The organism is Duganella sp. GW822-FHT06D06 (assembly GCF_058799615.1).
Genome location: NZ_JBXALQ010000001.1, coordinates 283175 through 339637, shown reverse-complemented (window position 1 = coordinate 339637; position 56463 = coordinate 283175). Strand labels below are relative to the sequence as shown.

The following is a 56463-nucleotide window of genomic DNA, read 5'->3' as shown; positions in this document are numbered from 1 at the left end:
TCACTTCGGCCGCCACGTCCATGTCGCGCACCGCCATCCACGAGCGGCCCACGTTGGAGCGGATCATGTTCTTGGCCAGCAGCGCCATCACGGCCACCACGCCCAGCACCAGCAGGTATTTGCGGCCCGGCGTGTCGAACTGGTAGCCGAGGATGGCGATCTTCTGCGCGGTGATCACGCCGGAGCTGCTGTAGTTGGTCAGGTAGGGGATCTTGGTCAGGCACCACACCACGAAGAACTGCGTGGCCAGCGTGGAGGCGGCCAGGTAGAAGCCGCGTATCCGCAACGACGGCAGGCCGAAGGCGATGCCGACCATCGCCGCGCTCAAGCCGCCCAGCACAAACGCCAGCAGCACCGGCAAGCCTGGCAGCCGCGCCAGGAAGTTATACGAGGCGAAGGCGCCGACCGCCATGAAGGCCGCGGTACCCAGCGACAGCTGGCCCGCGTAACCGGTCAGGATGTTCAGTCCCAACGCGGCCAGCGAGAAAATCAGGAAGGGGATCAGGATCGCCGACAAGGCGTACGGCGACGCGAACAGCGGCACCACCACGATCGCCACCAACAACAGCGCGAACAACGCGATGCGGTCCTGGAGTATCGGGAAGATCTGGCTGTCGGCCTGATAACTGGTTTTAAATTGTCCTGCTTCGCGGTAGAGCATAGGTTTTCCCTTTGGCCTCTCAGATTCTGCGGATGATTTTTTCGCCGAACAGGCCTTCCGGCCGCACCAGCAGGAACAACAACGCCAGCACATACGGGAACCAGCCTTCGATGCCGCCGCCGACCAGCGGGCCGATATACACCTCGGCCATTTTTTCGGAGGCGCCGATAATCAGGCCGCCGACGATCGCTCCCGGCATCGACGTGAAGCCGCCGAGGATCAGCACCGGCAGCGCCTTCAGCGCCACGAAGGTCAGCGCGAATTGCACGCCGTTGCGGGCACCCCACAGCAGGCCTGCCACCAGCGCGACCAGCCCGGCCACCGCCCACAGCACCGCCCAGATGCGTTGCAGCGGAATGCCGACGGCCAGCGCGGCCTGGTGATCGTCCGCCACCGCGCGCAGTGCGCGGCCCACCTTGGTCCTGGAGAACAGCAGTGCCAGCGCCGTCACCAGCAGGCCGCAGACGGCGGCCGCCATGATGTCGAACTGCGAGACCAGGATGTTAAATTTGTTCATCAGGTACTCGGACGGCACGTCCTCGATCGGCAGCTCCAGCTTGTGCACCTGCGAACCCCACATCAACTGCGCCAGGCCCTCGATGAAGAAGGCCAGGCCGATGGTGGCCATGAACAGCGTGATCTCCGGCTGGTTCACCAGCGGCCGCAGCACCACGCGCTCGATGGCGATGCCGAGCAGGATCATGACGACGATGGTGAGCGGGATCGCCACCCACAGCGACGCGCCGAATTTGTCGACGATGCCGACGCAGGTCAGCGCGGCGAAGAACACCATCGCGCCCTGGGCGAAGTTGAACACGCCGGAGGCCTTGTAGATCAGCACGAAGCCGATCGCCACCAGCGCGTACATCACGCCGGACAGCAGGCCGCCGATCAGCACCTCAAAGAAGAAGTTCACGTTCATTCATGGGCCTTTCCGAGATAGGCGTTGATCACGTCCTGGTTGCAGCGGATGTCGTCGGGCGTGCCGTCGCCGATTTTCTTGCCGTAGTCGAGCACCACCACGCGGTCCGAGATATCCATCACCACGCCCATGTCATGCTCGATCAGCACGATGGTGGTGCCGAATTGGTCGTTGACGTCGAGGATGAAGCGGCACATGTCCTGTTTCTCTTCGACGTTCATGCCGGCCATCGGTTCATCGAGCAGCAGGATCTCCGGCTCGGCGGCCAGCGCCCGGCCCAGCTCCACGCGCTTTTGCAGGCCGTATGGCAGGCGGCCCACCGGCGTCTTGCGGATCGCCTGGATCTCCAGGAAGTCGATGATCTCCTCCGCCTTGACACGGTGGGCGATTTCCTCGCGCCGCGCCGGGCCCCAGTACAGGGCCTGCATCAGGAAGTTGGACTTCATCTTCAGGTTACGACCGGTCATGATGTTGTCGAGGACCGTCATGCCCTTGAACAGCGCGATATTCTGGAAGGTGCGGGCGATGCCGGATTTGGCGGCCGCGTGGCAGTCCATGTTCTTGCGGTGTTCGCCGCGGTAGATGATCTCCCCCTGCTGCGGGCGGTACACGCCGTTGATCACGTTGAGCATCGAGCTCTTGCCGGCGCCATTGGGACCGATGATGGCGCGGATCTCATGCTGCTTGACGTCGAAGGAGATGTCGGTCAGCGCCTTCACCCCGCCGAACGACAGCGAGATATTTTTCAGGTCGAGGATCACCGGGCCGATTTTCCGGCGGCCGGGGTCTGCGTCCGCACCGAAGTGGGTGTCTGGTTCGTTCATTTGCATGGTCGTTTCCTCTGTCATGCCGCTGCTTGGATGGCAGGGAAAGTCTTGCAGGACTCGATCTTCAGGTCCGCCGCCACCAGCCCGCTGCGGCCATCCTCGAACTTGACCTGCGTTTCGATGTACTGCGACTGCTTGCCGCTATAGAGCGCCTCGATCAGCACCGCATACTTCTCGGCGATGAACTTGCGGCGCACCTTGCGGGTGCGGGTCAGCTCGTCGTCGTCGGGATCGAGCTCCTTGTGCAGCACCAGGTAGCGGTGGATCTGGGTATCGCCCATCATCGGCTCGGCCGCCAGGTCGGCGTTGACCTGCTCGATGCAGTCGCGCACCAGGCCATACACCTGCGGGTGCGCGGCCAGGTCGGTGTAGCCGGAATAGGCGATGCTGCGGCGTTCGGCCCAGTTGCCCACGGCTTCCATGTCGATATTGATGAAGGCGCAGACCTCGTCGCGCCGGTCGCCGAACACCACCGCCTCTTTGATGAAAGGGAAGAACTTGAGTTTGTTCTCCACATAGTTGGGCGCGAAGATGGCGCCGCCGTTCATCTTGCCGACGTCCGCCGCGCGGTCGATGATCTTCAGGTGGCCTTCGTGGTCGAACAGGCCGGCGTCGCCGGTGTGGAAGTAGCCATCGGCGTCGATCGCTTCGCTGGTGGCGTCGGGGCGCTTGTAATAGCAGTCCATCAAAGTTGGCGACTTGACCAGGACCTCGCCGTTGTCCGCCAATTTAACTTCGACGCCGGGCGCCGGCAGGCCGACGCTGTCGAACTTGATCTGACCGTCCGGTTGCAGACATATATAAGCGCAGGTTTCAGTGGAGCCGTAGAACTGCTTCAGGTTGACGCCGATGGAGCGGTAGAAGCGGAACAGGTCCGGGCCGATCGCGGCGCCGGCCGTATAGGCGACCCGCACGCGCGACAGTCCGAGCACGTTTTTCAGCGGGCCGTAGACCAGCACCTTGCCGACCGCGTAGGCCAGGCGGTCGGACAGCGGCACCGGCTTGCCGTCCAGGATGGCGGCGCCGCTGCGGCGCGCCACCGCCATGAAGTGATGGAACATGCGGCGCTTGATGGCGCCGGCGTCCTCCATCCGTATCATCACGGTGGTGAGCATGTTCTCGAACACGCGCGGCGGGGCGAAGTAATAAGTAGGGCCGATTTCGCGCATGTCGGTCATGACGGTGTCGCCGGATTCGGGGCAGTTGACGGTGAAACCGGCCGTCATCGCCTGCGCGAAGGAGAACAGGCAGTCGCCCACCCAGGCCATCGGCAGGTAGGACAGGATGTCTTCCTGGTCGGTGAGGTTCTCGAAACCGACGCCGCCGGTGCCGGCCGCGATCAGCGCGCTGTGGGTCTGGCACACGCCTTTCGGCTTGCCGGTGGTGCCGGAGGTGTACAGGATGATGGCGTTGTCGCCGCCCTTGCCGGCGTTGACGGCGGCGTCGAACATGCCGGGATTGGCCTTGTCCCAGTCCCGGCCCAGTTCTTGCAGGCGGGCGAAGGACAGCAGGCCTTGCTGGCGGTAGTGGCGCATGCCGCGCTCGTCGTCGTAGGCCACGTGTTGTATATGCGGGTACAGGCTTTGCAATTCCGTCAACTTGTCGACCTGTTCCTGGTCCTCGACGATGGCGTAGCGGATTTCGGCGTTTTCCAGCACGTAGGCCATGTCGGCGGCCGGGGCGTCCTGGTACAGCGGCACCGGCACGCCGCCCAGGCATTGCGCGGCCAGCATCGACCAGTAGAGGCGGGGGCGGTTGTCGCCGATGATGGCCAGGTTCATGCCGCGCTGGAAGCCGATGGCGGCCAGGCCGCAGGCCAGCGCCCGCACCTCGTCGTTGACCTGGGCCCAGGTCCAGCTTTGCCAGATGCCCAGGTATTTTTCGCGGAATGCGGGTTTCCCCGGACGGAGCTGACCATGGGTCAGCAGCCAGCGCGGGAACGTCTCGTTCTGTGTATGCACCAGTGTCTCCTGTTGCTGTTTGCTCGTACTTGTTAAACTTCTGATACGGCAGCCTTTTTATGTGATGATATTAGCCTGCCGCCGACAAGCAGGTTGTCTTTTCGGCGACATTTGACCGAACTTTCCATATTGCGTTGCAATAATGCCTAATCGACATCAAATTACTCTCAAGGAAGCACTGCGCACAGCGATCTGGGCGCAGGGTCTGACGCCTGAACAAATGGCGCGCGTGGAGGCCGAGACCTTTGAAACTTTCGTTCCAAAGGGCGGTTATGTTTGCCGCAAGGGTGAAATGGTCGAGCATTGGCTGGGGATTATGGAGGGCATGGTCAAGATGACTAATTTCTCGGCGGCCGGTAAAAGCGTGTCATTTACCGGAGTGCCTCCCGGCGGCTGGTTTGGCGAGGGTTCGATATTAAAGCGGGAGATACTGAAATACGATGCGATGGCATTGCGCGACAGCCGTATCGCCCGCATGCCGATGTCCACTTTTCATTGGTTGCTCGATACCAGTCTGCCATTCACGCGGTTTTTATTGATGCAGTTGAATGAGCGGCTGGGGCAGTTTATCGGCATGGTGGAAAATGACCGCTTATTAAATCCCGATACCCGCGTGGCACGCTGTCTGGTTTCCATGTTTAATTCCCATCTTTATCCGGGATTGGAGAAACTGGTGCAGATATCGCAGGAGGAATTAGGTCTGTTATCCGGCGCCTCGCGCCAGCGCGCCAATCAGGCGTTGCAGCTGCTTGAGAAACAAGGCTTGTTAAGTCTTGATTATGGCGGCATCCGTATTCTCGATCTCGAAGGCCTGCGCCGCTACGAGGCGTGAATGCGCTGAGCCCCAATTGCCTGGGGTGAACTCCCTTCTCAAGCCACCAGCCTGGTCATACCCATGAGCACCGAAAGGCGCAGTCACGCCCGTTATTCATGCTAATTATTGGCGTGGTCGCGCCAAATTCCAGCTTTTGTCCGCTGCCGGGAGTCGATTGTGGCCGGCGTATCTATTGGGTATTGCCTGGTACTCCGCGTGACCATGAGTTATGGAAATTTATGAAATTGGCTTCTGAATTAATTCGCCGGAATAAACGAAATATTGTGGTGGTATCGAATGACAGTTAATTCGTCATTCCCGCGAAAGCGGGAATCCATACTTCAGCGCGCGGGATACTCGGCATGGGTTCCCGCTTTCGCGGGAACGACGGTTGTTTCTGGATTTTCTAATGGCCGGCTGCACGACAGTTGCCACTCGCACAGATTATTGCGAAACAGGTTGAACCATTGAGGTCTTTTGATTTGTCGCTTGCGCGACGGAAAATCGAAGTTCTAAACCTGTGCCCTGGGCAATCGCGGTATCATAGCGACAAGCCATGCCGCATCGGCGGCGCACCGGAAATTGACCTCAACCATGCATATTCCAGATACCTCCCACTTCGTCGAGCGCCTGGCGTTGTTGCGCGCGGCGATGCTTCAACATCAAATCGACGCACTGATCGTGCCGTCCGCCGATCCTCATTTGTCCGAATATCTGCCGGCCCGCTGGCAGGGCCGTGAATGGTTGTCGGGTTTTACCGGTTCGGTCGGTACTTTTATTATCACGCCGGAGTTTGCCGGCATCTGGACCGATGCCCGTTATTGGACCCAGGCCGAGCAGCAACTGGCCGGCACCGGCATTGCCTTGATGAAACTGACGTCCGGCGCCAGCGTGCAATATGTCGACTGGCTGGCCGCGAACCTGACGCCCGGCCAGACTGCGGCGGTCGACGGCGCGGTGCTCGGCCTGTCCATCGCCCGCCTGCTGGAAACGGCGCTGCGCGCGAAAAACGTCACGCTGCGCACGGATTTCGATCTGCTGGATCAAGTCTGGAGCGGCCGCCCCGCGCTGCCGGCCGCGCCGGTGTACGAACACCTGCCGCCGTTCGCAACGCAGTCCCGCGCTGAAAAACTTGTCAATTTGCGCACGACGATGCAGCAGCTGGGCGCGCAGAACCACCTGATCTCGACGCTGGACGATATCGCCTACCTGCTCAACCTGCGCGGCGCCGACGTCAATTACAACCCGATTTTCCTGTCGCACGCGCTGATCGGTCCGGCCAGCGCCACGCTGTTCGTCGCCGACGGCAAGATCTCGGCCGCGCTGCGCGCCACGCTGGCGGGGGATGGCGTCGATGTCGCGCCCTACCAATCGGCCGCCGCCGCGCTGGCCAAGCTGCCTGCCGACAGCACCTTGCTGATCGATCCGCGCCGCCTCACCTACGGCACGCGCCAGTGGATACCGGCCACGGTCCAGGTGATCGAGGCGATCAACCCGACCACTTTCGCCAAGTCGAAGAAAAGCGAGGCCGACGCGGCGCACGTGCGCGCCACCATGGAGCAGGACGGCGCCGCCCTGTGCGAATTCTTCACCTGGCTGGAGCAAACGCTGGCCGATCCGCAGCGCCCAGCGCTGACCGAACTGGCCATCGACCGTGAAATCACGGCGGCGCGCGCGCGCCGTCCGGGCTTCGTCAGTCCGAGCTTTTCCACCATCGCCGGCTTCCGCTCCAACGGCGCGATCATGCATTACCGCGCCACCGAAGCCCAGCACTCCGTCATCGAAGGGGACGGCCTGCTGCTGATCGACTCCGGCGGCCAGTATTTGGGCGGCACCACCGACATCACCCGCGTGGTCGGCGTCGGCGCCATCACGGCCGAGCACAGACGCGATTTCACGCTGGTGCTCAAGGGCGTGATCGCCCTGTCCTCGGCGCGCTTCCCGCGCGGGACCAAATCGCCGATGCTCGACGCCATCGCCCGCGCGCCGCTGTGGGCCGAAGGCATGGACTTCGGCCATGGCACCGGCCACGGTGTCGGCTACTTCCTCAACGTGCACGAAGGCCCGCAGTCGATTTCGCAATCGGCGATGCCGGAGCCGCACACCGCCATGGAACCAGGCATGATTACATCGATAGAACCGGGTCTGTACCGGCCCGGCAAGTGGGGCATCCGGATTGAAAACCTGGTGCTGAACCGTTCCGCGGGGCAGACCGAATTCGGCGAATTCCTCGATTTCGAGACGCTGACCCTGTGCCCGATCGACACCCGCTGCATCGAGCCCTCGCTGCTGCGCGACGACGAGAAACGTTGGCTGAACGACTATCACGCCACGGTGCGCCAGCGTTTGCGCCCGCTGCTGTCCGGCGCCGCGCTGGCCTGGCTGCACGCCCGCACGGAGGCGCTATGAGCGGCCGCGCAACCCGGGCCACGACGGCCGTCGACCGTCTCAAGGTCCGTAGTGGAAATGCCAAGTATTCGATGTCGCGCACCGGCAGCGGCCATTTCTTCCTGACCGAAGGCGCCGGCCAGCCGCCGCTGTGCGCGCCGCTGGAGCTCGACGATTTCGTCGCCTTCGTCAACGGCATTTCGCCGGGGCCGCCCCGGCGCGTCAGCAAGCTCGATGTCGCGTTCGAAAAACAGCTGGTTAAAAAAACACCGTAGCGCCACCATTGAAAGAGACCGCGCATGCCATCGATTGAATACCTGTTTGCCTACTGGTCTGCCCACGAAATCGCCATCAACGGCGTCATTTTGCTGAATTTGGTCGGTGCGCTGCTGCTTGGCCTGATGGTCGGCTACGAGCGTTCGTATCACGGCCGGGCGGCAGGCATGCGCACCTACGGCTTGGTATGCATGGCGTCCGCCGCGCTGACGGTGATCGGCGGCTACCCAGGCGACTGGTTCGGCGGCCAGGCTGGCCACACAGTGCTGACCTCCGACCCGACCCGCATCGTGCAGGGCATCGTCACCGGCATCGGCTTCCTCGGCGCCGGCGTCATCATGCGCGAAGGCTTTAATATTAGTGGCCTGACGACGGCGGCCTCGATCTGGGCGTCGTCGGTGATCGGGGTGATGGTCGGCATCGGCTTCTATCTGGGCGCGATGGGGCTGGCGGTGTTGTGCGCCGGCTCGATGATCTTTTTGAGTAAGCTGGAGGCCTGGCTGCCGTCGCGCCATGCGATTGCGATCACCATGCGCTTCAAGGCCGGATATCTGCCGCAGGAGCCGGCGCTGCGCGCGATGGCGCTGCAACGCGGCTATGAAATCGCCGGCGGCTCGCTGATGATAGGCAGCGACGGCGGCATGCAGGAATGGCGCTTCGTCGCCATCGCGCTGAGCAAGCGTAGCGGCGCGCCGATGTCGGTGCTGTCGGCCGAACTGGCGCAATTCGACGGCATCCACAGTTTTCAACTCTCGCACGCACGTAACTAAACACCATCAACATGAGCATGAACGAACAAGCCAGGGCAGTATTCGATTTCTGGTTCCAGCCTTCACCTGGGCAGGCCGCCGACGCGACGCGCCGCGAGTGGTTCCAGAAGAACGACGATTTCGACCGCGAGATCGCCAGCCGTTTCGGCACGCTGATCGAGCAGGCGCTGGCCGGTGGCCTGCATGCTTGGGACGCGGAAGGTCCGCAGTCGGCGCTGGCGCGCATCCTGGTGCTGGATCAGTTCTGCCGCAACGTCCATCGCGGCACGCCGCTGGCCTTCGCCGGCGACCCGCAAGCCTTGCAGGCGGCGCTTGATATGGTCGATGCGCGGCAGGACCTGGCGCTGCCGCCCTTGCAGCGCGCTTTTGTCTACCTGCCGTTCGAGCACGCCGAGGACCTGGCGATGCAGGAACAGGCCGTGGCCCTGTACACCCGCATGGCGGAGGCCGGGCGGGATACGACGTCGCCAGCCACCAGCCAGGCCATCGCCGGCATGCTCGATTTCGCCCAACGCCATCACGAGGTGATACGCCGCTTTGGCCGTTTCCCGCATCGTAACGCCATCCTGGGCCGCGCTTCGACGCCGGAAGAACAGGCGTTTTTGCAGCAGCCGGGGTCCGGTTTTTGATGGCGACACTCAACCTGATCGGCGCCGGCCATGTCGGCCGCGTGCTGGGACGTTTGCTGCTTACGCAGGCCGGCTTCCAGGTGCAGCAGGTGCTGACGCGCTCCGCCGCCTCGGCGCAGGCCGGCGTGGATTTCATCGGCAGCGGCGCGCCAGTGGAGCGTTACGATCAATTGCAGCCGGCCGACATGCATGTGCTGGCCGTCGGCGACGATCAGATCGTCGGCGCCTGCGCCGCGTTGGCGCAGGCGGTGCCGCTGAAGGGCAGCATCGTGTTCCATTGCAGCGGCGCGCTGGCGTCCGGCCAGTTGCAGGCGGCGCGCGACGCGGGCGCGCTGGTCGCCAGCGTCCATCCGATCCGCAGCTTTGCCGATCCGGTGGCGGTGGCTGCCCAATTCTCAGGCACCTTCTGCGGCATCGAGGGCGACGCCGCCGCGCTGGCCGTGTTGACGCCGGCCTTGCAAGCGATCGGCGCGCAAGCGGTGCCGATCGACGCCTCGGCCAAGACCGTGTATCACGCCGCCGCCGTCTTCGCCAGCAACTACCTGGTGACGGTGCTGGACGCCGCCTTGCGCGCCTACATGGCGGCCGGCATCCCGGAAGCGGTGGCGCGCCAGATGGCGCAGCCGCTGGCGACCGAGTCGATGGCCAATGTATTCCGGCTCGGCGCGGCCGCCGCGCTCAGCGGCCCGATCGCGCGCGGCGACATGGCGACTGTGGATCGGCAACAACGGGCGGTCGACCTGTGGGATAGATCAACCGGTGAACTTTACCGGGCGCTGGTGGCGCCCACCACCGATCTGGCGCGCCGAAAACGGCAGAAATAGCCCGCCGCGACGGTTACGCCTCTTATCTCCTTGCAAATTACTACTTAACAACTATATTTTAAGCAGGTGTATGCTTTTCCCGTGAGCGAGCGTTGCAGTTTTATTGGTACGAATTCACAAATAAGTGGCGGGATTAGTCGACAAACCACGGAATTAGCAATAAGCTTGTTTCCTAGAATGTTTTCTTGAAGAATCAAGCACTAAGCCGGCGCACCAATAGGATAGGGGTAAGAACATGTTATTTCTGAAGAGTACGACCGTCACGAAAGCGCCAGGGATTTACGACGTGGATATCGCCGCTAAACCACCCGGTAAGACTTTTGGTGTGTTCATGGCCACCGATCCGGACCATCCTCCGGCAGAAGTGCTGGCGGCGCTGGCGGCGATGGGTTTCAAGAACACCTACAGCGGCGGCTACACCCACAAGGACCGCGGCAAGGTGCTGGACCTGCACTTCCAGAAGGACGGCACCGACTTGTTCCAGGGCTGGAAAGCCGAAGAGATGGAAGCCAATATGGCCGCCATCACCGCGCTGTTTTCCGGCATCGGCATCACCATCGCTCCGCGAGTGATGACCCTGGCCGAAGCCTACGCTTAAGCCCTAGGCTTGCACCTCGATGTGATACAAGGCCCACGGGCAGGAACCGAACCGTTCTGCGAGCGGTTTGGCCGCCATCTCGGGGATCTTGTCGGCATCGTAGATCGCCCATAGCGGACCCAGTCCGCCCAGCGCCATCGCCGCGCCATCCAGATGGGTGGCGACGATGTAGCGCTGCGCGCGCGCCTGCGCCACGGTGACCGTGGCCGCGTAACCATCCACCGCACGCAACACCAGCTTGCCGCCATCGCCCAGCGCTGTGCCGGCCGCCTTCATCACGTCCAGCAGCAGCGGGCCGCGCAGCGTGTGCAGCTTGCCGTCGTATTCCAGCGTCGGCTGGATGGTGACGGCCGGCAGCGCGGCCAGCGCGGCGAAGTCGAAGGCATGCGCCTTGTCGAAACTGAGCTTTTGCTTGTGCATCATCTGGTCGCGCACCGGATCGAAACGGCCGCGGTTGACCTTGCCGACGGCGCCGGTCACGGTCAACAGCGCCGGTCCGGCGTTGTTCGTGGCGGCGGCGGCTTGCGAGGCGGGCAGGGTGGCGGCGGCCATGCCGGCCAACGCGGCGCGGCCCAGAAACTGGCGTTTTTTCATAGAGGTTCTCCTGTCTGACGTAGTGCCGGTATCATAACGCGCATGGACTTATTTGCCGACGACAATGCCTTGATGCCGATCCCGATCGAGGATGGCGAACTGTGGTTCCTGCAGCGGCTGGCGCTGGACCTGGCGCCGGCCGAGGCCATGCAGCGCCTGCTCGACGAAACCGACTGGCGCGAGGAACAGATCCAGGTCTGGGGCAAGCTGCACATGCAGCCGCGCCTGAGCGCCTGGCATGGCGACGCCCGCTACCGTTACTCCGGCAAGCTGTTCCATCCGCTGCCCTTCACACCGTTGCAGCTGCACATTAAACAGGCAGTGGAGCTGGCCACCGGCCGCCAGTTCAACAGCCTGCTGCTGAACTACTACCGCGACGAGCACGACCGCATGGGCTTCCATGCCGACAACGAGCCCACGCTGGGGCCGAATCCCGCCATCGCCTCGGTCAGCTTCGGCGCGGCGCGCACCTTCATTCTCAAGCACCGGACCCTGCCGAAGACCGTCAAGCTGGCGCTGGGCGACGGCTGCCTGCTGCTGATGGCGGGCAGCCTGCAGCATCACTGGCTGCACGGCATCAACAAGGAACGCGGGCCCAAAGGGCCGCGCATCAACCTCACTTTCCGCAATATTTTGCGCGAACCTTAAGTGTCTCTTAAGTTTGGTATAAGCCTATTTATGCCGGCCTTTATTCGGCTTACATCCTGTCACACTTCTTACTAAATCGGTGCGGACAGGTGTAGTCGTGAGTGCTATCTTGGCTCCATCGCACTTCAGAGAACTGCGATCCCAAGCAAGTCCAACACTCATTTTGCTGAAAGATCACGATGATGAAAAAAATTCTGTTCGCATTAGTTGCTTCCGCCGCCGCTCTGGCCGGCACCTCCGCTTATGCCGCCGATTTCGGCGACGACGCAGGCAGCGCCTACGTCGGCGCTGGCGTGCTGGGCAGCCGCTACAAGTTCGACGTGCCGAACGCCGTCAGCACTTCCGGCAACAGCGGCACCAAGGCCGCCGGCAAGATCTACGGCGGTTACAACATCGACAAAACCTGGGCGGTTGAAGGCGGTTACACCAACTTCGGCAAGCAAGACTACAACTACACCGTGAACGGCGCCGCCGGCCGCGTGCAGTCCGACGCGCATTCGTTCTACGTCGCCGGCAAGGGCACCTGGCCAGTGAACGAGCAGATTTCGCTGTTCGGCAAGCTGGGCGTGGCGCGCAACCACAACGCCGTCACCACCACCGGCATCGCCACCGCTAGCGGCGACGCCAACAAGAGCGCGCTGTATGCTTCGATTGGCGCCGAGTATGCGATCAGCAAGCAGGTGAAAGTCTCGCTGGAGTATGAAAACTACGGCAAGAACAAGGTCGACCTGGGCCGTAAGAACGGCGCGATCACCGCCGGCGTGCGCTACAACTTCTAAGTTCGGTTCACAACTATGAAAAAAGGCCACCTCATCGAGGTGGCCTTCGTCGTTTACACGGTCAGTGGCTTGTAGCGGATACGCTTGGGTTTCGCGCCTTCCTCGCCCAGACGTTTCTTCTTGTCGGCTTCGTATTCCTGATAGTTACCGTCGAAGAAGGTGACCTGCGAGTTGCCTTCGAAGGCCAGGATGTGGGTCGCGATACGGTCCAGGAACCAGCGATCGTGCGAGATCACCAGCACGGAACCGGCGAACTCCAGCAGCGCATCTTCCAGCGCGCGCAGGGTCTCCACGTCCAGATCGTTCGACGGTTCATCCAGCAGCAGCACGTTGCCGCCCTTGAGCAGCGTCTTGGCCAGGTGCAGGCGGCCGCGTTCACCGCCGGACAGGTTGCCGACGATCTTCTGCTGGTCCGAACCCTTGAAGTTGAAGCGGCCCAGGTAGGCGCGCGACGGCATGTCGAAACGGCCGACGCTGAGCATGTCGGCGCCGCCGGACACGTCCTCGAACACGCTCTTGCTGTCGCTGAGCGTGTCGCGGCTCTGGTCCACCAGCGAGATGCGGGCGGTCTGGCCGATCACCACTTCGCCGCTGTCCGGCTTGTCGAGGCCGGCGATCATCTTGAACAAGGTCGATTTACCGGCGCCGTTCGGGCCGATGATGCCGACGATGGCGCCCGGCGGTATCGTGAACGACACATTGTCGATCAGCAGGCGGTCGCCAAACGCTTTCGACACGTTCTTGAACTCGATCACTTCGTTGCCCAGACGCTCGGCCACAGGGATGAAGATCTCCTGGGTCTCGTTGCGCTTCTGGTATTCGTACTCGCTCAGTTCGTTGAAGCGGGCCAGGCGGGCCTTGGACTTGGCCTGGCGCGCCTTCGGATTCTGGCGCGACCATTCCAATTCCTTTTGCAGCGCTTTCTGGCGCGCCGACTCGGTCGATTCTTCCTGCTTCAGGCGGTTGGACTTCTGGTCCAGCCACGACGAGTAGTTGCCCTTCCATGGGATGCCATGGCCGCGGTCCAGCTCCAGGATCCATTCGGCGGCGTTGTCGAGGAAGTAGCGATCGTGGGTGATGCCGACCACGGTGCCCGGGAAGCGCAGCAGGAATTGTTCGAGCCATTCGACGGACTCGGCGTCCAGGTGGTTGGTCGGTTCGTCGAGCAGCAGCATGTCCGGCTTGGACAGCAGCAGCTTGCACAGCGCCACGCGGCGCTTTTCACCGCCGGACAGCACGCCGATCTTGGCTTCCCAAGGCGGCAGGCGCAGCGCGTCGGCGGCCATTTCCAGTTGCAGGTTCAGGTTGCCGCCGTCGGAGGTCGAGATGATCGCTTCCAGACGCGCCTGCTCGGTGGCGAGGGCGTCGAAGTCGGCGTCTTCCTCGGCGTAGGCGGCGTACACGGCTTCCAGCTTGGCTTGCGCTTCAAACACTTCGCCCAGGCCAGATTCGACTTCCTCGCGCACGGTTTTTTCGGGATCGAGCTGCGGTTCCTGCGGCAGGTAGCCGATGTTCAGGCCCGGCATCGGCACGGCTTCGCCCTGGATGTCGGTGTCGATGCCTGCCATAATTTTCAGCAAGGTCGATTTACCGGAGCCGTTCAGGCCCAGCACGCCGATTTTCGCGCCCGGGAAGAAGGACAGCGAAATATCTTTCAGAATCTGGCGCTTGGGCGGGACGATTTTGCCCACCTTGTTCATGGTGTAGACGTAATTTGCCATTGAGAATCTCAGTAAGAATTTTTTAATTGCGTAGAAACGCAAGGAAGGACGACAGGATACGATAAATCCCGCCGCCCGCCCACTATTTAGCGCGTTTGCCGGCCCACAGTCCCTCGGCCACGTACAGCGCCAGCGCGCTCCAGATGATGGCGAAGCCGATCAGCCGCGCCGGCGGGAAGCCTTCGTGGAACACCCACACGCCCAGCAGCGCCTGCATGGTGGGCGACAGGTATTGCAGCAGGCCCAGCACCGACATCGGGATCTTGCGCGCGCCGGCCGCGAACATCACCAGCGGTATCGCGGTGATCGGCCCGGCCGCCGCCAGCAGCCAGCGGGTGCTGTCGTACGGGGTGTCGATGAAGGTGTTCTGGCCATGCAAGGTCAGCCACACCACATACACCAGCGCCAGCGGGAACAGCAGCATGGTCTCCAGCGACAGCCCTTCCAGCGCCGCCAGCGCGGCGGTCTTGCGCAGCAGGCCGTAGCAGCCGAAGGTCAGACCCAGTATCAGGGCGATCCACGGCACCTGGCCGGCCGACCAGGTCAGCCACAGCACGCCGCTGGCCGCCACGGCGATGGCGATCCACTGGCCGCGGCGCAGTTTTTCCTTCAGCACCAGCAGTCCCAGCAGCACATTGATCAGCGGATTGATGAAGTAGCCCAGGCTGGCGTCGATGACGTGGCCATTGTTGACCGACCAGATGTAGACGAACCAGTTCGCCGTCAGCAGCAGCGCGGAGGCGACAAAGCTGGCCAGCACGCGCGGATTGCGCAGCACCTTCGGCAACCATTTCCATTGCTGGCGCGCGGTCAGCACCAGGCCCAGGAACAACAGCGACCACAGCATGCGGTGCGCCAGGATTTCCATCGCCGGCACCTCGCCGATGGCGTGGAAATACAGCGGGAACAAACCCCAGCAAAAGAACGCAAATGTGGCGTAAACAATACCTATGTTCATGGGGATGGACGGCGGGGCGGAGGGCAAGGTCTGCCATTATCGCCGAAATGGCGCGCCGCCGCTGCCGGGCCCGCCGCCGCGCCTGCCGCCGAACTCGCGCTTCAGCCCGCACCAGCGTACACTGGCGATATTGAATTTTTGGAATGTCCTTCCATGCGAAAATCTCCTTGCCTTTTGCAAATACTTATCCTATTGTGCAATGCACCAAAACAACAACAGGTGCAATCTTGACCGAGCAACATAAGAAAAGCAGCCTCGTCGCACTGACGCTGGCTGCGATAGGCATCGTCTACGGCGACATCGGTACCAGTCCCCTCTACACCCTCAAAACCATCTTCGCTCCCGAGCACGGCCTGGCGTTGAACGAGTTCAACCTGCTGGGCATCATTTCCCTGATTTTCTGGGGCTTGACGATGATCGTCTCGCTCAAATACGTCACGCTGGTGCTGCGCGCCGACAACCGCGGCGAGGGTGGCGTCATGGCGCTGATGGCGCTGGTGCTCAATTCGGTCAGCAAGGCGGCGCCGCGCTGGCACTATCCGCTGATGCTGCTGGGCGTGTTCGGCGCCACCATGTTCTACGGCGACAGCGTCATCACGCCGGCCATCTCGGTGCTGAGCGCGATGGAAGGCCTGGAAGTGGCAGCGCCGGGGCTGGGACAATACGTCGTGCCGCTGACCATCATCGTACTGGTCACGCTGTACGCGGTGCAACGCCACGGCACGGCCGGCATCGGCCGCCTGTTCGGCCCGGTGATGATGGTGTGGTTCGCCGCGCTGTCCGTCATGGGCCTGGTCAACATCATCGAAGCGCCGCAGATTTTGTGGGCGCTCAATCCGTGGAACGCCTTCCGCTTCATGCTGCAGAACCGCATGATCGCCTTCGTCGCGTTGGGCGCGGTGGTGCTGGCCTTCACCGGCGCCGAGGCGCTGTACGCGGACATGGGCCATTTCGGCAAGAAGCCGATCCGCGCCGCCTGGTTCCTGGTGGTGTTCCCCGCGCTGGCGCTGAACTACCTGGGCCAGGGCGCGCTGCTGCTGGTCCACCCGGAAGCCATCTCGAATCCCTTCTTCCAGCAGCTCGGCGCGTGGAGCGTCTACCCGCTGGTGGTGCTGTCGACGATGGCGACCGTGATCGCCTCGCAGGCCACCATCTCCGGCACCTTCTCGATGACCAAGCAGGCCATCGCCCTGGGCCTGCTGCCGCGCATGCGCGTGGTGCATACCTCCGAGCGTGAAATCGGCCAGATCTACATCCCGGCCGTCAACTGGCTGCAATTGGCGGTGGTGCTGCTGGCGGTGATCGGCTTCGGCTCGTCGGACAAGCTGGCCGGCGCCTACGGCATCGCGGTGACGGCGACCATGCTGGCCACCACCTTCCTGACCTTCTTCGTCACCCGCTACCGCTGGCACATGCCGCTGGCGCTGTGCCTGGCCGCCACCGGCTTCTTCATCATCATGGACATCATGCTGTTCTCGGCCAGCACGCTCAAGCTGTTCCACGGCGGCTGGTTCCCGCTGCTGCTGGGCGCCGTGCTGTTCACCGTGATGCTGACCTGGAAGCGCGGCCGCGAGCTGGTGTTCCAGAACTTGCAGAAGCACGCGATCCCGCTGGAAGACTTCCTGGCCTCGCTGTTCGTGGCGCCGCCGACGCGGGTCTACGGCACCGCCATCTTCCTGCGCGGCGAGAGCGACGGCGTGCCGCACGCGCTGCTGCACAACCTGTCGCACAACAAGGTGCTGCACGAGCGCGTGGTGTTCTTCACGGTGCACGTGGTGGAGGAACCGTTCGTGCCGGAGGCCGAGCAGGTCAAGGTCACGGACCTGGGCCACCAGTGCTACCAGGTGAACGTCCACTACGGCTTCAAGGACGAACCGGACATCCCGAAAGCGCTGGCCCTGTGCGATTGCCTCGGCCTGCCGTTCGAGATGATGGAGACCTCCTTCTTCATCGCTCGCCAGACGGTGATCTCGACCCCCGGCGCCGGCATGGCGACCTGGCGCGAGCACCTGTTCGTGGCGATGTCGCGCAACGCCCGCGGCGCCGCCGACTACTACCAGATTCCCACTAATCGCGTGATCGAACTTGGCACGCAAGTGGAAATTTAAGCACACCTGCGGCGCTAAAAGATGTAACCGAATGTAGCGCCCGGAGCGGAAGCGGCATGGTCTGCTAAACTTCTGCTCCGAATGTGGGACCAATACGAATACTCATCAAAGGTAATCATGAAATCGATGTTTCAATATATTGCTGCCGTTGCCTGCGTAGCGGCCCTGACGGCCTGCGGCGGCGGATCGAAAGCCCCGGTGGCGGTGGTTGTGGTGCAACCGGCGTTCAAACTGACCGATACCGTGGTCGGCACCGGCGCCGCCCCCAAGGCGGGCGACATTGTGGTGATCAACTTCACCGGCTATCTGTATGACTCGACCAAGTCCGATTTCAAGGGCGCCAAAGTGGAAAGCTCGGTCGATACCGGCAAACCGGCCACGCCGTTCACGGTGGGCCTGGGCGCGGTTCCGGTGGGCTGGGACCAGTCCGTCCTCGGCGTAGCGCCTGTCGCCGCCATGAAAATAGGCGGCAAGCGCACCGTGATCCTGCCGGCCAACCTGGTGTACGGCGCCGGCACGCGCGCTGTGCCGAGTCCTAACCCGTACGGCTACGCGGCGATTCCCGCCAATTCGCCGATGGTCTATGATTTCGAGCTGGTTGATGTCATCCCGGGCGTCACAATCCCCAACGTTCCGCCACTGCCGACGCTGCAAAAGGTCGATACCGTGATCGGCACCGGCGTCACTGCGTCAGCCGGCCAGACCGTGACTGTAAATTACACGCTGTATCTGTACGATGGCACCCGTGCGGACCGTCGTGGCCCGCAGGTAAGTACCACCGGCCAGACGCCGACTGACTTTGTACTGGCAGATGGCAAGGTCATCACCGGCTGGATCCAGGGCGTTCCCGGTATGCAGGTTGGCGGCAAGCGCACGCTGACTATCCCGCCCGACCTCGGCTATGGTGCGGTGGCGAAGGACGGCATTCCTGCCAACTCGACGCTGATCTTCGATATCGTTCTGGTGGGCGTTAAGTAAAACAGCCAGTACAAAAAAAGCAGCCAACTTCTTGGCTGCTTTTTTTTTTGCCTTTGCGATGCCTAGTCGCGCAGCGCCTGCGCAGGTGCGATGCGCATCGCCGCCAGCGTGTGGCGGGCGGTGGCCAGCGCCACGACCAGCAGCGCGAACGCCAGCGCCGCCGCCGGTGCCCAGCCGCCCAGCGGCGTGCGCGCCGCGAAACCGGCCAGGTAGCGCTCGATGGCCAGCCACGCCAGCGGCATCCCGACCGCGGCGGCGGCCATCGTCAGCAGCAGGAACTCGCGACTGACCAGGCGTGCGATCGCGCTGCGGCCGGCGCCGTGCAGCTTGCGCAGCACGATCTCGCGCGCGCGGCGCTGCACGCTGTGCGCCGCCAGCACGTAGATGCCGAAGGCGGCCAGCGCGAACACCACCGCCGTGGCGCAGGCCAGCAGCCTGGCCATGCGCACATCGTCGGCATAGGCCAGCGCGTAGTAGCTGCCGGCGCGGCGTATAACCGGTTCGCTGGCCGGGAAGTAGCGGCTCCAGGCGGTGGCGATTTCCTGCTCCAGCGCGGCGCGGCCTTGCGCATCCGGCGCGGCGCGCATGCGTACCGTCAGTAGCTGATTGTCCCGGGCGATCTGGTACATGGTCGGGCGCACCGGATCGCGCAGCGTTTCCCAGCGCAGGTCGGGCGTCACGCCGGCGATGCGGAACTGGGTGCCGTCGATGCGCTGCCCCACCGCCTGCTGAGCGGACTGCCAACCCAGCGCCTGCACCGCCGCCGGGTTGAGCACGACGTTCTGCTCGCCGTCATCGGCCGCTCCGTCGATGCGCGGATCGAACAGACGGCCGGCCAGGGCTTTCAGGCCGTAGACGTTGAAGAAATCCGGTCCGACAAAATGCACCGACAGCGCCGCGCTGCTGCCGTCCACGCGCTTGACCGTGGTGCTGCCGTGGGTGCCGGTCTGGTCGTCGCGGCCCGGCACGTCGCGGCTGTCCGCCACACCGGCCACGCCGGGCAGTTGCGCGATGGCGTCGCGCAGCGAACGGGCGGCGGGATTGTCGCGCAGGTTCTCCGCCATCTCCACCACCAGCAGCGGTTCGGGATCGAAGCCCGGCGGCGCCTTGGCGGCGAACTGCGTCTGCCACAGGATCGCCAGCGCCACGCTGCCCATGCTCATCGCCGCGCCGAACTGCACCGCCGTCAGGCCACGGCGCAGCCACGCGCCGCTTGCGGTCTCGCCGCTGCGGTGGGCCAGCGTGATGCCCATGTCGACGCCGCGCGCCAGCCAGCCCGGATAGACGCCGGCCGCCGCGCCGACCAGGGCGCCGGCCAGCAGGCACACGGCGATCGACGCCGGCGTGAACATGCCGTCCAGGCGGCGCTCCAGCAGGTCCGAGGCCAGCGGCAGCAGCAGCCACGCCAGCAGCACGCCCAGCGCGGCGGCGGCCACCGACAGCAGCAACGATTCGGCCATGAACTGCGCCAGCAACTGGCGCGTGCTGGCGCCTAGCACGCGGCGCACCGCGATCTCGCGCTGGCGGCGCAAGGTGCGCACCGTCGCCAGGTTGACGTAGTTGATCACGGCGAGCAGCAGTATCAGCGGGCCGGTGGCGCCGAGCGCCAGCACCATGCGCATGTCGCCGCGCGGGCCGGTGCCCATGGTGTTGGCGACACTGCGGTCGAAGTAGGCGTCGGCCAGCGGACCGAGGCCGACATCGACCATCTTGCGCTGGCCCAGCGCCGCCTTCATTTCAGGTGTGGCCATGCTGGCCCACGGCGCCCGGTCGATCGCATCCTGCAGCGCCCGCTGCAAGGCCTGCGGAGTGACGCCCTGGCCGGTCTTGACGTAGATGCGGCCGCCGATGCCCATCCAGTTGGACAGCGCATCCTGGCGCTCCTTCTCCGGCCACAGCGCGCTGCCCACGCCGACCAGGGCGTTGAATTGCAGCGTGCTGTTGGCCGGGCGGTCCGCCAGCACCGCCCGTACTTGCAGCGCCTGGCGATTGATCTCGATGGTGCGTCCCAGCGCCTGCGTGGTGCCGAACAGGCGCAGCGCGGTCTGCCGGGTCACGGCCAGGCCGTCGGGTTGGGTCAGCGCCGCGCGCAGGTCGCCGGCCAATGCGGGCAGGCCGCTGATGGACTGGAACGCCGGGTCGACCGCCGTGACCTCCAGCTGCTGCATGCGTCCGTGCAGTTGCAGCGTGGTTTGGCGCGGCCACCAGGCGCTGGCCTCCAGCGGCAGGCCGCTGCGCAGCGCCACCTCGCGCAGCGCGAACGGCGTGTACTCCATCCATTGCGGCTGCGAGATGAAGTTCAGCCGGTGCTTGACGACGAACACGCGCTCGCGTTGCGGCACGTCGCTGTCGTAGCTGAAGGAGTAGGCCACAAACCCCAGCAGCAGGAAGCAGACGGCGAAGCCGGTCGCCAGCCCGAGTATCTCCACGGCGGAGTGCAGCGGATGGCGCAGCAGCAGGCGCCAGCCGATGCGGAAGTCGCTGGTTTTCATGTCGGTCTCCGGTTCAGTCGCGCAGCGCCAATGCGGGCGACATGCGCAAGGCGGTCGCCGTATGGCGGGTGGTGGCCAGCAGCGCCACCAGCAGCGCCATCGCCAGCGCCGCCGCCAGCGTCCAGACGCCGATGGGCGCGTGCTCGGTGTAGGCGGCCAGGTAGCGCTGGATGGCCACCGCCGCCAGCGGCAGGCCGAGCAACGCACCGGCCCCCACCAGCGCCGAGAATTCACGGCCCATCATCAGTGCGATGTCGACCCGTCCGGCGCCGTGCAGCTTGCGCATCACGATCTCGCGCCGGCTGCGCTGCACGCTGTAGGCCGACAGCACGTAGATGCCGAAGGCCGCCAGTGCGATGGCGATCACGCTGGTGGCGGCCAGTATCCGTATCAACCGCGCTTCGGTGGCGTAGCGTTCTTCCAGCACGGCCTGTTGCGTCTTCATCTCCATGATGGCGTTGGGGAAGTGGCGGCGCCACAGCGGTTCGATCTCGCTGTACGCCGTGTCCAGGTTGTCGTTGGTGCGTATCATCAGCACGCCGCCCGGACGGACGAAGTAGATGATCGCCTTCGGTGGCTGGTGCAGTCCCTGGAAGCGTACGTCGGACGCGACGCCGACGATCTCCATCCCGCCCGGTACCACCTGGCCCACCGCGTCCTGCGGCGCGGCATACCCCAGCGCCAGCGCGGCGGCGGCGTTGACCACCACGCGCCTGGATTTTTCGTAGTCGACGTCCTGCGCGGCGGTGAACAGCCGTCCGTGCAGCGCATGCAGGCGGTTCACTTCAAACCAGTTGGCGCTGACGTACTTGCCCTCCAGTGGTATCTCGCGGCCATCCCTGGTCATCACGGTGTTGGTCAGCTTCATGCCGTCGCGGCCCACCGCCTCCGAGATGGACGACACGCCTTCCATCCGCGGCAGCCGGGCCAGCTGCTCCATGAAGGCGACAGCTCCCGGCTTGCCTTCCTCATTGGACGGCAGGTTCAGCACCAGCAGGTGCGCGGGATCGAATCCGGGCGAGGCATGGGTGGCGAAATACGTCTGCCAGCCGACCGCTAGCGCGGTCGCCGACAGCGCCATCGCGCTGGAAAACTGCAGCACGGTGAGCACGCGCCGGACCCACAGGCCGGCGGCGGTTTCGCTGTTGCCGCGTCCCGCGAGCGCAGGTCCCGGCAACGCATGCTGCGCCAGCCATGCGGGATAGGCGCCGGCGCATACGCCGATGAACAGCCCGAACGCCAGCGCGATCATGCAGCGTCCGGCCGTGAACATGCCGGCCAGCGGACGGTTCACCAGCTCTGCGAACGTCGGCAGCAGCAGCCACGCCAGCACCAGGCCGGCGATGGTCGCCAGCACCGACGTCAGCGCCGCCTCGCTGAGGAACTGGCACACCAGCCGCGCCGAGCTGGCGCCCAGCAGCTTGCGGATGCCGATCTCGCGCTGGCGGCGCAGGGTGCGCACCGTCGCCAGGTTGATGTAGTTGATCGCGGCCAGCAGCAGGATCAGGAATCCCGCCGCCGCCAGCCCGAACACGCTGCTGCGCTGGCCGTACTTCTCGCCCGCGCGGCTGTTGGCCAGGCCTTCGTCGAAGTAGGCGTCGTGCAGCGGCAGCAGGCTGATATCGGCGACGTTGCGGCCGTTCAGGCCTTTGCCCAGCGCCCCGTTTTTAACGCGCTGGTTGATCGGCGATTGTTCACTGGCTTCCTGCAGCAGCGCCGTCAACGCCGGCATCGAGGCGCCGGGTTTGAGTTTCATGTAGACGGTGCCGCGCCCCCATTTGCTGATCGCGGTTTCGCGCTGGGGCCAGGCGCTGCTGCTGGTGCCGACCAGCGCCTCGTACTGCTGGCTGCTGTTGGCCGGCGGATCCGGCATCAGCGCCCGTACCTGCAATACCGTGCCGTCGACCCGGACCGCCTGGCCGATCGCGGAACTGGCGCCAAACAGTTTGTGCGCGCCGGTCCGCGTCAACGCCAGGCCATCCGGCTGCGCCAGTGCGGCGCTCAAGTCGCCTTGCAGCGCGACGATGCCGAACATGGTGCGGAAATCGGGGTCGACCGCCTGCAGATCCAGCGCGCGCAATTCGCTCCCGGCGCGCAACGGCAACTCGATGGGCGAGGCAACGCTGGCCGCCGACACCATGCCGCTGGCCAGGGCCACATCGCGCAGCGGCATGAAGGCCCTGGCCTGCCATTCCGGACGCGGGAAGACGTTGATGCGCTGCTTGACCACGACCAGGCGGTCGTTGTCGGGTATCGCGCTGTTGAAGTTCAGGCAGAATTCGACAAAGCCGAACAGCAGGAAGCAGGCGGCAAAGCCGATGGCGAGGCCGCCGATGACCACGGCGGAGTAGGCCGGCTGCTGCAACAGCAGCCGCCAGCCGATGCGAAAGTCGCGCAGGTTCATGGAAGTGATCCTGACGCTTTAAGCGGCTTGCAGGACGTCGACCATGATGCGGCCGTCCAGCAGATTCAAGGTGCGCGAAGCCTGCGCGGCGTGGTCCGGCGAGTGCGTGACCATCACCACGGTGGTGCCTTCGGCGTTGATCTCGCGTAGCAGGCGCATGACCTCATCGCCGTGCGCGGTGTCCAGGTTGCCGGTCGGTTCATCGGCCAGCAGGACGGCGGGGCCGGCCACCAGCGCGCGCGCGATCGCCACCCGCTGCTGCTGGCCGCCCGACAGTTGCGAAGGGCGGTGTGCGGCGCGATGGCCCACGCCCAGTTTGTTGAGCATCGCCGTCACGCGTTCGCGCCGCTCGCGCGCCGGGGTGCCGTTGTATTCCAGCGCCAGTTCGACGTTCTCGAACACGGTCAGCTCTTCGATCAGGTTGAAGCTCTGGAAGATGAAGCCGATGCGGCCGCGCCGCAGCTGGTTCAGTTTCGATTCGCTCCAGCCGGCCACGTTCTGGCCCTCGAACCAGTATTCGCCGTGGTTCGGCACGTCCAGCAGGCCCAGTATGCCCAGCATGGTCGACTTGCCGCAGCCGGACGGCCCGGTGATGGCGACGTATTCGCCCGCTTCGATTTCCAGGTCGATGCGATCGAGCGCGGTGGTCTGGATTTCTCCTGCCTGGTGGATTTTGCTGATGCCGACGAGTTTGAGCATGGGTTTTGCCTTGAGTGATAGTGATGGGAATTTACTGCGTTATTTGCAGCCGTGGTGAATTTCCGTAGGCCGCGTAGCTGGACAGGATCACCTTGTCGCCGGCGGCCAGGCCTTCGAGTACTTCGAGCTGGCTGTTGTTGCGGCGGCCGACGCGCACCGCGCGCCGCTGCGCCGTGCGGCCGCCGGCGTCCAGCACATAGACCCAGGCGCCGCCGCTGTCGTTGATGAAGGCGCCGTTCGGCAGCAGCAGCGCCTTGGCCGGCTCGCCCAGCGTGATGCGCGCGTCCAGGCTCTGGCCGGGATTGAGCACCGGCGGCTGGCCGCCGGTGAACACCAGTTCCACCATGAAGCGGCCTTCCTTGATCTGCGGGTAGATGGCGCGGATATCGACCGCGTAGCTGCGCTCGTCCTGCTTGACGCTGCCGTGGCGGCCGACCGCCATGCGGTTCAGGTAGTACTCGTCGACGCTGGCGGCGAGCTTGAAGCGCGCCGGATCGTCGATGCGGCCGATGTTCTTGCCGGTGCTGATCGATTCGCCCACCTGCAGGCGGAAGTTGGTCAGCCGGCCGTCGACCGGCGCCCGCACGGCCAGCGCATCGACCGTGGCGGCGACCAGCTTCAGGCCGGAGTTCAGGCCGCCGATCGCCGTTTCCAGCTGCGTGGCGGCGTTGTGGCGCACGCTTTCCTCGGTGCCGGAGGCGCGTTCCTCCTGCGCCAGCAGGCGGCGTTGCTGCTGCAGCTTGTCGGCCGATTCCTCCAGCGCGACGGCGGAGATGTAGCCTTGCGCCGCCAGCCTCACGTTGCGTTCGTGCTGCTTGCGGACCTGATCCAGCGCGTACTGGAGGTCTTCGCGCCGCCGCTGGTGGTCGCTGGCGCTGGCCTCCTGCGCCACGCGCAGGTTGGACAGGTTGAAGATGCTGACCGCGTGTTCCGACTGGCGCGCCAGCAGTTCCAGGTTGCGCTGCGGGTTGGAGATGCGGAACAGCAGCTGGCCTTTCTTCACCAGCGTGCCGTCGATGGCGAAGACTTCTTCGACGCGGCCCGATTCGACCGAGTCGAGTATCACGGAATTGAGCGGTTCCGCATTGGCGCGCACGACGATTTCGTCGATGAAGATGCCGCGCGCGGCCTGGCCGATGCGCAGGTCGGCGTCGTCGATCTGCAAGCCGCGCGGCATCCACGACCACAGGGCATAGCCGGCCGCCGCCACGGCCAGCGTGGCCGCCAGTCCGATGGCGATGGCCTTGCCGCGTTTGCGGGGCACCACGACGTCCATCGCCGCGCCGCTGGACGGCAGGTGGGAAGGGGAGGGACCGATATTTTTTTTGATGTGCATGCAAGCCATACAGCAAACCCTGTGCCATGGCCAAAAAGCCCAGGTTGACGGCCTGTTTGGCCCGGATTGGCCGTTCGCTGTCCGCTTATGAACAGCGGCCACTGTTCGGAACTGAACACTTGCGGCGCGTACCCGAGGCCTGCGGCCGGAAGCCATGTCCGGCGCCCGTTGGCGGCTGCTAGAATGCCTGCATGAACGCCTATGTACTGATACTCGATGATGACGCCGATGTCGCCACGGCCGCGCAGTTGCTGCTGCGGCGGCGCTATGGCAAGGTCGCCACGCTGTGCGATCCGGCGGGCTTGCCGGCCTTGCTGGCGCAGGGCGTGCCGGACGTGGTGCTGCTGGACCTGAATTTCACGCCCGGCTTCATCGACGGCGCCGAAGGCCTGGCGCTGCTGGACCTGCTGCGCTCGCAGCCGCAGCCGCCGGCGGTGATCGCGATGACCGCCTACGCCGACGTGCCGCTGGCGGTGGAAGCGCTGAAGCGCGGCGCCGGCGATTTCGTCACCAAACCGTGGGACAACGCGCGGCTGGTGGCCGCCATCGACCAGGCGCTGGCCCGCCGCGCCGCCATGCGCGGGCCGGCGGCGGTCACGCCCGACCTGATGGGCGAATCGGCGGCGATGCGCGAGTTGAAGGCCTTGATCGCCAGCGTGGCGCCGACCGAGGCGAACGTGATGGTGCTGGGCGAGAACGGCGTCGGCAAGGAACTGGTGGCGCGCGCCATTCATGCGCTGTCGCGCCGCGCGGCCGGCACGCTGCTGGCGGTGGACATGGGGGCGCTGCCGGAGTCGACTTTCGAGAGCGAGTTGTTCGGCCACCGCAAAGGTTCGTTCACGGACGCCAAGGCCGACCGGGCGGGGCGCTTCCAGGCCGCGCGCGGCGGCTCGCTGTTCCTGGACGAAATCGGCAACATGCCGCTGGCGGCGCAGGCCAAGCTGCTGACCGCGCTGGAACGGCGCGAGGTGACGCCGATCGGCGCCGACAAGCCGGAAGCCATCGACGTACGCATCGTCAGCGCCACCAACCTGGACGAGGCGCGGCTGTTCGATCCCGCCGTGTTCCGGCCGGACTTGCTGTTCCGCCTGAACACCATCGTGATCCGCGTGCCGCCGCTGCGCGAGCGGCGCGAGGACATACCGCTGCTGCTGGCGCATTATCTGAACCTGTACGCCTTGCAGTACGACCGGCCGGTCCGCAACGTGAACGCGGCGGCGATGGACGGCCTGCTGCGCCACGACTGGCCGGGCAATGTGCGGGCGCTGCGCCACGCCTGCGAACGCGCCGTGATCCTGGGGCAGGGCGTTGAGTTGTCGCTGGGCGATTTCGGCCTGGGCGCCGGCGCCGCGGCGCCGGACGATGGCGACGATTTCATCGCGTCGCCGGGCGGCGCCGCTGCCGCTGCAGCGCGCGGCGCCACCAGTAACGACATGACGCTCGACACGCTGGAACGTGAAGCCATCGCCTCGGCGCTGGCCCAGTTCAACGGCAATATCAGCCACGCCGCGAAATCGCTGGGCGTCAGCCGCGCCGCGTTGTACCGCAAGCTGGGCAAGCATGGCATCTGAGCGCCTCCTCAAGCTGGGCGCCGTCGCCAGCGTCGCCGGCTTGATGGCGCTGACCGCCGTTGCCGATGTCATGTCCGCCACGCCCGAGCCGCGCCGCATCGTGCTGTGCTGCCTGGCCGCGCTGCTGCCTGCCGCCGTGCTGTGGCAATGCCTGCGCCGCCTGGCGCCCCGCACCCCGCGCATGGAAGCGCACGCCAGCGCGATGCATTACGGCGCACCCGCAGGCCGCGAACTGGCCGACACCATCCACGCGCTGGAAGCCCGGCTCGAACACGCGCCGATCGCGCTGTTCAGCATCCAGAACGCGGCCGGCGCCGGCGCGGTGGCGCCGCTGAACGCCAGCGCGCGCCGCCTGCTCGCACCCGGCCGCGCCAGCGCGCCGCAGGACCTGCACCAGCTGTTGGCCGCGCAGACCGCCGGCCAACGGCAGCTGATCAGCTTCGACACCGAGCGAGGCGTGGAGCGCGCATTGGTCGCCGTCGCCGCGCTGACCATGCAGGGTACGGCGCAGCGCCTGGCCGCGCTGATGCCGGTGGAGAGCGAACTGGAAGCCGAAGCCCTGAACGCCTGGCGCGAACTGGTGCAGGTGCTGACCCACGAGATCATGAACTCGCTGACCCCGGTGGCGTCCCTGTCGCGCACCGCCTGCGGGCTGCTGGACGAAGCGGCGGCCGGACTGCCGGCCGATATCCACGCCGACCTGGGCACCGCGCTGGACGCCATCTCGCGCCGCGCCGCCAGCCTGGTCGATTTTGTCGGCAGCTACCGCAGCCTGTCGACCGTGTCGCAGGCGCAGCCGCAGCGGGTGCTGCTGGAGGAACTGTTCGACCGCCTGTCGATGCTGATCGCGCCGCAATGGCAGGCCTTGGGCGGAAAGGTGTCGTTCTCGGTGGAGCCGGCGTCGCTGGCGGTGATGATCGATCCCGGCCAGCTGGAGCAGGCGCTGATCAACCTGCTGAAGAACGCATCCGAAGCCATCACCGGCAAGGCGCCGGAAGCGCAGGTGCGCGCGCGCTTCAGCCGGGGCGGCCGTTTGCGCATCGAGGTGGTGGACAACGGCCCCGGCGTGCCGGAGGCGCTGGCCGCGCACATCTTCACGCCGTTCTTCTCGACCAAAAAACAGGGCCGGGGCATCGGCCTGGCGATGGTGCGGCACCTGGTGCACGCCAACGGCGGCACGGTGCGCTACGCGCGCTCGGTCAGCGCCGGCGCGCGCTTCACGCTGACTTTCTAACGCACCATGTCGATGTGCAGGATGCCGTCTTCGTCGTACGGCTCGGTCACCGTCTTGAAGCCGTAGCCGCTGTAGAATTTTTCCAGGTGCGCCTGCGCGCCGATGCGGAAGCCGTGGCCGGGATGCAGCGCTTCGGCCAGCGGGATCGCCTTGGCCAGCAGCTCGCGGCCGATGCCGCTGCCGCGCGCGGCCTGCGTGGTCAGCACGCGGCCCAGCGACATTTCATCGTACTTCACGCCGGGCGGCACGCAGCGCAGATACGCGACCAGCGTGCGCTTGCCGTCGATCTCGCGCCAGGCCATCAGGTGATGGCATTGCGGATCGCAGCCGTCGATGTCCGGGTACAAACAGGTCTGCTCCAGGATGAACACCTGCTGGCGCTGCAGCAGCACTTCATACCAGTCCAGGCGGGGGATGTCGTCAAAGGCCAGCCATTGCCACTCAATCATTGCGTGTCCCGATGCGGTTCAAAACAACGATTGTATGTGAAAAAAGGCCGGCGCCTCGGAGGAGGGGCCGGCCTTTCATGCGGGGACCGTCTCGATTAAACGATGGTCAGCGTGACGTCGATGTTGCCGCGGGTGGCGTTCGAGTATGGGCACACGATGTGGGCGGCGGCGACCAGTTTCTCGGCTTCCGCGCGGTCCAGGCCTGGCAGCGAGATTTTCAGTTCGACTTCGATGCCGAAACCGGTAGGGATGGCGCCGATACCGACCGTGCCTTCGACCGAAACGTCGGCCGGGACGGCGATCTTGTCGCGGCCGCCGACGAATTTCATCGCGCCGATGAAGCAGGCCGAGTAGCCGGCAGCGAACAGCTGCTCAGGGTTGGTGCCGACGGCGCCGGCGCCGCCCAGTTCTTTCGGGGTGGTCAGCTTGGCGTCCAGCACGCCGTCGGAGGAAACCGCACGGCCTTCGCGGCCACCGGTTGCTTTTGCGTTTGCGCGGTACAGAACTTGTTGGATCGACATGATAATATTCCTTTGAGTGAGTGAGAATGCTTAATCAACTATTTAATAGCTAGCTACTTACTTCTACTACTATTCGGCGCTGTTTGCAGCGCCCATGACCACACTATAGATCGTGTGCTATTGAATAGCAAGCTATTTGTGAAGATATTTTTACCGGGATGCGCGGCCCGGCGGCGCCTGTCTAATGCGCTGCGGGCGCGAGTTCGATGACTTCCGTGGTCGCCTTGTCGATGGCTGCGCGGCTGTACAGCATCGGGAAGTAGCCGCCGCGCGCCCACAGCGGCGCCAGGTCGCGGTAGTGCGCGCTGTCCGGGTTGCCCGACAGGCCCGGCGCATTGACGATGCGCGAACCATCCCAGTTGCCGACATCGAGCACCATGCGCACCGAAGCGCCAAAGGTCAGTTCGAAGTCGCTGGCGCGGTAGGCGGCCGCCATCGGCGTGTAGGACGAACCGCCCATAGCACCCGCCTCCACGTTCATGCGCTTGGCGGTGGCCGCATCGAACAGCTGGTCCATCGGGTGATGGAAGGCCGCTTTGTGCAGCGCGCCCCATTGCCAGGTCTTGGCGTCGGGGCCGAGCAGGCGCGCCGTTTCCGTCATGGCGGCCTTGAGCGAACTGCCCAGCACCTCGTCGCGCTGCGCCGGGGTGAGCCAGCCGGACGGCGCCGCCAGCGCCGCGTCGCGGACCGCATCGCCGTTGGCTGGCAGGTCCTTGAGCAGTGCGACGGCCTGGCGCGCGGGCGTCGACACCACGTCGTTCTGCCACGCCTGCGCCTGCGCCACGCTCACTTTGGGCTGCGCCGCCAGCAGGGGATTGAGCCGCCGCGCGCGCGCGTTGTCGGCCCACTCGTAGCCGATGCCCAGCTTCGCGGCCGGGTGGCCGGGCGGGATGCCGTTCTCGTTGGCGGTGACGACAAAACCTGCGGCCGGATTGAGTACCGTCGGCAATTGGTCCATCGTGCGGTAGCCGGCCCATTCGTAACGGCCGTCGCCCGGCACCGGTGTCAGCCCGTCCCAGTTGGGCCGGATCGGCGTCAGGCCGACCGGATGCCAGCCGATATTGCCGCGTCGGTCGGCATACACCATGTTCAAACCAGGTGCCCCCCAGCGATTCAGCGCACCGTTGCGCTGATCGCTTCCGTCATGCGCTGCATGGCTTCCCAACGGCCCTGATAGCGGTACTCGCGCGCATCGGCAGGATTGGTCTCGTACACGTACACGTGGGCGCAACGACCCAGCTGTTCGAGCCGGTGCTGCGCATGCTCTCGCCGTCGGCCGGCTCCAGCGCATACAGCTCGGCCGCTGCCGGCGTGCCGGCCAGCTGCGCGGCGAACGCCTCTTTCGGAAAGCGCGCCACCGCCGTGGCCAAGCCGTAGGCCTTCTCGATGGCGGCCACGGGAATGTCGCACGGGTCCAGCCCTTGGGCCAGTTGCGGCGTCACGGGCGGGTCGAGCTCGCGCCGCAGCCAGTCGGCACGCTCGCCGTCAGCCTTGCCCTTGCAGCGGGCCTGCGCGCGCGTCGCCTCGCCGAGGAAGTTGAGGGTCAGGCCGTGATGGCGGATGCGCACGATGTCGTCCGCCTTCCAGATGCCCTGCCGATAATCGAGACGCTTGAATTCCGGCGGCAGCAGCGCCGGCTCGTGCTCGGTCAAACGCACATAGGCGTTTACGCCGGCGACAAAGGCTTCGGCCACGCGCTTGGCGTCGTCGCCGTAGGCGATCCATTCGCGGTACATATCGCCGCGAAACAGCACCGCGCGCGCCATGCGGTCGCCGTCGGCGTAGGCGGGACCGAAGTCCTTGGCCATTTCACCGAGACCGCGCTTGCGCCACAGGTCCATCTGCCACAAGCGGTCGCGCGCTGCCATGAAGCCCTGTGCATAGAACGCGTCGTACAGGCGTGCGGTGCTACAATGATTCACATCGGAGAGGTCATCATGTCTAAGCTCAGTACACGGAAATCTTCTACAGACCAGTTCCAGACGAAACGGTCGGCAACTGAAGAGTTGGCCACATTTCGCTCAGTCGTGACAGCACTCAAGAGTCACCCAGAAAAACTACGAAGTGTTGTCACCAAAGCGGGGATCACCACCCCAGCTGGCAACCTGAGAAAAGCGTACAAAGGCTGATGACAGCCAGCTCCCGCTATGAACTTCTACCGAGCTTCCTCGTCGGATTCCACGGTACCGACCAGAAAACGGCCGAGAAGGTTTTAGCGGGGAAAAGTCATCTCACCGCAAGCGAGAACGATTACGACTGGCTTGGCCACGGGATTTACTTTTGGGAATACAGTCCGCTCAGAGCGGAACAATTTGTTCGCGAAAAATTCAAGTGGCAAGGGCGCAAGGAAAAAGTGGCCGTGGTGGGAGCAATTATCGATCCCGGGCTGTGCTTGAATTTGCTGGATGCCAGAGGGCTCAGCTACCTCGAAGTCGGCTACGACGCATTGTTGACAGCGCGCGGCGGAGTGGAATTTTTACCGAAGAATGGTGAAGGCAAGGAACTCTGGATGCGTAAATTGGATTGCGCTGTCATTAACATGGTACATGAGCTCAGAGCCGTCACCCGTACTGTCGAATGGCAGGAAGTAAACCCGGACACAGCCCCGCTTCAGTCATATGACACTGTAAGAGGCGCCTTTTGGGAAGGTGGCCCGATTTACCCGGGGGCGCGGATAGAGAGGAAGAACCACGTTCAAATCTGCGTAAGAAATTCCGCCAGTATCATTGCTTACTTCCGGCCTATCCCAGACAGCTAACTCAGCTGGAGTTTTTAGCTACCTACTGTCTCCAACTCACCCAGCAGCGCCAGGCAGGCCCGCGCTGCCGCGTTGTCCAGGTCCTTTTCCTCATGCCAGGCAGACACCGATATCGCGACGATGTCAGGCCCGCGCAGCGAGCGGAACAGTGCCGCCATGTCGGCGTAGCTCGGCCCCGATTTGACGTGGTATTTCAGCGCCGGGATATCCGCTTCCGCGTCCATCACGTCGCTGTCGAAATGCACGTAGAGGCGCTCGCCCGGTTTCAGATGCTGGCCGATTTGCGCGATGGTGCAGCAGGTGATGCCGGAGCTGCGCACCGCTTCCAGCTCACCCGGGTCGAGGTCGCGCGCATCGGACAGGATCACCTGCTGTTCGCGGAAAGGCGTGACGCCGATGGTGGCCAGCATCGAACCGATGCTGTCGCGGCTTTGCTTGCGGCGGTCGCCGCGCCCCACCAAGATCGCCAGCGGCATGCCGCCGAGGTATTTGGTCTGCGTGGTTTCCCAGGTGTGGAAATCGCCATGGGCGTCGAGCCACAGGATGCGGTCCGGCGGGCGTCCGCTGCGTTGCAGGCCGCCCAGCATGCCGAGCGTGGACATGCAGTCGCCGGCGATGCTGACCGGGACCTGGCCCGCCTCGACGATCCGGTGAACGCGCTCCGCCATCCCGGCGTAGATCCTGCCCATCCTGCGCAGCTTCTCGTTGGGATCGCTCAGCGTGACATCGGTAAAATCGGCGACGTCGACCACGTCCCAGTCATGCCGGTCCAGGTCGGTGACGCGGCGCAGGCCGTCGCGTCGTTGCCCGATCAGGAAGGGCACCAGCAAGTGATTGTTCATGTCCAGGACTCCGGATTCATCGTGTAGCCCAGCTGCTCCATCATCGCCAGCACCGGCGGGCGCTGGCCCATGTCCAGTAAAGCCTGTTCGCGCTTGCGCCAGCGCAGCGCGCTGGGGGCCTCGGTGGCCATCGTGACCGGGAGCCGCGGGGGCAGCGACAGACTGGACAATCCAAGCAAGTCGCCGATGCGCCGCAACTGCGCCGCCGGCTGGTCCAGGAAGTCCTCGAACGCCACGCGCAGCGCCGGCACGCCGCTGGCAAGGATCGCTTCATTGGAAGCCAGCCATTGGTTCAGGCAGACATCGCCCAGGTTGGAGTGGGTGAACTGGCGCCAGTTGGGCGGCAGGTCGAACTTCCACCAGCGCTGGCCGAACGGGGTGGCATCGGAGTAGCCGCCTATCCGCAGCGCGGTGCCGGCGCGCGCCATGTCGTGCGCGAAGAAGCCCTTGGGCGACAGCCAGCCGTCCATCAAGCCATTGACCGATTGCGCATAGCCGCGGGTAAGGTGGATGTATTGGATCTCGGCGTTTGGGAACAGCTGCTCATGCATGCCGATCCGATAGGCGTCGCTCGGCGATTTGAACAGCAGGATCTTGTTGGCGGCGTCGTCGATGGTGAACTGGCGGCGGTAGCTGCGCGGCAGTACGAAGGGCGGCTCTTCGATTTTCAGCTGCTCGTCGTAGTAGCCGCTGGGGCCCAGCCCGAAATCGCGCAGCATCGATGGTGGCTGCCCGTCATAAAAATTCATGCGCCATGGCTGGTCGCGAAACACCGACGCCAGTATCGCGCTATCCGTCCGCTGCTGGCATGATTGCAGGGATACATCCAGCGCATCGTTGAGCTGTCGTTGTTGCGCCGGTTCGATGAACAGCAACGGGAACTGCAACAGCAGGCGCCGCCGCCAGCGGTCCTTTAGTTGTTCCAATGGCGGCAGGACCGGACTCGGTACGCTGAGCTCGGCGAAGATGTTGTCGGCAAGGGCGTCCGGCTGCGCCAATACGCCGATGGCATCGCTGTCGGCGTGGACGCCGAAACTATTGCCCGTGAGCGCCAGATACGGCTCCATCTCGCCATCGAGCGAGGCGATGTCGGGATGGTCCGCCAGTACGTGCTTGATCAGGCTGGATCCTGAGCGCGAGCTGCTCAGTATCACCGCCACGCGCCGCACCAGCGGACGCCAAGGCGCGCGGGCGACCGCGCGCAAGCCGGCGATGGTATCTAACGCTTCGTTCATACGCTTGCGGCTTGAGGCAATCGCTTGATGAGAAACGCATAGAACTCTTTGGTCTCGTCGGCGCGCGCGCGCGCCACCATGCGCATGCTGTAGCCGTTTTCCTTGGCCAGCTTGCGCACTTCCTTGACCGCGCCGAAATTGGAATGCGCGAAGTAGATGCGCCCATCCGGTTTCAGATACTTGCCGACCTGCTGGAAGAACTGGGTATTGGTTTTGAAGTCGGTGTCCCACTGCGAACGCGCGACAACGTCGGGCGCCTCCTTGTTGCGGAAGGGGAGGTTGGCGGTGATGACGTCGAACTGCTCATCGCCGATGCCGTCGAACAGGCAGGAATAGCGCACTTCCATCGTTTCGCCGAAGCCGTGCTCGGTGGCGTTGTGCTGGGCGCTCTTCAGCGCGGCGGGATTGATGTCGACCGCCAGCACGCGGGCGGCGCCGCCATAACAAGCGAATACCGCGATGACGCCGGAGCCGGTGCCGACATCGAGCACGCTGTCCCCCGGCTTGACGCGCAGGCTGCTGACCAGCGGCTGGCTATCCGTGTAGGGCCAGAAGGTATTGGGAAAAACGTGGAATTCCTTGCCCAGGTAGCGGAACGTCTTGCCGCCTTCGGGTACTATTTTGAAAGCCTTCTGGCGGTCCTTCTGCCAGCGATCGATGTGCGCCTGCTTGCCAGGGGAATTATCCATTTCTGTCACCTATGGGATGAAGGAATGCAAAGTTGGATACTACACCGATAATTTATCGTTGGAAAAACAATTGAATAGTGAAAGCGAAGTAGCCGCCGACAGGGTTTTCGACTATCCTTGCCTCCCATGAAAAAACTCAGACACTACCTAATTTTCGCCGGCATGGCCGCCGTCGTCAGCGTTGCGCAAGCGCAGATGCGGATTGAAATCAGCGGCGTCGGCAGCAATCAGATTCCGGTCGCCGTGGCCGGCTTCGCCGATGAGATCCTGGCGCCGCAGCAGATCTCCGCCATCATCAAGGCCGACCTGGAGCGCAGCGGCATGTTCAAGGTGATCGACGCCGGCGCCGTGGCCGACCTCAACAACATTGACTACGCCGGCTGGAAGGCCAAGGGCGCCGATGCGCTGGTGGTGGGCACGGTGTCGGCGCTGGCCGACGGCCGCTACGATGTGCGCTACAAATTGTTCGACACCGTCAAGGCCAGCCAGCTGTCGCGCCAGGACCAGTCGGTGCCCGGCCAGGCCGCGCGCCTGGCGGCGCACAAGATCGCCGACGACGTGTTCTTCAGGCTGACCGGCGTGCCTGGCGCGTTCGCGACGCGCGTGGCCTATGTCAAGCAGGAGGGCAGCAGCTACCAGCTGGCCGTGGCCGATATTGACGGCGAAGGCGAGCAGACCGCGCGCCGTTCGAACGACCCCATCATTTCACCGGCCTGGTCGCCGGACGGCGGCAAGGTCGCCTACGTGTCGTTCGAGCAGAAGAAGCCGGTGGTGTATGTGCAGAACCTGCTCACCCAGGCCCGCACCGTGGTCGCCAACGAGAAGGGCAGCAACTCGTCGCCGGCCTGGTCGCCGGATGGCGCCAGGCTGGCCGTCTCGCTGTCGGTCGACGGCCACACCCAGATCTACACCGTCAACGCCGACGGCGGCGGCTTGCGGCGCGTGTCCGACGGCATCGGCGGCGTCATCGACACCGAGGCGCAATTCTCGGCCGATGGCCGCAGCATCTACTTCACCAGCGACCGCAGCGGCGCTCCGCAGATCTACCGCATGAATGTCGATGGCAGCGAGGTCAAGCGCATCACCTTCGCCGGCGGCTACAACATCAGCCCGCGCATCTCGCCCGACGGCATGACGCTGGCCTACATTTCCCGCCGCGACGGCAACTACCAGCTGTACGTGCTGGACCTGGCCAGCGGCCAGGAGCAGCGCCTGTCCGACAGCACCGACGACCTGTCGCCCAGCTTCGCGCCGAACGGCAAGTACATCATCTACGCCACCGAAGCGGCCGGGCGCAAATCGCTGATGGTGGTGTCGGTGGACGGCCGCGTCAAGCAGAAGCTCACCGCCCAGGAGGGCGACGTCAGGCAGCCGACTTGGGGGCCTTTCCTGCGTTAGGCGCGTAATCCGCCTGCAAGCCGCGCGCGGCGATCTGGTGAAGTTGCGCCAGCGTTTGCGCGTCTTCCGGCCAGCGGGCCAGGCCCAGCCTGGCGGGCGCCTGCGCTTCCGCGTTGAGGCGCGCCAGCAGACGGTCGGCGATCTGCTGGCCCTGCACCTGCGACACCCACGGCACCAGCACACAGAACCCGTCGTCGCCGAAGCGGAAGGCCCAGTCGCTGGCGCGGCATACTTCCTCGATCCGGCGCGCGGCCTCGATCAGCCGGGCGTCGTCGGCGCCGGGCGCCAGCGCCACCAGCATCATCGTCACCGACTGCGGCTTGCCGCGCTGGCTGCGCGTGAGCTGGCTGAAGATCGCCTCCAGGTACAGATGGTTGTGCAGTCCGGTCAGCGGATCGAGCGAGGCGGTGCGGCGCAAGACCGCCGCCAGCGCCGCGCGCCGCGCCTCGAACCAGTGCGACAGCAGGCCCGTGCCCAGCACGGCGGCGGCGCTGCCCAGCAGCGCCTCGCTGGAGCTGCCCGGCCGCAGCACCAGCACGGCCAGGCCCAGCACCGACCAGCCGATGCTGTACACCATGCCCATGTGACGGCCCAGCATCAGGTAGGACGCCAGCGGCACCACGCACAGCAGGCTGGCGAGCGGCGGCAGCAGATACACCGCCGCCAGCAGGGCGCTGAAACAGCAAAACAGCACGGCGCACCAGATGGTCAGGTGCGGCGTGTCGTCGGCCCAGGGCAGAGGTTTGTTCATGGTTGGGTCAGAGCGCCGTCTCGTAACCTTCGAGGACGTTGACGACGTTGGTGCCCAGCTCCTTGACCGCGTAGCCACCCTCGAAGATGAAGGCGGTGGGCAGGTTCAGCCAGGCCAGGCGCTCGCCGATTTTCAGGTAGTCGGCGCTTTGCAGCGCGAAGCGCGACAGCGGATCGCCGACGAAGGTGTCCACCCCCAGCGACACCACCAGCGCGTCCGGCGCGAAGCTGCCCAGGCGGATGCAGGCCGTCTCCAGCGCCGCGAACCAGGCCTGCGGCGAGCTGCCCGCCGCCAGCGGCAGGTTCATGTTGTAGCCCAGCCCCGCGCCTTCGCCGCGCTCGTCGGCGTGGCCCAGGTAGAACGGATACTCGTTGCGCGGATCGGCGTGGATGGAGATGAACAGCACGTCGTCGCGATTGTAGAAGATGCTCTGGGTGCCGTTGCCGTGGTGGTAGTCGATGTCGATGATGGCGACCTTGCGGGCGCCGTCGTCGAGCATGTGCTGCGCGGCCAGCGCGGCGTTGTTCAGGAAGCAGTAGCCGCCGAAGAAATCCGCGCCCGCGTGGTGGCCCGGCGGGCGGCTCAGCACGAAGGCGCCGCGCTCGCCCAGCCGCAGCGCGTGCGCGGCGTTGACCGCGCAATCGGCGCCGGTCTTGGCGGCGGTCCAGGTGCCGGCCGTCAGCGGCGTGCCGCTGTCCATCGAATACAGTCCCAGTTTGGCGCAGAAGTTGTCCGGCTCGATGTCGTCGCGCAGCGAGCGGATCGGCCAGACGGCGGGGAAGGCGTCCTTGCCGGCGTTGGCCGGATCGAGCGCCAGCCATTCGTTCCAGGCGCCGCGCAGGAAGTGCAGGTAGCGCGGCGAGTGGATGCGTTCCAGCGACATCAGCGGCACGCCGTGCGGCGTGACGATCTTGCCCAGGCCGCGCCGTCCCAGCTCCGCCAGCACCGAGTCGACCCGCTCCGGTTTTTCGAAGCACGGCACCATCTCGCCGCGGAAGATCTCGTAGCGGCCGCAATGCTGCGCGTGCAGTTCGTTGTAGAAGGTGAGCAAGGAGGCCCCTGGTTTAGTCGCAATCCGTACTGGAGTGGCACAGATTGCTGGCGCGGTAGGCGGCGACGTAATCGTCGAAGCTCGACTGCGGCGCGGCCTCCATTTCCGCCTGCTCGGCCAGCGAGACGGCGGCCAGGCCGTCGAAGTAGGCGGCTTGTTCGGCGCTTGGGGCGTGGCTGCGGAAGTAGGCCGCGTGCCGCCTGCTTTGCTCCAGGCCGAAGGCGGCGAACGATTTGCCGTTGGCGCGCAGCGCCGCCAGCACCTTGGCCGACGGCGTCAGGTCGGCGTCGAGCAGCTTGGCCGCCTGCTGCGCCATGGCGTCGGCATGGACGGTGTCGCCGCGCTGGGCGTCGAGCAGGGCCGCCACCGGGCGGATGCGCTCGAGCAGTTGCTGGCCCCAGGCTTGCAGGCTGATCTCGCCGTGGTCGCTGTTGAGCGTCAGGCCCGGACGGCGGCCTTCCTTGACGGTGCGGGCGAAGTTCTCGGTGTGGCGCAGGCTTTCTTCCGGCGCGATGGCCGGGCTTTCCTCCAGCGCGCAGAACAGCAGGAAGGCGTCGAGGAAGCGGCCGGTCGGCACGCTGATGCCGACCGGTTCGAACGGGTCGACGTCCATGCAGCGCACTTCGATGTACTGCACGCCGCGCGCGCACAGCGCCTGGATCGGCCGTTCGCCGGTCTGGATCACGCGCTTGGGGCGGATGGTGGAGTAGTACTCGTTCTCGATCTGCAGCACGTTGGTGCTCAGCTGTATCCATTCGCCGTCGCGCTTGGTGCCCATTTCCGCATACGGTTCGTAGGGCTGGTTGACGGCCTTGGTCAGGGCGGCGACATAGCTGTCCAGGCAGTTTTCATGCGGGCTCAGTCCCGATTGCGCGTCGTTCTGGTAACCCAGGTCGCTCATGCGCAGGCTGGTGGCGTAGGGCAGGTAGAGCGTGTCGTCGGACAGCGTTTCGAGCTTGTGCGGACGGCCGCGCAGGAAGCTGGTCGACAGCACCGGCGAGGCGCCGAACAGATACATCAGCAGCCAGCTGTAGCGGCGGAAGTTGCGGATCGTCGCCAGGTAGGCTTCGGACTGGAAGGCCTTGGAGGTCAGGCGCTTGTCGTTGCCCTCATGCTCGGCCAGCACGCGCCACAGGCGTTCGTCCAGCGAGTAGTTGTAGTGGATGCCGGCGATGCACTGCATGGCTTTGCCGTAGCGCAGCGCCAGGCCGCGCCGGTACACATGCTTGAGCCTGCCCATATTGGAGCTGCCGTACCAGGCGATCTCGATGTCTTCCTCGCCCGGCAGCTGGCAGGGCATGGACTGGCTCCACAGCAGCTCGTCGCCCAGCTTGCTGTAGGCGTGGCGGTGGATGCCGTCGAGCTTGCTAATCGTGGTGGCGATGTCGGCCTCGGCCGGGGTGATGAACTCCAGCAGCGTTTCGGCGTAGTCGGTGGTGATCTGCGGGTGCGTCAGGGCCGAGCCCAGGGCCAGCGGATGCGGCGTCGCCGCCAGGTGGCCGCGCGGGTCCACCCGCAGCGTTTCTCGTTCGATGCCACGCAAGCCACCCAGCACCGGACGGTGCTCTGGCTGGGCCAGCAAGGCCAGGCGGCGAGTCAAAAGATTGGACAATTGGATCTTCCTTTCGTAGTGCGGCAAGTGTTGCATCAAAGCGTGAGGTGCGAGATTAACCGAAAACGGACTATCGCGTCGGCGCCGGCCCAAAGTCCCGACGGCGCCGAAGATCGCTTGCTAGTTTATCAAATACTGGGAGCCGTGGCCGAAAGCCAGAATATTGCGATGGATGGCGCTGTCAGTGCGCCCGCGCACCGGTGACGCGCTCGATGCCGGCCAGGTCGGTCCAGCTTTGCACCTCGGTGTAAGCTTGCCCGGTCAACAACTGGCGCACGGCGGCGGCCTGGTCGTAGCCGTGCTCCATCAGCAGCCAGCCTTGCGGCTTCAGATGGGCGGCGGCGCCGGCGACGATGATGCGCAGCGCCGACAGGCCGTCCGCATGGTCGGTCAGCGCGCCTGCCGGTTCGTAGCGCAGGTCGCCTTCGGACAGGTGGCGGTCGCCGCTGGCGATGTAGGGCGGGTTGGAGGCGATGACGTCGAACGACGGCTGGCCTTGCAGCGCCGCGTACCAGTCGCTTTGCAGGAAATTGACGTGGGCGCCGTTGGCGGCGGCGTTGCGGCGCGCCACGGCCAGCGCTTCCGGGCTGACGTCGAGCGCGGTGACGGCGGCGTCGCGCCGGGTGTGGGCCAGCGCCACGGCGATGGCGCCGCTGCCGGTGCCCATGTCCAGCACGCGGCCTTGCGGCGGCAGGCGGTCCAGCGTCAGTTCGACCAGCAGTTCGGTGTCCGGGCGGGGGATCAGCACGGCGCCGTTGACTTCGAACGGCAGGCCGAAAAACTCGCGCTGGCCGACGATGTAGGCGACCGGTTCGCCGGCCACGCGGCGCCGCACCAGCGCGGCGAAACGCGCGGCCTGTTCGGCGTCGAGTGCGCGTTCGGACTGGGTGATCAGGCTGACGCGCGACAGGCCCAGCGCGTGGCACAGCAGCACGCGGTTGTCCAGCGGGTCCAGCAGGGACTGCACTTGCAGCGCGCCGATGGTGACGCCGGCGGTGATGGCGCTGGTGTCGGCGATCATCAGCGTGTGCGGCGGATCAGCAGCCAGGCCAGGCCCAGCGTGCACAGGCCGAAGCCGAGGAAGGACCACTGCGGAATCGACAGGCCGAACCACGGCGCCAGCGCGTCCTCGCACAGGCCGTCGGCGTGGAACAGGGTGGGCAGGTAGGTCGCGGTGGGGATCTTGTTGAGGAAGGTCTCGACCGGGTCGATGCCGCACGACAGGCCGGGATGGGCCAGGAGGTACAGGTGCTTGCCGGCGGTGTACAGGCCGCCCAATGCGGCCAGCAGGCCAAGGCCGGCGCCCAGCTTGGGCTTGGTGTAGGCGCCGAGCAGGCAGAAGATGCCGATGGCGATGAACAGGTAGCGCTGGATCACGCACAGCGGGCATGGCAGCATGTCCAGGCCGATCTGCAAATACAGGGCGACGCCGATCAGGCCGAAGCAGGCGATGGCGGTGGACAGCAGCAGGGAGCGCGTATGTAGCATGGGGTGATCCGATTCGAGGGAAGTAGCGGGCAATTCTCGCACAAAGTTGTCGCTTCAGCCTTAGGCCGGCGTTAACTTCGGCTTAATCGCCCAGCGCCGCCAGCAGCTCGGCCTGGTGTTCGGCGGCCAGCGCATTGGTCAGCTCCGTCAGGTCGCCGTCCATGATGAAGTCCAGCTTGTACAAGGTCAGGTTGATGCGGTGGTCCGTCATGCGGCCCTGCGGGAAGTTGTAGGTGCGGATGCGTTCGCTGCGGTCGCCCGAGCCGATCAGGCTCTTGCGGGTGGCCGCCTCCTTCGACTGCTGCTCGCGCAGCTGCACGTCCTTGATGCGCGCGGCCAGCACCTTCATCGCCTGCGCCTTGTTCTTGTGCTGCGAACGGTCGTCCTGGCACTCGACCACGATGCCGGTCGGCAGGTGGGTGATGCGCACCGCCGAATCGGTCTTGTTGATGTGCTGCCCGCCGGCGCCGGAGGCGCGGTAGGTGTCGATGCGCAGCTCGGCCGGGTTGATGTTGACGTCCTCCACCTCGTCCGCCTCCGGCATCACCGCCACGGTGCAGGCGGAGGTGTGGATGCGGCCCTGGGTTTCGGTGGCCGGCACGCGCTGCACGCGGTGGCCGCCGGATTCGAACTTCAGCTTGGAGTAGACGCTGTTGCCGATCAGGCGCACGATCACCTCGCGGTAGCCGCCCAGGTCGGACGCCGATTCCGACACCACTTCCACCTGCCAGCGATTGCGCTCGGCGAAGCGGGTGTACATGCGCAGCAGGTCGCCGGCGAACAGCGCCGATTCGTCGCCGCCGGTGCCGGCGCGGATCTCCAGGAAGATGTTGCGCTCGTCGTTGGCGTCCTTCGGCAGCAGCATCTTCTGCAGCTCCAGTTCCAGCTCCGCCAGGCGGGTCTTGGCCGCTTCGATCTCGTCCTGCGCGAAGTCCTTCATCTCGGGATCGGCCAGCATCTCCTGCGCGGCGGCCTGGTCGCCGACGGCTTCCTGGTAGGACTTGTACAGCGCCACCAGCGGGCCGAGTTCGGCGTGCTCGCGGGTCATCTTGCGGTAGGCGTCCATATTACTGGTCGCGCCTTCGCTCATCAGCAATTCATCGAGTTCGACCAAGCGGTTTGCCAATTGATCGAGCTTGCCCAGCATGGATGGTTTCATAGCGTATTCGGTAAAGGAGTTGGAGCAGATGCCGCGCAGTGGCGGCGGGGAGTGCGCGGCGGCGTGGCGCGCGCGCTGGTCAGGCAGTGGCGCTAACGACGGCCGCGGAACAGCTGCGGCAGCAGCTCGGCCAGGTGGGCGCGTTCCTCGCCCTGCGCGCGGTGCAGCGCCTGCTGCGGTCCGTGCATGAATTTCGCGGTCAGGCCCTTGGACAGGGCTTCCAGCACGGCGTCGATGTCGTCGCCCCTGGCCAGCATCTTGCGGGCGCGTTCCAGTTCCAGCTGGCGCAGCGCCTCGCCGTTTTCCTGCAGGCTCTGGATGACCGGCACCACGGCGCGGTCGTCGATCCAGTGCATGAACGATTGCACCCGGGTCTCGATGATGGCTTCGGCCTGGGCCACGGCGGCCTGGCGGTTTTCCATGCCGGTCTGGACCACCTTGCCCAGGTCGTCCACGGTGTACAGGAAGACGTCGTTGAGGCGGCCCACTTCGGTTTCGATATCGCGCGGCACGGCCAGGTCGACCATGAACATCGGCTTGTGGCGACGGGCCTTGATCGCGCGCTCCACCATGCCCAGGCCGATCAGCGGCAGCGACGAGGCGGTGCAGGAGATGACGATGTCGTACTGGTGCAGCTTGTCCTGCAGCTCGGCCAGGCGGATGGCGCGGCCGCCGAAGCGGTGCGCCAGGATCTCGCCGCGGTCCAGCGTGCGGTTGGCGATGGTGATGGACTTGGGATTCTGCGCCGCGAAGTGGGTGGCGCACAGCTCGATCATCTCGCCGGCGCCGATGAACAGCACGTTCTGCTCGGCGATCTTGTCGAAGATGCGCTGCGACAGCCGCACGGCGGCGGCCGCCATCGACACGCTGTGGGCGCCGATCTCGGTGGTGCTGCGCACTTCCTTGGCGACCGAGAACGAGCGCTGGAACAGCTGGTGCAGATAGGTGCCCAGGCCGCCCGCTTCGTCGGCGGTGCGGATCGCGTCCTTGATCTGGCCGAGGATTTGCGTCTCGCCCAGCACCATCGAATCGAGTCCGGAGGCGACGCGGAAGGTGTGGCGCACGGCGTCGTGCTGCGGCAGCAGGTACAGGTGCGGGCGCAGTTCGGCGTAGTTCAGCTGGTGGAAGTCGGCCAGGAAGTGGGCGCCGGCGGCCAGCGGATCGGGCACGCGGCTGGCCGCGTACAGCTCGGTGCGGTTGCAGGTCGACAGGATCGCCGCCTCGTCGCTGCCGCGATGGTCGATGCGCTCGAACCAGGAACGCGCCGCCACCACCGCCTGCCCCAGTTGCTCAGGGGCGAACGCCAGCTGCTCGCGCAGCGAGACGGGGGCAGTGTTGTGGTTGAGGCCGACGGCAAGCAGCTGCATTTCGGGTCCGTGCGTTGAGTGTTCGGACATTATACCGTGTTGTACCCGTAGGTTGCCTGTGGCTGCCTATATCCCAGGCAGCATACCGGCCATATCGAGGGCCCGATCAGGCGCCCAGTTTTTCCAGGCGGTAGCCGTAGCTGTAGACCGGCACCAGGCGGAAGCCGTTTTCTGGTTTTAATTGCAATTTATTGCGGACGCGGGACACGTGGGTGTCCATGGTGCGCGACGGCACGGCGGTCTCGCGTATCCACACCGCTTCATGGATGTAGGCGCGCGACAGCGGGCGGCCGATGTTGCGGAAAAATAACAGTGCCAGGTAGAACTCTTTGTGGGTGACGTCCAAAACGATGCCATCCATCAACAAACGGCCGGGACGGGTCTCGAACACATACTGACCAAATTGTAATTGTTCGGCGCCATTTTGCGCCGGGTAGGCGCGCCGCAGCAAAGCTTGCACGCGGGCCACCATTTCGCTGCGGCGCAACGGTTTGATCATGTAGTCGTCGGCGCCGGCGGCCAGGCCGGCGACGATGTCGTCCTCGCCCGAGCTGGTGGTCAGGAACAGTACCGGGGCGTTGTCGGGCAGTTTTTCGCGGGCGCGGCGCAGCACTTCCGCCCCACTGAGATCGACCACTTGCCAGTCGAGGATCAGCATGTCGTAGCTGTCCTTGCGCAATTGCGCCAGCACGTCCTTGGCGGTCTGGAAGCTGTGGCAGACGTGGCCTGCCGAGGTCAGCACCTGGCAGATCAGTTCGGCCTGGCTGCGGTCGTTGTCAAGTACGGCGATTCTCATACTACTGCCTGTAGGAAATTATGTTAAGGAGAAGTCACTACAAATATAACAGAGATTTACAAAAATAGTTAGCAAAATGGCTAACTATTTTTCTTAATGCACTAATATTTCCCTGACGACAACTCGAAAATCCACCGTGCACACCTGTACAACCATTACACGGTACACTGGAAAAACGCTGAATTCAATGAAGAAGTTGAAAAAAGGAAAGAAAGCCGGCTGACCGCAGGGAGTACGCATGGGACTGAAAAAAGACACAAATTGGACGCTGGTCCCGGGGACCGAGCGCGATATCGAGGCCGTGCGCGAGCGTTGCCGCAAGCTGGTGCGGCGCCGCGCGATGGTCTCGGCCGGCGTGGCGGCGGTGCCGATACCGGGGCTGGACGTGGTGTCCGACCTGCGCCTGTTCTCGCTGCTGATCGACGACATCAACCAGGAGTTCGGCCTGACGGCGCAGCAGATCGAGCGCATGCAGCCGAAGTTCCGGCTGATCGCCTACGAGGCGGCGATCGGCGTCGGCGGCATGCTGGTGGGGAAGTTGGTGACGCGGGAAGTGGTGCTGCACTTGTTGCGCCGCACCGGCCTGAAGACGGTGGCGCGCCAGGCGACCAAGCTGGTGCCGCTGGCCGGACAACTGGCCTCGGCCGGCATCGGCTTTATGGCGTTCCGGCAGATCGGCTACCAGCATGTGGATGCCTGCGCCAAGGTGGCGCAGGAACTGGTGACGGCCGGGATCGCCCGGCCGCTGTAGCGCGCCGCCGTGCCTAGGCGTCCGGCAGCACCACGTTCACGTCCAGCACCTCCAGGTTGCCCTGGCGGTCCAGCGAGATCTTGATGTCGTCGGCGTTGACCTTGGTGTATTTCGAAATCACCTCGATCAACTCCTTGTGCAGCGCCGGCAGGAAGTCGGGACCGCTGCGGCCATTGCGCTCGCGCGCGATGATGATCTGCAACCGCTCCTTGGCCGCGGTGGCGGTTTTGGGTTTTTGCGGGAACAGGAAAGAAAGCAGGGCCATGATTACTTGCTCCCGAAAATACGCTGCAGCAGGCCAGGCTTCTCGTAGTTAGTGAAGCGCAACGGCAATTCCTGGCCGAGGAAGCGCGACACCACATCTTCGTAGGCTTCCGCAACATCGGTGCCCTTGAAGTGAATCGCCGGGTTACCCTGGTTCGACGCGTGCAGCACCGATTCCGATTCCGGAATGATGCCGATCAGTGGAATGCGCAGGATTTCCTGCACATCTTCGTACGACAGCATTTCGTCCGCTTCCACGCGTTTCGGCGAGTAGCGGGTGATCAGCAGGTGCTCTTTGACGGGCTCGCCGCCGGTCTGGGCGCGGCGCGACTTGGCCTGGATGATGCCGAGGATGCGGTCCGAATCGCGCACCGACGACACTTCCGGGTTGGTGACGATGATCGCTTCGTCGGCGAAGGTCAGCGCCATCAGCGCGCCGTGCTCGATGCCGGCCGGCGAATCGCAGATGATGAACTCGAAGCCCATGTTGATCAGTTCGTGCAGCACGATTTCCACGCCGTCTTCCGACAGCGCATCCTTGTCGCGCGTTTGCGACGCCGGCAGGATGAACAGGTTGTCGCAGTGCTTGTCCTTGATCAGCGCCTGGGTCAGCGATGCCTCTTTGTTGATCACATTGATCAGGTCGTACACCACGCGGCGTTCGCAGCCCATGATCAGGTCGAGGTTGCGCAGGCCGACGTCGAAGTCGATCACCGCGGTTTTATGGCCGCGCATGGCCAGCCCGGTGGAGAAGCTGGCGCTGGAAGTCGTCTTACCGACACCGCCCTTACCGGACGTTACAACAATAATTCTCGCCACAAAAAAATCCTTTTCAGAGAGTTGCTACTCAAGCGCGGTTTGCAGAATTGACAGATAGTATATCGATTCGGTCGCCGACCAAGCGAATTTGCGCAGGGGAACGTGCATATTCGGCCGGGAAGCCGTCTTCAAAAGTGCGGTAAACGCCGGCAATGGAGACTAACTCCGGCGACATATTCATCGCAAAGATGCGCGCCTCGGCGTTGCCGGAAGCGCCAGCCAGCGCGCGGCCGTTCAGCGTGGCGTACACATGGATGCTGCCGTCGGCGATGATCTCGGCGCCGTTGTTGACCACGGCGGTGATGATCAGGTCGCAGCCGCGCGCGTAGATGCGCTGGCCGGCGCGCACCGGGGTGTCGATGATCATCACGCCGGCGTTGCCGGGCTGGGCTTCGGCTGGCGCGGCGGCGGCTGGCGCTGGTGCGGCCGCCGGAGCGGCCTTGGCCGGCGCCGCGGCGGGCTCCTGCTCTTCGCGCGGCCTGGTCGCGGTTTCCACGCTCAGGCCGTGGGAGGCGATCTCCGCGGCCATGGCCGGCGACGCGTTGCGCACGGCGACCGGATTCAAACGGTATTTCTTCAGCAGGGCGATGATGCCGGCCCAGTCGATCTCGCTGCCGGCCGGCAACGCGGCGACGTCGATCACGGTCAGGTCGTCTTCGAAGAAGTCGGTGGTGCCGCCGGTCATTTCGGCCAGCGCGGCGTCGAGGGCCAGGCGGTCCGCCGTGGACAGGATGGCGGAGACTGCGACGACGGTGGAAATCTTAATTTCTATGGGCTTTTGAAACAGGCTCTTGGACATGGGCGACAGTAATAGAGGGTTAACCTCGCGCGCATGCGCAGGCACCAGCATTTTACTGTGGAAAACGATGGATGGGGAGGGCTGGCACCGTACTGGGCCAGTAAAAATGCGGGATGGCGGCGGCCCGGCAGGCCGCCGCCACGATGCTGCTTAGTAGATCGCGTGCTCGGCGCGCAGCTGGCGGGCGGCGGCCACCATGTTGCGCAGCGCGGTTTCGGTTTCCGCCCAGCCACGGGTTTTCAGTCCGCAATCCGGATTGACCCACAGATTTGCCGGCGGGATCACCGCGCTGGCTTTCCGCAACAGCCGCACCATCTCGGCCTGGCCCGGCACGCGCGGCGAGTGGATGTCATACACGCCGGGGCCGATCTCGTTCGGATAGCGGAACTGGCCGAAGCCGTTCAGCAGCTCCATGTCCGAGCGGCTGGTCTCGATGGTGATGACGTCGGCATCCATGGCGGCGATCTGCGGCAGGATGTCGTTGAACTCGGCGTAGCACATATGGGTGTGGATCTGCGTGCCGTCGGCCGCCGCGCTGGCCGACACGCGGAAGGCGCGCGTGGCCCAGTCCAGGTATTCGTCCCAGCGGCTGCGGCGCAGCGGCAAGCCTTCGCGCACGGCCGGCTCGTCGATCTGGATGATGCCGATGCCGGCCTGCTCCAGGTCGGCCACCTCGTCGCGGATCGCCAGCGCGATCTGCAGCGCGGTGAGCGCGCGCGGCTGGTCGTCGCGCACGAACGACCATTGCAAAATCGTGATCGGGCCGGTCAGCATGCCCTTCATCGGCTTGCCGGTCAGGCTTTGCGCGTGCACGGTCCAGTCCACCGTCATGGCTTTCGGACGGCTGACGTCGCCGTAGATGACGGGCGGCTTGACGCAGCGCGAGCCGTACGATTGCACCCAGCCCAGCTGCGTGAAGACGAAGCCTTGCAACTGCTCGCCGAAATATTCGACCATGTCGTTGCGCTCGGCTTCGCCGTGCACCAGCACGTCCAGGCCGAGGTCTTCCTGGCGCCGCACGGCGTAGGCGATTTCTTCGCGCATCTTGCTGTGGTAGCTGGCGGCGCTCAGTTCGCCGCGCTTGAAGCCGGCGCGGGCGGCGCGGATGTTGGCCGTCTGCGGGAACGAGCCGATGGTGGTGGTCGGGAAGGCCGGCAGCTTGAAGCGCGCGCGCTGCTCGGCCTGGCGCTGGACGAAGCTCGAACGGCGCTGGTCGGCGTCGGCCGGCAGCGCGGCGATGCGCTCGCGCACGGCGTCCTGGTGCACGCGCGGGCTGGCGCGGCGGCTGGCGATGGCGGCGCGCGCGAGGTCCAGCGCCTCGGCGGTGGCGGCGTCGTACTCTCCCTGCAGCGCTTGCTTGAGCACATACAGCTCGTCCAGTTTTTCGGTGGCGAAGGCCAGCCATGAACGGATTTCAGCATCGAGCGCGCTTTCCGCCGCCAAGGTGAACGGCACGTGCAGCAGCGAGCACGAGGACGACAGCCACAGCTTGCCGCCGCGTTTTTCGACGATAGGCGCCAGCGTGGCCAGCGCCGCGTCGAGGTCGGTGCGCCAGATGTTGCGGCCATCGACGATGCCGACCGACAGCACCTTGTGCACCGGCAGCCAGTCGGCGATGCTGGCCAGTTCCTGCGGCGCGCGCACGCCGTCCACGTGCAGGCCGGCCACCGGCAGGCGGCAGGCCAGGCTGAGGTTTTCTTCCAGCGGCGAGAAATAGGTGGCCAGCAGCAGCGGCACGCCGACCTGGTTCAGCTGCCAGTAGCTGTTTTCAAACGCGCTGCGCCACGGCGCCGGCAGGTCGAGGCCGAGGATGGGCTCGTCGATCTGCACCCACTGCACGCCCAGCGCCTTCAGGCGGTCCAGCACCTGGCCGTAGACCGGCAGCAGCTGGTCCAGCAGGCTGAGGCGATCGAAGCCGGCGTCCTTGGCCTTGCCCAGCCACAGGAAACTCAAGGGGCCCAGCAGCACGGCCTTGACCGCATGGCCCAGCGCCAGCGCTTCGGCCACTTCGTCGAACAGGCGCTCGCAGGCCAGCGAAAAGGCGGTTTCCGGCGTGAATTCCGGCACCAGGTAGTGGTAGTTGGTATCGAACCACTTGGTCATTTCCAGCGCGGCCGAGGCGTGCAGCTGGCCGTCGTCGTGCGAATGGTCGTGGCCGCAGGCGGCCGGCTCGACCTTGGCGCCGTTGCCGCGCGCCATGGCGAAATAGCGGCTCAATTGCGACTGATCGGCGCTGAAGCCGTAGCGGGCCGGCTCGCAGCCCAGCAGCTGGATGTGGTTGGCGACCTGGTCGTAGAAGGCGAAATCGCCGACCGTGACGAAGTCCAGCCCGGCCTGCTGCTGCAGGGCCCAGTGGCGGGCGCGCAGTGCGCGGCCGACGGTTTCCAGCTCGGCGTCCGGCAGTTCGCCGCGCCAGTTGGCTTCCAGCGCGAACTTCAGTTCGCGCGCCGCGCCGATGCGTGGAAAGCCCGGGATGTGGCTTTGTATGGCTTTATTCGATGTTGTCATTTTGATGTCATCCGCATTTAATATTGGTGATATAAAGTGTGCGGCAATCCGGTCTATAATCAAAACGAAAGATTTTGCGGCTTCACATGAAAAAATTTAATAGACCATGCTAGAGATACGCCACCTGCGCACCCTGAGCGCCCTCCGTTCCGCCGGCAGCCTGGTGCGTGCCGCGCAACTGCTGAACCTGACGCAGTCAGCCCTGTCGCATCAAATCAAGTTGCTGGAAGATCGCTACGGTGGGCCGCTTTTTGAGCGAAAATCCGTGCCGATCGGGTTTACCGCCACCGGCGCCCGGCTGCTCAAGCTGGCCGATCTGCTGCTGCCGGAAATCGAGGCGGCCGAGCGCGAAGTGGCGCGCCTGACCCAGGGCGACACCGGCCAGCTGCGCGTGGCGCTGGAGTGCCATACCTGCTTCGACTGGCTGATGCCGGTGATGGATGAATTCCGCAAACGCTGGCCGGAAGTGGAAATCGACCTGGTGTCGGGCTTCCACAGCGAGCCGGCCGAGCTGCTGCGCAGCGGCGCCGCCGATCTGGTGATCGGCTCGCCCTACGGCCCGGACTTCGCCACCTTCCCGCTGTTCCGCTTCGAGATCCTGGTGGTGATGGCGCAGAAGCACCGGCTGGCGGCGCAGCGCCGCCTGCAAGCGGCTGATTTTGAAGGCGAAACGCTGATCACCTACCCGGTGCCGGAAAGCCGCATCGACCTGATCCGCGAAGTGCTGCAGCCGGCCAACATCCACTTCGAACGCCGCACCGCCGAACTGACGGTGGCGGTGCTGCAATTGGTGGCCAGCCGGCGCGGCATCGCCGCGCTGCCGAACTGGGCGATCAAGAATTATGTCGACTACGACTACGTGATCGCCAGGCCGATCGGCGAGCAGGGTTTGTGGAGCGATTTGTTCGTGTCGGTGCCGGAGGCGCAGAAGCACAAGGCCTACGTGCTCGACTTCGTCAACGTGATACGCGAACAGTGCGCCAGCACCTTGGACGGTATCAAATTATTATCGTGACAGGCTGACATTGTTTCTTCAGAATGAATGCGGCGCCTTTGACGCAAGTCAAAGTTGCCACCATGTGCGACGCTTACGATGGGTGCCCAACGATTGCTGGTCGTTGGCACGGATGCTGCTGGAGAAACCCTGTCATACCCTGGGAAAGTTCTCGCGGCGACGCACCATCGAAACACCGCACGACCCTGTCGCTCGAAGCGTATTATCGAAGTTCGCGTTGTTGCTAAACTAAGCCGGCCTTGGCCGGCGCATTGGAGAGTCAAATGGATGATGTAGTTATCGTGGCCGCTGGCCGTACTGGTGTCGGCAAATTCGGTGGTAGCCTGGCCAAGACGCCGGCTTCCGAATTGGGCGCACATGTGATCAAGGGCCTGCTGGCCCAGACCGGTATCGATCCGAACCTGATCAGCGAAGCCATCCTCGGCCAGGTGCTGACCGCCGGCGTCGGCCAGAATCCGGCCCGCCAGGCCGTCATCAAGGCCGGCCTGCCGAACACCATTCCTGGTTTCACCATCAACCACGTGTGCGGCAGCGGCCTGAAGGCCACCCACCTGGCGGCGCAAGCCATCAAGGCCGGCGACGCCGAAATCATCATCGCCGGCGGCCAGGAAAACATGAGCGCCTCGCCGCACGTCATGAACGGTTCGCGCGACGGTTTCCGCATGGGCGACTTCAAGATGGTCGACTCCATGATCGTCGACGGCCTGTGGGACGCCTACAACCAGTACCACATGGGCACCACCGCCGAGAACGTCGCGAAGAAATACGAGATTTCCCGCACCGAGCAGGACGAGTTCGCGCTGAACTCGCAGCTGAAGGCGGAAGCGGCGCAAAAAGCCGGCAAGTTCAAGGATGAGATCCTGCCGCTGGAAATCGTCCAGAAAAAGGGCAGCATCGTGTTCGACAGCGATGAATACGTCAAACCGGGTTCGACCATCGAAGCGCTGTCCGGCCTGCGTCCGGCGTTCGCCAAGGACGGTTCGGTCACCGCCGGCAACGCCTCCGGCCTGAACGACGGCGCCGCCGCCGTCATCATGATGTCCGCCACCAAGGCCAAGGAACTGGGCCTGCCGGTGCTGGCCAAGGTCAAGGCCTACGCCTCGTCCGGCCTGGACCCGGCCTTGATGGGCATGGGCCCGGTCTCGGCCACCAGGCTGTGCCTGAAAAAGGCCGGCTGGACCCCGGACGACCTGGACCTGATGGAGATTAACGAAGCCTTCGCCGCCCAGGCCGTGGCCGTGAACAAGGAAATGGGCTGGGACACCAGCAAGATCAACGTCAACGGCGGCGCCATCGCCATCGGGCACCCGATCGGTGCATCCGGCGCCCGCATCCTGGTCACCTTGATCCACGAAATGGTGCGTCGCGACGCCAAGAAGGGCCTGGCCTCGCTGTGCATCGGCGGCGGCATGGGCGTGGCGCTGGCGATCGAACGCGCATAAATAGCAAGCAGTATCCGCAGCAGCAGTGCCGCGCCGGGCTGGTCCCGGTGCGGTGTCAGATGATTTTTGGTGTCAATTTAAGAGGGGACGAAAATGGCAAGAGTTGCATTAGTAACCGGTGGCATGGGTGGCTTGGGCGAGGCAGTGTGTTTCAAACTGTCGGCGCTAGGCTATTGCGTCGTTACCACGTATTCCCCTGGCAATCCGAAGGTCGAGCAATGGCTCGCAACTACCCGCGATCAGGGCTTTAATTTCCGCGCTTACCCGTGCGATGTGGCCGACTACGATTCGGCTCAGGCGTGCGTCGCCGCGATCGAAAAAGATATCGGTCCGATCGACGTGCTGGTGAACAACGCCGGCATCACCCGCGACATGACTTTTAAAAAGATGGACAAGCCGAATTGGGACGCCGTCATGGCCACCAATCTGGACTCCGTGTTCAACATGACCAAGCCGGTGTGCGATGGCATGGTGGAACGCGGCTGGGGTCGCATCATCAACATCTCGTCGGTCAACGGCCAGAAGGGCGCGTTCGGCCAGACCAACTATTCGGCCGCCAAGGCCGGCATGCACGGCTTCACCAAGGCGCTGGCGCTGGAAGTGGCGCGCAAGGGCGTGACCGTCAACACCATCTCGCCTGGCTACATCGGCACCAAAATGGTGATGGAGATCCCGCAGGAAGTGCTCGACACCAAAATCATTCCGCAAATTCCGATGGCCCGCCTGGGCAAGCCGGAAGAAGTGGCGGGCCTGGTGGCCTACCTGTCGTCGGACGAAGCGGCTTTCGTCACCGGCGCCAATATCGCCATCAACGGCGGCCAGCACATGTCCTAAGCGGCATGATGTTGTAGCCTCGGGCCAGGATCGTTCGCGATCCTGGCTTTTTTTTCGTACAATCTGCTATCGATGCTTAAAGGATAGCCATGTTCGACCCGACTTCGCCCCTGTTCCCGCCCGTTCTGCCGTCGCGCCACGGCATGCTGGCGGTCGACGACCTGCACACCATTTACTGGGAGGAGGTCGGCAATCCACAGGGCATACCGGTGGTCTTCCTGCACGGCGGACCGGGCGCCGGCCTGTCGCCTCAGCACCGCCGCTTCTTCGATCCGGACCAGTACCGCGTGATCCTGTTCGACCAGCGCGGCGCCGGCAAGTCGCTGCCGCTGGGCGAATGCCGCGCCAACACCACCGACCTGCTGATCGACGACATCGAGCGCCTGCGCGTCATGTGCGGCATCGAGCAGTGGCTGGTGTTCGGCGGTTCCTGGGGGTCGACGCTGGCGCTGGCCTACGGCCAGGCGCATCCCGAGCGCTGCCTGGGCTTCATCCTGCGCGGCATCTTCCTGTGCACGCAGGCGGAAGTGGACTGGTTCCTGCACGGCGCCCAGTGGTTCCATCCCGAGGTGCACGCCGAATTCGTCGCACCGATCCCGCCGGCGGAACGCGGCAACCTGCTGCAAGCCTACGTCGACCGCATCATGAGCGACGACCCGGCCGTCCACTGGCCGGCGGTGCGCGCCTGGAGCCGCTTCGAGGGCCGGCGCGTGTTCCTGATGCCGCAGGCCGAAGATCCGCCGTCCGACACGCTGGACCTGGGCGTGGGCCGGCTGGAATCGCACTACATGGCCAACCTGGGCTTCTTCGGCGAGGACCAGCTGCTGCGCAATGTCGATCGCATCGCCCACCTGCCGGCGGTGATCGTGCAGGGCCGCTACGACGTGATCTGCCCGCCGGTATCGGCCTGGCGCCTGCACCAGGCCTGGCCCGGATCGGTGCTCAACATGGTGCCGGACGCCGGTCACGGCGCGATGGAAAAGGGCATTTCGCGGGCCCTGGTGGGCGCCACCGAGCAGTTCAAGAGGAGCCGCGGATTCGCCTGAGCTGCCCGGAATCGGCCCGGAATCGGGGGACACCCGGCCCGGGCTGATACACTATCGATAATTCCAGCTACCACGCATCCATGAATATACAAATCGGCGATATCGGCCACATCATCCAGCTGGCGATCGCGCCGGTGTTCCTGCTGACTGGCGTATGCACCAACCTGATGGTGCTGACCAACCGCCTGGCGCGCATCATCGACCGTTCGCGGGTGCTGGAGGACAGGCTCGATATCGGCTACAGCGACGTTTATCTGAACGAACTCGATGTGCTGTACCGGCGATCGCACCTGATCAACGCCTCGATCACGCTGTCGACCGCCTGCGGGCTGCTGATTTGCCTGGTGATTGCGATGCTGTTCCTGGGCGATATCACCAACATCTCGCTGGATAAATACATCGCGGGCATGTTCGTGGTGGCGATGCTGGCCCTGATCGGCAGTTTCGTCTACCTGCTGCGCGAGATCTTCATCGCCTCGGCGGCGATGCGCTCGCACCGCCACGTGCGCCGCACGATCAAATAACTTTGCAAAGAATAGAGTATCAACATGCACGATTACAAACGCCCTCCGACCCTGTACCGCTACGGCGTGCGCGAAGACCTGGAACTGGCGCTGACCCAGGGCCAGTTTATCCTGTCCCCGGCCTCCAGCTGCCTGACCCTGAGTTTCTCGCAGGCGTGGGACCGCAAGCTGTTCGAGCTGTTCTCGTCGGACACTTGCCTGGTCATCCACAACACCGAGGAATTCGGCGAGCGCCTGCACCGCGCGGTGCAGCGCACCTTGCCTAGCTGGGCCGGCATCGACGGCGCCATCGAATACGGCACCCGCGCCGCCTTGGGCGCGGCCTTCACCAAGACCGCGGCCGAAGCGCCGGAGCAGGAATGGCAGTTCGCCTGGCGCGCCATGCAGGCGAAGCTGAGCCTCAATCCGGTGCTGGTGAAGATCGGCAGCCTGGAAAACTTCGCGGAGCTGCGCGACCGCGACACGTATTTAGCTTGATTATCTAGCGTCCTCGCGGCGGTCGAGGCGCGCCAGCACGGCGTTCATCATGCGCTCGATATCGCCGCGTATCATCTTCGCGCCGAGGATGCCGGGCACGTAGAAGTTCGGTATCAGCTTGCCGCTGTAGACCACCTTGGTGCCGCCGGTTTCGGGCACCGGTATCAATTCCCAGTGCGATTCGTAGTGCTTCATGTCGCCGGAGATCAGCGAGATGTCGATCGACGACATCGGCTGCTCGGTCGCGCGCACGATCAGGTGGATGGATTTGGACATGAACAGGAAGCGGGCCACGCCGAATTGTTCGATGATGACCTCATTGCCATTGCGCGACAGGACCCGGCACGACTCCATGTCTGGCACGAATTCGGCCATGCGCTCATAGCCGGTCAGGATGCGCCATACCTTCGGCAGTGGCGCCGCCACCGTGCCGGTGGCGTCCACTTCGTACATATGCAGCGCATCTAACTCAACCCGGTTGACCGACACCTCCAGCTTGGGTAATTCAAGCCTAGGTGCCTGCGCCATCACCGGGGCGGCTACACCTAGCATCAAAAACAGAAGGAATCGCATCATCTTTCCAGCGTAAGGGAAAGGGTGGCAGAATACAAGAGCGCTACCGCACCCACTGTCAAATTCAGGGGCGGCCGCCGGGACTTTAGAAGCCCAGGTCTAGAGAATTGCGTTTTAATGCGGGCATATCTTCGCCCATGACCCGCGTCTGACTCTAACAACCATAATGACAACTACACCATACCCACACCTGCTGGCCCCTCTCGATCTTGGCTTCACGACGCTGCGCAACCGCGTCCTCATGGGCTCCATGCACACCGGCCTTGAGGACCGCTTCTACAACTACGGCAAGCTGGCCGCCTTCTATCGCGAACGCGCGCGCGGCGGCGTCGGATTGATCGTCACCGGCGGCATCTCGCCCAACCGCTCCGGGTGGCTGCTGCCGTTCGGCGGCACGCTCAATTTCAAGGGCGACGTGATCAACCATCGCCGCGTCACCAGCGCCGTGCATGAAGAGGGCGGCAAGATCCTGATGCAGATCCTGCATGCGGGCCGCTACGGCTACCAGCCCTTCGTGGTGTCGGCGTCGGAGAAAAAATCGCCGATCTCGCCGTTCAAGCCGCGCGCGCTGACCGAGGCAGGCATCGAATCGACCATCCGCGACTACGCCCGCTGCGCCAAGCTGGCGCGCGACGCCGGCTACGACGGCATCGAAGTGATGGGCAGCGAAGGCTACCTGCTCAACCAGTTCCTGTGCGCGCGCACCAACCTGCGCACCGACCGCTGGGGCGGCAGCATCGAGAACCGCATGCGGTTGCCGGTGGAAATCGTCAAGCGCATCCGCGCGGAAGTGGGCAATGACTTCATCATCATGTACCGGCATTCGCTGCTCGACCTGGTCGACGGCGGCAACACCTGGGACGACGTGGTGGCCGTGGCCAAGGCCTTGCAGCACGCCGGCGTGACCATCCTCAATTCCGGCTACGGCTGGCACGAGGCGCGCGTACCGACCATCGTGACCTCGGTGCCGCGCGGCGCCTTCGCCAGCCTGGCGGGCCGTCTGCGCCGCGAGGTGACGATACCGGTGGTGGCGTCCAACCGCATCAACATGCCGGCCGAGGCGGAAGGCATCCTGCAACGTGGCGACGCCGACATGATTTCGA

At 64.7% G+C, this 56463-nt stretch carries 52 protein-coding genes and 1 pseudogene (2 of these 53 only partly in view); 23 read left to right on the top strand and 30 right to left on the bottom strand.

The window, feature by feature from the left end; translation table 11 throughout:
- The 4 genes in view from AC1RMD_RS01545 to AC1RMD_RS01530 are tightly spaced (at most 19 nt apart) and all read right to left on the bottom strand, a layout consistent with a single transcriptional unit that may run on beyond the window.
- Positions 1–661 carry the 5' portion of a branched-chain amino acid ABC transporter permease gene (locus AC1RMD_RS01545; protein ID WP_492922980.1) on the bottom strand. Its footprint begins 398 nt before the window's first position, so the window shows 661 of its 1059 coding nt (coding positions 1–661); it begins with the start codon at positions 659–661; its stop codon lies beyond the left edge, outside the window.
- 19 nt (positions 662–680) lie between these two features.
- Entirely contained in the window at positions 681–1577 is an 897-nt protein-coding gene (locus tag AC1RMD_RS01540; RefSeq protein ID WP_492923555.1) for a branched-chain amino acid ABC transporter permease, read from the bottom strand.
- Between the two features lie 2 nt (positions 1578–1579).
- Positions 1580–2413, bottom strand: a complete 834-nt coding sequence (locus tag AC1RMD_RS01535) for an ABC transporter ATP-binding protein (protein ID WP_161095108.1) — start codon at positions 2411–2413, stop codon at positions 1580–1582.
- 14 nt (positions 2414–2427) lie between these two features.
- The gene (locus AC1RMD_RS01530; protein WP_492923553.1) at positions 2428–4374 is read right to left on the bottom strand and encodes an AMP-binding protein; all 1947 of its coding nucleotides are present in this window, start codon (positions 4372–4374) and stop codon (positions 2428–2430) included.
- Between the two features lie 139 nt (positions 4375–4513).
- Here AC1RMD_RS01530 and AC1RMD_RS01525 point away from each other — a divergent pair, with 139 nt between their 5' ends.
- From AC1RMD_RS01525 to AC1RMD_RS01495, 7 genes are all read left to right on the top strand, one after another.
- Positions 4514–5203, top strand: coding sequence for a Crp/Fnr family transcriptional regulator (locus tag AC1RMD_RS01525; protein WP_492922978.1), 690 nt, complete (start codon positions 4514–4516; stop codon positions 5201–5203).
- Between the two features lie 576 nt (positions 5204–5779).
- Complete coding sequence (locus AC1RMD_RS01520; protein WP_492922976.1) at positions 5780–7594, top strand: aminopeptidase P family protein; 1815 nt, start codon at positions 5780–5782, stop codon at positions 7592–7594.
- The gene (locus AC1RMD_RS01515) at positions 7591–7848 is read left to right on the top strand and encodes a hypothetical protein (RefSeq protein ID WP_020704035.1); all 258 of its coding nucleotides are present in this window, start codon (positions 7591–7593) and stop codon (positions 7846–7848) included. Before AC1RMD_RS01520 ends, AC1RMD_RS01515 begins: the two co-directional genes overlap by 4 nt.
- 24 nt (positions 7849–7872) lie before the next feature.
- Complete coding sequence (locus AC1RMD_RS01510; protein WP_492922974.1) at positions 7873–8619, top strand: MgtC/SapB family protein; 747 nt, start codon at positions 7873–7875, stop codon at positions 8617–8619.
- 11 nt (positions 8620–8630) lie between these two features.
- Positions 8631–9248 (top strand): DUF924 family protein, encoded by a 618-nt coding sequence (locus AC1RMD_RS01505; protein ID WP_492922972.1) that lies wholly within the window; start codon positions 8631–8633, stop codon positions 9246–9248.
- On the top strand, positions 9248–10072 hold the full coding sequence (locus AC1RMD_RS01500; RefSeq protein ID WP_492922970.1) for a Rossmann-like and DUF2520 domain-containing protein: 825 nt from the start codon (positions 9248–9250) through the stop codon (positions 10070–10072). The genes AC1RMD_RS01505 and AC1RMD_RS01500 overlap by 1 nt, the downstream gene beginning before the upstream one ends.
- A 331-nt stretch (positions 10073–10403) precedes the next feature.
- Positions 10404–10670 (top strand): hypothetical protein, encoded by a 267-nt coding sequence (locus AC1RMD_RS01495; protein ID WP_492922968.1) that lies wholly within the window; start codon positions 10404–10406, stop codon positions 10668–10670.
- A gap of 3 nt (positions 10671–10673) precedes the next feature.
- On the opposite strand, the gene AC1RMD_RS01490 is transcribed toward AC1RMD_RS01495, so the two are convergent.
- Positions 10674–11264, bottom strand: a complete 591-nt coding sequence (locus tag AC1RMD_RS01490; protein ID WP_492922966.1) for a putative pterin-binding protein — start codon at positions 11262–11264, stop codon at positions 10674–10676.
- A gap of 42 nt (positions 11265–11306) precedes the next feature.
- Here AC1RMD_RS01490 and AC1RMD_RS01485 point away from each other — a divergent pair, with 42 nt between their 5' ends.
- Together AC1RMD_RS01485 and AC1RMD_RS01480 are read left to right on the top strand one after the other, a co-directional pair.
- Positions 11307–11912, top strand: coding sequence for an alpha-ketoglutarate-dependent dioxygenase AlkB family protein (locus AC1RMD_RS01485; protein WP_492922964.1), 606 nt, complete (start codon positions 11307–11309; stop codon positions 11910–11912).
- Between the two features lie 179 nt (positions 11913–12091).
- Positions 12092–12691, top strand: coding sequence for an outer membrane beta-barrel protein (locus AC1RMD_RS01480; RefSeq protein WP_492922962.1), 600 nt, complete (start codon positions 12092–12094; stop codon positions 12689–12691).
- A gap of 53 nt (positions 12692–12744) precedes the next feature.
- Here AC1RMD_RS01480 and ettA read toward each other — a convergent pair whose 3' ends face one another.
- The gene (gene ettA / locus AC1RMD_RS01475; protein ID WP_492922960.1) at positions 12745–14412 is read right to left on the bottom strand and encodes an energy-dependent translational throttle protein EttA; all 1668 of its coding nucleotides are present in this window, start codon (positions 14410–14412) and stop codon (positions 12745–12747) included.
- Positions 14413–14494: 82 nt separating this feature from the next.
- On the bottom strand, positions 14495–15370 hold the full coding sequence (gene rarD / locus AC1RMD_RS01470) for an EamA family transporter RarD (RefSeq protein ID WP_492922958.1): 876 nt from the start codon (positions 15368–15370) through the stop codon (positions 14495–14497).
- Positions 15371–15597: 227 nt separating this feature from the next.
- On the opposite strand from rarD, the gene AC1RMD_RS01465 reads away from it, so the two are divergent.
- Complete coding sequence (locus AC1RMD_RS01465) at positions 15598–17478, top strand: potassium transporter Kup (RefSeq protein WP_492922956.1); 1881 nt, start codon at positions 15598–15600, stop codon at positions 17476–17478.
- 117 nt (positions 17479–17595) lie between these two features.
- Positions 17596–18456 (top strand): FKBP-type peptidyl-prolyl cis-trans isomerase, encoded by an 861-nt coding sequence (locus tag AC1RMD_RS01460; protein WP_492922954.1) that lies wholly within the window; start codon positions 17596–17598, stop codon positions 18454–18456.
- Between the two features lie 62 nt (positions 18457–18518).
- Here AC1RMD_RS01460 and AC1RMD_RS01455 read toward each other — a convergent pair whose 3' ends face one another.
- From AC1RMD_RS01455 to AC1RMD_RS01440, 4 genes are read right to left on the bottom strand one after another with little or no spacing between them, the layout of a single operon-like run.
- The gene (locus AC1RMD_RS01455) at positions 18519–20948 is read right to left on the bottom strand and encodes an ABC transporter permease (RefSeq protein WP_492922952.1); all 2430 of its coding nucleotides are present in this window, start codon (positions 20946–20948) and stop codon (positions 18519–18521) included.
- Positions 20949–20961: 13 nt separating this feature from the next.
- The gene (locus AC1RMD_RS01450; RefSeq protein ID WP_492922950.1) at positions 20962–23352 is read right to left on the bottom strand and encodes an ABC transporter permease; all 2391 of its coding nucleotides are present in this window, start codon (positions 23350–23352) and stop codon (positions 20962–20964) included.
- An 18-nt stretch (positions 23353–23370) separates the two neighbouring features.
- Complete coding sequence (locus tag AC1RMD_RS01445) at positions 23371–24051, bottom strand: ABC transporter ATP-binding protein (RefSeq protein ID WP_492922948.1); 681 nt, start codon at positions 24049–24051, stop codon at positions 23371–23373.
- 31 nt (positions 24052–24082) lie between these two features.
- A complete protein-coding gene (locus tag AC1RMD_RS01440; RefSeq protein ID WP_492922946.1) occupies positions 24083–25387 on the bottom strand; it encodes an efflux RND transporter periplasmic adaptor subunit in 1305 nt (434 codons plus the stop codon).
- Positions 25388–25578: 191 nt separating this feature from the next.
- Here AC1RMD_RS01440 and AC1RMD_RS01435 point away from each other — a divergent pair, with 191 nt between their 5' ends.
- Both AC1RMD_RS01435 and AC1RMD_RS01430 read left to right on the top strand, forming a co-directional pair.
- Positions 25579–26958, top strand: coding sequence for a sigma-54-dependent transcriptional regulator (locus AC1RMD_RS01435; protein ID WP_492922944.1), 1380 nt, complete (start codon positions 25579–25581; stop codon positions 26956–26958).
- Positions 26948–28192, top strand: a complete 1245-nt coding sequence (locus tag AC1RMD_RS01430; RefSeq protein ID WP_492922942.1) for a sensor histidine kinase — start codon at positions 26948–26950, stop codon at positions 28190–28192. Before AC1RMD_RS01435 ends, AC1RMD_RS01430 begins: the two co-directional genes overlap by 11 nt.
- Here AC1RMD_RS01430 and AC1RMD_RS01425 read toward each other — a convergent pair.
- The 3 genes and pseudogenes from AC1RMD_RS01425 to AC1RMD_RS01415 form a co-directional block, all read right to left on the bottom strand.
- Complete coding sequence (locus AC1RMD_RS01425; RefSeq protein ID WP_492922940.1) at positions 28189–28641, bottom strand: GNAT family N-acetyltransferase; 453 nt, start codon at positions 28639–28641, stop codon at positions 28189–28191. The genes AC1RMD_RS01430 and AC1RMD_RS01425 overlap by 4 nt on opposite strands.
- Positions 28642–28736: 95 nt before the next feature.
- Positions 28737–29162: an organic hydroperoxide resistance protein gene (locus AC1RMD_RS01420; protein ID WP_492922938.1), complete on the bottom strand. Its 426-nt coding sequence runs from the start codon at positions 29160–29162 to the stop codon at positions 28737–28739.
- Positions 29163–29343: 181 nt separating this feature from the next.
- Positions 29344–31084: pseudogene (locus AC1RMD_RS01415) on the bottom strand (penicillin acylase family protein); the annotation flags it as partial.
- 206 nt (positions 31085–31290) lie between these two features.
- On the opposite strand from AC1RMD_RS01415, the gene AC1RMD_RS01410 reads away from it, so the two are divergent.
- Positions 31291–31920, top strand: coding sequence for a hypothetical protein (locus AC1RMD_RS01410; protein ID WP_492922936.1), 630 nt, complete (start codon positions 31291–31293; stop codon positions 31918–31920).
- Between the two features lie 14 nt (positions 31921–31934).
- Here AC1RMD_RS01410 and AC1RMD_RS01405 read toward each other — a convergent pair whose 3' ends face one another.
- From AC1RMD_RS01405 to AC1RMD_RS01395, 3 genes are read right to left on the bottom strand one after another with little or no spacing between them, the layout of a single operon-like run.
- On the bottom strand, positions 31935–32762 hold the full coding sequence (locus tag AC1RMD_RS01405) for an arginase family protein (protein WP_492922934.1): 828 nt from the start codon (positions 32760–32762) through the stop codon (positions 31935–31937).
- Positions 32759–33997: a hypothetical protein gene (locus AC1RMD_RS01400; protein ID WP_492922932.1), complete on the bottom strand. Its 1239-nt coding sequence runs from the start codon at positions 33995–33997 to the stop codon at positions 32759–32761. The genes AC1RMD_RS01405 and AC1RMD_RS01400 overlap by 4 nt, the downstream gene beginning before the upstream one ends.
- Complete coding sequence (locus tag AC1RMD_RS01395) at positions 33994–34686, bottom strand: methyltransferase (RefSeq protein WP_492922930.1); 693 nt, start codon at positions 34684–34686, stop codon at positions 33994–33996. The genes AC1RMD_RS01400 and AC1RMD_RS01395 overlap by 4 nt, the downstream gene beginning before the upstream one ends.
- A gap of 126 nt (positions 34687–34812) precedes the next feature.
- Between AC1RMD_RS01395 and tolB the strand changes: the two genes are divergently transcribed.
- The gene (gene tolB, locus AC1RMD_RS01390; protein ID WP_492922928.1) at positions 34813–36084 is read left to right on the top strand and encodes a Tol-Pal system beta propeller repeat protein TolB; all 1272 of its coding nucleotides are present in this window, start codon (positions 34813–34815) and stop codon (positions 36082–36084) included.
- On the opposite strand, the gene AC1RMD_RS01385 is transcribed toward tolB, so the two are convergent.
- The 8 genes from AC1RMD_RS01385 to AC1RMD_RS01350 form a co-directional block, all read right to left on the bottom strand.
- On the bottom strand, positions 36050–36835 hold the full coding sequence (locus tag AC1RMD_RS01385; protein ID WP_492922926.1) for a diguanylate cyclase domain-containing protein: 786 nt from the start codon (positions 36833–36835) through the stop codon (positions 36050–36052). The genes tolB and AC1RMD_RS01385 overlap by 35 nt on opposite strands.
- 7 nt (positions 36836–36842) lie before the next feature.
- Positions 36843–37886: a histone deacetylase family protein gene (locus tag AC1RMD_RS01380; RefSeq protein WP_492922924.1), complete on the bottom strand. Its 1044-nt coding sequence runs from the start codon at positions 37884–37886 to the stop codon at positions 36843–36845.
- A gap of 13 nt (positions 37887–37899) precedes the next feature.
- Positions 37900–39498 (bottom strand): glutamate--cysteine ligase, encoded by a 1599-nt coding sequence (gene gshA, locus AC1RMD_RS01375; RefSeq protein ID WP_492922922.1) that lies wholly within the window; start codon positions 39496–39498, stop codon positions 37900–37902.
- 181 nt (positions 39499–39679) lie between these two features.
- Positions 39680–40519, bottom strand: coding sequence for a peptide chain release factor N(5)-glutamine methyltransferase (gene prmC, locus AC1RMD_RS01370; protein WP_492922920.1), 840 nt, complete (start codon positions 40517–40519; stop codon positions 39680–39682).
- The gene (locus tag AC1RMD_RS01365) at positions 40519–40986 is read right to left on the bottom strand and encodes a disulfide bond formation protein B (protein WP_492922918.1); all 468 of its coding nucleotides are present in this window, start codon (positions 40984–40986) and stop codon (positions 40519–40521) included. Before AC1RMD_RS01365 ends, prmC begins: the two co-directional genes overlap by 1 nt.
- Positions 40987–41068: 82 nt before the next feature.
- Entirely contained in the window at positions 41069–42145 is a 1077-nt protein-coding gene (gene prfA / locus AC1RMD_RS01360) for a peptide chain release factor 1 (protein ID WP_217941370.1), read from the bottom strand.
- A 92-nt stretch (positions 42146–42237) separates the two neighbouring features.
- Positions 42238–43512, bottom strand: coding sequence for a glutamyl-tRNA reductase (gene hemA, locus AC1RMD_RS01355; RefSeq protein ID WP_492922916.1), 1275 nt, complete (start codon positions 43510–43512; stop codon positions 42238–42240).
- 106 nt (positions 43513–43618) lie between these two features.
- Positions 43619–44308 (bottom strand): response regulator transcription factor, encoded by a 690-nt coding sequence (locus tag AC1RMD_RS01350; RefSeq protein WP_492922914.1) that lies wholly within the window; start codon positions 44306–44308, stop codon positions 43619–43621.
- Positions 44309–44546: 238 nt separating this feature from the next.
- On the opposite strand from AC1RMD_RS01350, the gene AC1RMD_RS01345 reads away from it, so the two are divergent.
- Positions 44547–45059 (top strand): hypothetical protein, encoded by a 513-nt coding sequence (locus AC1RMD_RS01345; RefSeq protein WP_492922912.1) that lies wholly within the window; start codon positions 44547–44549, stop codon positions 45057–45059.
- Between the two features lie 13 nt (positions 45060–45072).
- Here the strand turns inward: AC1RMD_RS01345 and minE are convergent, their stop codons facing one another.
- From minE to metE, 4 genes are all read right to left on the bottom strand, one after another.
- Positions 45073–45324, bottom strand: coding sequence for a cell division topological specificity factor MinE (gene minE, locus AC1RMD_RS01340; protein ID WP_008443622.1), 252 nt, complete (start codon positions 45322–45324; stop codon positions 45073–45075).
- 2 nt (positions 45325–45326) lie between these two features.
- Complete coding sequence (minD, locus tag AC1RMD_RS01335) at positions 45327–46142, bottom strand: septum site-determining protein MinD (protein WP_217941366.1); 816 nt, start codon at positions 46140–46142, stop codon at positions 45327–45329.
- A 28-nt stretch (positions 46143–46170) separates the two neighbouring features.
- Positions 46171–46941 (bottom strand): septum site-determining protein MinC, encoded by a 771-nt coding sequence (minC, locus tag AC1RMD_RS01330; RefSeq protein ID WP_492922909.1) that lies wholly within the window; start codon positions 46939–46941, stop codon positions 46171–46173.
- Positions 46942–47091: 150 nt separating this feature from the next.
- Positions 47092–49449, bottom strand: coding sequence for a 5-methyltetrahydropteroyltriglutamate--homocysteine S-methyltransferase (metE, locus tag AC1RMD_RS01325; RefSeq protein ID WP_492922907.1), 2358 nt, complete (start codon positions 49447–49449; stop codon positions 47092–47094).
- Between the two features lie 106 nt (positions 49450–49555).
- Between metE and AC1RMD_RS01320 the strand changes: the two genes are divergently transcribed.
- The 6 genes from AC1RMD_RS01320 (at position 49556) to AC1RMD_RS01295 (ending at position 54787) form a co-directional block, all read left to right on the top strand.
- A complete protein-coding gene (locus AC1RMD_RS01320; protein ID WP_492922905.1) occupies positions 49556–50464 on the top strand; it encodes a LysR family transcriptional regulator in 909 nt (302 codons plus the stop codon).
- A 263-nt stretch (positions 50465–50727) separates the two neighbouring features.
- On the top strand, positions 50728–51906 hold the full coding sequence (locus AC1RMD_RS01315; protein ID WP_492922903.1) for an acetyl-CoA C-acetyltransferase: 1179 nt from the start codon (positions 50728–50730) through the stop codon (positions 51904–51906).
- Positions 51907–51999: 93 nt separating this feature from the next.
- Complete coding sequence (gene phbB / locus AC1RMD_RS01310) at positions 52000–52740, top strand: acetoacetyl-CoA reductase (RefSeq protein WP_008443632.1); 741 nt, start codon at positions 52000–52002, stop codon at positions 52738–52740.
- Positions 52741–52829: 89 nt separating this feature from the next.
- The gene (pip, locus tag AC1RMD_RS01305) at positions 52830–53786 is read left to right on the top strand and encodes a prolyl aminopeptidase (RefSeq protein ID WP_492922901.1); all 957 of its coding nucleotides are present in this window, start codon (positions 52830–52832) and stop codon (positions 53784–53786) included.
- An 80-nt stretch (positions 53787–53866) separates the two neighbouring features.
- A complete protein-coding gene (locus AC1RMD_RS01300; protein ID WP_492922899.1) occupies positions 53867–54310 on the top strand; it encodes a DUF2721 domain-containing protein in 444 nt (147 codons plus the stop codon).
- 24 nt (positions 54311–54334) lie between these two features.
- A complete protein-coding gene (locus AC1RMD_RS01295) occupies positions 54335–54787 on the top strand; it encodes a hypothetical protein (protein ID WP_492922897.1) in 453 nt (150 codons plus the stop codon).
- Here AC1RMD_RS01295 and AC1RMD_RS01290 read toward each other — a convergent pair whose 3' ends face one another.
- On the bottom strand, positions 54788–55315 hold the full coding sequence (locus AC1RMD_RS01290) for an SRPBCC family protein (protein ID WP_492922895.1): 528 nt from the start codon (positions 55313–55315) through the stop codon (positions 54788–54790). It abuts the gene before it with no gap.
- A gap of 211 nt (positions 55316–55526) precedes the next feature.
- Here AC1RMD_RS01290 and AC1RMD_RS01285 point away from each other — a divergent pair, with 211 nt between their 5' ends.
- Positions 55527–56463 carry the beginning of an oxidoreductase gene (locus AC1RMD_RS01285; RefSeq protein WP_492922893.1) on the top strand. 1109 nt of this gene lie beyond the right edge of the window, so only the first 937 of its 2046 coding nucleotides appear in the window; its start codon is at positions 55527–55529; its stop codon lies off the right edge, out of view.

Coding starts and splice junctions, on each gene's coding strand:
- AC1RMD_RS01535 (WP_161095108.1), bottom strand. CDS start 2,413: ATGCAAATGAACGAACCAGACACCCACTTCGGTGCGGACGCAGACCCC.
- AC1RMD_RS01525 (WP_492922978.1), top strand. CDS start 4,514: ATGCCTAATCGACATCAAATTACTCTCAAGGAAGCACTGCGCACAGCG.
- AC1RMD_RS01520 (WP_492922976.1), top strand. CDS start 5,780: ATGCATATTCCAGATACCTCCCACTTCGTCGAGCGCCTGGCGTTGTTG.
- AC1RMD_RS01515 (WP_020704035.1), top strand. CDS start 7,591: ATGAGCGGCCGCGCAACCCGGGCCACGACGGCCGTCGACCGTCTCAAG.
- AC1RMD_RS01510 (WP_492922974.1), top strand. CDS start 7,873: ATGCCATCGATTGAATACCTGTTTGCCTACTGGTCTGCCCACGAAATC.
- AC1RMD_RS01505 (WP_492922972.1), top strand. CDS start 8,631: ATGAGCATGAACGAACAAGCCAGGGCAGTATTCGATTTCTGGTTCCAG.
- AC1RMD_RS01500 (WP_492922970.1), top strand. CDS start 9,248: ATGGCGACACTCAACCTGATCGGCGCCGGCCATGTCGGCCGCGTGCTG.
- AC1RMD_RS01495 (WP_492922968.1), top strand. CDS start 10,404: ATGGCCACCGATCCGGACCATCCTCCGGCAGAAGTGCTGGCGGCGCTG.
- AC1RMD_RS01490 (WP_492922966.1), bottom strand. CDS start 11,264: ATGAAAAAACGCCAGTTTCTGGGCCGCGCCGCGTTGGCCGGCATGGCC.
- AC1RMD_RS01485 (WP_492922964.1), top strand. CDS start 11,307: ATGGACTTATTTGCCGACGACAATGCCTTGATGCCGATCCCGATCGAG.
- AC1RMD_RS01480 (WP_492922962.1), top strand. CDS start 12,092: ATGATGAAAAAAATTCTGTTCGCATTAGTTGCTTCCGCCGCCGCTCTG.
- ettA (WP_492922960.1), bottom strand. CDS start 14,412: ATGGCAAATTACGTCTACACCATGAACAAGGTGGGCAAAATCGTCCCG.
- rarD (WP_492922958.1), bottom strand. CDS start 15,370: ATGAACATAGGTATTGTTTACGCCACATTTGCGTTCTTTTGCTGGGGT.
- AC1RMD_RS01460 (WP_492922954.1), top strand. CDS start 17,596: ATGAAATCGATGTTTCAATATATTGCTGCCGTTGCCTGCGTAGCGGCC.
- AC1RMD_RS01455 (WP_492922952.1), bottom strand. CDS start 20,948: ATGAAAACCAGCGACTTCCGCATCGGCTGGCGCCTGCTGCTGCGCCAT.
- AC1RMD_RS01450 (WP_492922950.1), bottom strand. CDS start 23,352: ATGAACCTGCGCGACTTTCGCATCGGCTGGCGGCTGCTGTTGCAGCAG.
- AC1RMD_RS01445 (WP_492922948.1), bottom strand. CDS start 24,051: ATGCTCAAACTCGTCGGCATCAGCAAAATCCACCAGGCAGGAGAAATC.
- AC1RMD_RS01440 (WP_492922946.1), bottom strand. CDS start 25,387: ATGCACATCAAAAAAAATATCGGTCCCTCCCCTTCCCACCTGCCGTCC.
- AC1RMD_RS01435 (WP_492922944.1), top strand. CDS start 25,579: ATGAACGCCTATGTACTGATACTCGATGATGACGCCGATGTCGCCACG.
- AC1RMD_RS01430 (WP_492922942.1), top strand. CDS start 26,948: ATGGCATCTGAGCGCCTCCTCAAGCTGGGCGCCGTCGCCAGCGTCGCC.
- AC1RMD_RS01425 (WP_492922940.1), bottom strand. CDS start 28,641: ATGATTGAGTGGCAATGGCTGGCCTTTGACGACATCCCCCGCCTGGAC.
- AC1RMD_RS01420 (WP_492922938.1), bottom strand. CDS start 29,162: ATGTCGATCCAACAAGTTCTGTACCGCGCAAACGCAAAAGCAACCGGT.
- AC1RMD_RS01410 (WP_492922936.1), top strand. CDS start 31,291: ATGACAGCCAGCTCCCGCTATGAACTTCTACCGAGCTTCCTCGTCGGA.
- AC1RMD_RS01405 (WP_492922934.1), bottom strand. CDS start 32,762: ATGAACAATCACTTGCTGGTGCCCTTCCTGATCGGGCAACGACGCGAC.
- AC1RMD_RS01400 (WP_492922932.1), bottom strand. CDS start 33,997: ATGAACGAAGCGTTAGATACCATCGCCGGCTTGCGCGCGGTCGCCCGC.
- AC1RMD_RS01395 (WP_492922930.1), bottom strand. CDS start 34,686: ATGGATAATTCCCCTGGCAAGCAGGCGCACATCGATCGCTGGCAGAAG.
- tolB (WP_492922928.1), top strand. CDS start 34,813: ATGAAAAAACTCAGACACTACCTAATTTTCGCCGGCATGGCCGCCGTC.
- AC1RMD_RS01385 (WP_492922926.1), bottom strand. CDS start 36,835: ATGAACAAACCTCTGCCCTGGGCCGACGACACGCCGCACCTGACCATC.
- prmC (WP_492922920.1), bottom strand. CDS start 40,519: ATGATCGCCGACACCAGCGCCATCACCGCCGGCGTCACCATCGGCGCG.
- AC1RMD_RS01365 (WP_492922918.1), bottom strand. CDS start 40,986: ATGCTACATACGCGCTCCCTGCTGCTGTCCACCGCCATCGCCTGCTTC.
- prfA (WP_217941370.1), bottom strand. CDS start 42,145: ATGAAACCATCCATGCTGGGCAAGCTCGATCAATTGGCAAACCGCTTG.
- hemA (WP_492922916.1), bottom strand. CDS start 43,512: ATGCAGCTGCTTGCCGTCGGCCTCAACCACAACACTGCCCCCGTCTCG.
- AC1RMD_RS01350 (WP_492922914.1), bottom strand. CDS start 44,308: ATGAGAATCGCCGTACTTGACAACGACCGCAGCCAGGCCGAACTGATC.
- AC1RMD_RS01345 (WP_492922912.1), top strand. CDS start 44,547: ATGGGACTGAAAAAAGACACAAATTGGACGCTGGTCCCGGGGACCGAG.
- minE (WP_008443622.1), bottom strand. CDS start 45,324: ATGGCCCTGCTTTCTTTCCTGTTCCCGCAAAAACCCAAAACCGCCACC.
- minC (WP_492922909.1), bottom strand. CDS start 46,941: ATGTCCAAGAGCCTGTTTCAAAAGCCCATAGAAATTAAGATTTCCACC.
- metE (WP_492922907.1), bottom strand. CDS start 49,449: ATGACAACATCGAATAAAGCCATACAAAGCCACATCCCGGGCTTTCCA.
- AC1RMD_RS01320 (WP_492922905.1), top strand. CDS start 49,556: ATGCTAGAGATACGCCACCTGCGCACCCTGAGCGCCCTCCGTTCCGCC.
- AC1RMD_RS01315 (WP_492922903.1), top strand. CDS start 50,728: ATGGATGATGTAGTTATCGTGGCCGCTGGCCGTACTGGTGTCGGCAAA.
- phbB (WP_008443632.1), top strand. CDS start 52,000: ATGGCAAGAGTTGCATTAGTAACCGGTGGCATGGGTGGCTTGGGCGAG.
- pip (WP_492922901.1), top strand. CDS start 52,830: ATGTTCGACCCGACTTCGCCCCTGTTCCCGCCCGTTCTGCCGTCGCGC.
- AC1RMD_RS01300 (WP_492922899.1), top strand. CDS start 53,867: ATGAATATACAAATCGGCGATATCGGCCACATCATCCAGCTGGCGATC.
- AC1RMD_RS01295 (WP_492922897.1), top strand. CDS start 54,335: ATGCACGATTACAAACGCCCTCCGACCCTGTACCGCTACGGCGTGCGC.
- AC1RMD_RS01290 (WP_492922895.1), bottom strand. CDS start 55,315: ATGGCGCAGGCACCTAGGCTTGAATTACCCAAGCTGGAGGTGTCGGTC.